General features: G+C 74.0%; 52 protein-coding genes (1 of these 52 only partly in view). 29 read left to right on the top strand and 23 right to left on the bottom strand.

From position 1 onward, the window contains the following. Positions 1-22, bottom strand: partial view of a RidA family protein gene (locus tag ACFP1K_RS26655; RefSeq protein WP_380758170.1) — the start only. Its footprint begins 377 nt before the window's first position; 22 of the gene's 399 nt are visible here — the first part of the coding sequence; the start codon lies at positions 20-22; its stop codon lies beyond the left edge, outside the window. A 193-nt stretch (positions 23-215) separates the two neighbouring features. Here ACFP1K_RS26655 and ACFP1K_RS26650 point away from each other — a divergent pair, with 193 nt between their 5' ends. Then, positions 216-1,223: a tyrosine-type recombinase/integrase gene (locus tag ACFP1K_RS26650; RefSeq protein ID WP_380758168.1), complete on the top strand. Its 1,008-nt coding sequence runs from the start codon at positions 216-218 to the stop codon at positions 1,221-1,223. Positions 1,224-1,267: 44 nt separating this feature from the next. Then, positions 1,268-2,245, top strand: a complete 978-nt coding sequence (locus tag ACFP1K_RS26645; RefSeq protein WP_380758167.1) for an aldo/keto reductase — start codon at positions 1,268-1,270, stop codon at positions 2,243-2,245. Between the two features lie 119 nt (positions 2,246-2,364). Here ACFP1K_RS26645 and ACFP1K_RS26640 read toward each other — a convergent pair whose 3' ends face one another. Both ACFP1K_RS26640 and ACFP1K_RS26635 read right to left on the bottom strand, forming a co-directional pair. Further along, positions 2,365-3,408 carry a DUF4037 domain-containing protein gene (locus ACFP1K_RS26640; RefSeq protein WP_380758165.1) on the bottom strand — a complete coding sequence of 348 codons (1,044 nt, stop codon included), beginning with the start codon at positions 3,406-3,408 and terminating at the stop codon, positions 2,365-2,367. Positions 3,409-3,565: 157 nt separating this feature from the next. Beyond that, positions 3,566-4,312, bottom strand: coding sequence for a hypothetical protein (locus ACFP1K_RS26635; RefSeq protein WP_380758163.1), 747 nt, complete (start codon positions 4,310-4,312; stop codon positions 3,566-3,568). Positions 4,313-4,429: 117 nt separating this feature from the next. Here ACFP1K_RS26635 and ACFP1K_RS26630 point away from each other — a divergent pair, with 117 nt between their 5' ends. The 6 genes from ACFP1K_RS26630 to ACFP1K_RS26605 all read left to right on the top strand — a co-directional run bounded on the left by ACFP1K_RS26630 (position 4,430) and on the right by ACFP1K_RS26605 (position 10,168). Then, entirely contained in the window at positions 4,430-5,077 is a 648-nt protein-coding gene (locus ACFP1K_RS26630; RefSeq protein ID WP_380758161.1) for a TetR/AcrR family transcriptional regulator, read from the top strand. Between the two features lie 177 nt (positions 5,078-5,254). After that, positions 5,255-5,647 (top strand): GntR family transcriptional regulator, encoded by a 393-nt coding sequence (locus ACFP1K_RS26625; RefSeq protein ID WP_380758159.1) that lies wholly within the window; start codon positions 5,255-5,257, stop codon positions 5,645-5,647. Then, positions 5,644-6,534 (top strand): ABC transporter ATP-binding protein, encoded by an 891-nt coding sequence (locus tag ACFP1K_RS26620; protein ID WP_380758157.1) that lies wholly within the window; start codon positions 5,644-5,646, stop codon positions 6,532-6,534. The genes ACFP1K_RS26625 and ACFP1K_RS26620 overlap by 4 nt, the downstream gene beginning before the upstream one ends. Next, positions 6,531-7,583, top strand: a complete 1,053-nt coding sequence (locus tag ACFP1K_RS26615; RefSeq protein WP_380758155.1) for an ABC transporter permease — start codon at positions 6,531-6,533, stop codon at positions 7,581-7,583. The genes ACFP1K_RS26620 and ACFP1K_RS26615 overlap by 4 nt, the downstream gene beginning before the upstream one ends. Next, positions 7,580-8,998 carry a S41 family peptidase gene (locus ACFP1K_RS26610; RefSeq protein ID WP_380758153.1) on the top strand — a complete coding sequence of 473 codons (1,419 nt, stop codon included), beginning with the start codon at positions 7,580-7,582 and terminating at the stop codon, positions 8,996-8,998. The genes ACFP1K_RS26615 and ACFP1K_RS26610 overlap by 4 nt, the downstream gene beginning before the upstream one ends. 12 nt (positions 8,999-9,010) lie before the next feature. Continuing rightward, positions 9,011-10,168 (top strand): alpha/beta hydrolase family protein, encoded by a 1,158-nt coding sequence (locus tag ACFP1K_RS26605; RefSeq protein WP_380758151.1) that lies wholly within the window; start codon positions 9,011-9,013, stop codon positions 10,166-10,168. A gap of 6 nt (positions 10,169-10,174) precedes the next feature. Here ACFP1K_RS26605 and ACFP1K_RS26600 read toward each other — a convergent pair whose 3' ends face one another. The 3 genes from ACFP1K_RS26600 to ACFP1K_RS26590 form a co-directional block, all read right to left on the bottom strand. Continuing rightward, positions 10,175-10,942, bottom strand: coding sequence for a GNAT family N-acetyltransferase (locus tag ACFP1K_RS26600; RefSeq protein WP_380758149.1), 768 nt, complete (start codon positions 10,940-10,942; stop codon positions 10,175-10,177). A gap of 139 nt (positions 10,943-11,081) precedes the next feature. Continuing rightward, positions 11,082-12,512, bottom strand: coding sequence for an adenylosuccinate lyase (gene purB / locus ACFP1K_RS26595; RefSeq protein WP_380758147.1), 1,431 nt, complete (start codon positions 12,510-12,512; stop codon positions 11,082-11,084). Positions 12,513-12,594: 82 nt separating this feature from the next. After that, on the bottom strand, positions 12,595-15,828 hold the full coding sequence (locus ACFP1K_RS26590; protein ID WP_380758144.1) for an efflux RND transporter permease subunit: 3,234 nt from the start codon (positions 15,826-15,828) through the stop codon (positions 12,595-12,597). 120 nt (positions 15,829-15,948) lie between these two features. On the opposite strand from ACFP1K_RS26590, the gene ACFP1K_RS26585 reads away from it, so the two are divergent. The 6 genes from ACFP1K_RS26585 (at position 15,949) to ACFP1K_RS26560 (ending at position 21,106) form a co-directional block, all read left to right on the top strand. Continuing rightward, positions 15,949-16,407 (top strand): MarR family winged helix-turn-helix transcriptional regulator, encoded by a 459-nt coding sequence (locus ACFP1K_RS26585; protein ID WP_380758142.1) that lies wholly within the window; start codon positions 15,949-15,951, stop codon positions 16,405-16,407. A gap of 36 nt (positions 16,408-16,443) precedes the next feature. Then, complete coding sequence (locus ACFP1K_RS26580; RefSeq protein WP_380758140.1) at positions 16,444-17,235, top strand: SDR family NAD(P)-dependent oxidoreductase; 792 nt, start codon at positions 16,444-16,446, stop codon at positions 17,233-17,235. A gap of 102 nt (positions 17,236-17,337) precedes the next feature. Then, positions 17,338-17,871 carry a hypothetical protein gene (locus tag ACFP1K_RS26575; protein ID WP_380758137.1) on the top strand — a complete coding sequence of 178 codons (534 nt, stop codon included), beginning with the start codon at positions 17,338-17,340 and terminating at the stop codon, positions 17,869-17,871. A gap of 38 nt (positions 17,872-17,909) precedes the next feature. Next, positions 17,910-18,935, top strand: a complete 1,026-nt coding sequence (locus tag ACFP1K_RS26570; protein WP_380758134.1) for a hypothetical protein — start codon at positions 17,910-17,912, stop codon at positions 18,933-18,935. A gap of 24 nt (positions 18,936-18,959) precedes the next feature. Then, positions 18,960-20,294: a Dyp-type peroxidase gene (locus ACFP1K_RS26565; RefSeq protein ID WP_380758132.1), complete on the top strand. Its 1,335-nt coding sequence runs from the start codon at positions 18,960-18,962 to the stop codon at positions 20,292-20,294. Positions 20,295-20,611: 317 nt separating this feature from the next. Continuing rightward, entirely contained in the window at positions 20,612-21,106 is a 495-nt protein-coding gene (locus ACFP1K_RS26560) for a universal stress protein (RefSeq protein WP_380758130.1), read from the top strand. Between the two features lie 21 nt (positions 21,107-21,127). On the opposite strand, the gene ACFP1K_RS26555 is transcribed toward ACFP1K_RS26560, so the two are convergent. Continuing rightward, positions 21,128-22,126 carry a helix-turn-helix transcriptional regulator gene (locus tag ACFP1K_RS26555; protein WP_380758127.1) on the bottom strand — a complete coding sequence of 333 codons (999 nt, stop codon included), beginning with the start codon at positions 22,124-22,126 and terminating at the stop codon, positions 21,128-21,130. A gap of 57 nt (positions 22,127-22,183) precedes the next feature. Here ACFP1K_RS26555 and ACFP1K_RS26550 point away from each other — a divergent pair, with 57 nt between their 5' ends. Both ACFP1K_RS26550 and ACFP1K_RS26545 read left to right on the top strand, forming a co-directional pair. Further along, a complete protein-coding gene (locus ACFP1K_RS26550) occupies positions 22,184-22,936 on the top strand; it encodes a DeoR/GlpR family DNA-binding transcription regulator (protein WP_380758125.1) in 753 nt (250 codons plus the stop codon). Continuing rightward, positions 22,933-24,357, top strand: a complete 1,425-nt coding sequence (locus ACFP1K_RS26545) for an MFS transporter (RefSeq protein WP_380758123.1) — start codon at positions 22,933-22,935, stop codon at positions 24,355-24,357. The genes ACFP1K_RS26550 and ACFP1K_RS26545 overlap by 4 nt, the downstream gene beginning before the upstream one ends. Before the next feature lie 179 nt (positions 24,358-24,536). Here the strand turns inward: ACFP1K_RS26545 and ACFP1K_RS26540 are convergent, their stop codons facing one another. Beyond that, complete coding sequence (locus tag ACFP1K_RS26540) at positions 24,537-25,277, bottom strand: hypothetical protein (protein ID WP_380758121.1); 741 nt, start codon at positions 25,275-25,277, stop codon at positions 24,537-24,539. A gap of 226 nt (positions 25,278-25,503) precedes the next feature. Here ACFP1K_RS26540 and ACFP1K_RS26535 point away from each other — a divergent pair, with 226 nt between their 5' ends. From ACFP1K_RS26535 to ACFP1K_RS26500, 8 genes are all read left to right on the top strand, one after another. Further along, complete coding sequence (locus ACFP1K_RS26535; RefSeq protein WP_380758119.1) at positions 25,504-26,532, top strand: AAA family ATPase; 1,029 nt, start codon at positions 25,504-25,506, stop codon at positions 26,530-26,532. Positions 26,533-26,591: 59 nt separating this feature from the next. Then, entirely contained in the window at positions 26,592-27,566 is a 975-nt protein-coding gene (locus ACFP1K_RS26530; RefSeq protein WP_380758188.1) for a DUF58 domain-containing protein, read from the top strand. Beyond that, on the top strand, positions 27,563-28,510 hold the full coding sequence (locus tag ACFP1K_RS26525; RefSeq protein WP_380758117.1) for a VWA domain-containing protein: 948 nt from the start codon (positions 27,563-27,565) through the stop codon (positions 28,508-28,510). The genes ACFP1K_RS26530 and ACFP1K_RS26525 overlap by 4 nt, the downstream gene beginning before the upstream one ends. Before the next feature lie 55 nt (positions 28,511-28,565). Continuing rightward, positions 28,566-29,252, top strand: coding sequence for a class I SAM-dependent methyltransferase (locus ACFP1K_RS26520; RefSeq protein ID WP_380758115.1), 687 nt, complete (start codon positions 28,566-28,568; stop codon positions 29,250-29,252). A gap of 5 nt (positions 29,253-29,257) precedes the next feature. Next, complete coding sequence (locus tag ACFP1K_RS26515; protein WP_380758113.1) at positions 29,258-29,839, top strand: RNA methyltransferase; 582 nt, start codon at positions 29,258-29,260, stop codon at positions 29,837-29,839. Between the two features lie 114 nt (positions 29,840-29,953). Then, the gene (locus ACFP1K_RS26510; protein WP_380758111.1) at positions 29,954-30,757 is read left to right on the top strand and encodes a glycerophosphodiester phosphodiesterase; all 804 of its coding nucleotides are present in this window, start codon (positions 29,954-29,956) and stop codon (positions 30,755-30,757) included. Between the two features lie 112 nt (positions 30,758-30,869). Next, a complete protein-coding gene (locus ACFP1K_RS26505; protein WP_380758109.1) occupies positions 30,870-32,216 on the top strand; it encodes an MFS transporter in 1,347 nt (448 codons plus the stop codon). Positions 32,217-32,407: 191 nt separating this feature from the next. Beyond that, on the top strand, positions 32,408-32,752 hold the full coding sequence (locus ACFP1K_RS26500) for an RNA polymerase-binding protein RbpA (RefSeq protein ID WP_189166187.1): 345 nt from the start codon (positions 32,408-32,410) through the stop codon (positions 32,750-32,752). Positions 32,753-32,849: 97 nt separating this feature from the next. Here the strand turns inward: ACFP1K_RS26500 and ACFP1K_RS26495 are convergent, their stop codons facing one another. From ACFP1K_RS26495 to ACFP1K_RS26460, 8 genes are all read right to left on the bottom strand, one after another. Next, positions 32,850-33,332, bottom strand: a complete 483-nt coding sequence (locus ACFP1K_RS26495) for a Clp protease N-terminal domain-containing protein (RefSeq protein WP_380758106.1) — start codon at positions 33,330-33,332, stop codon at positions 32,850-32,852. Between the two features lie 2 nt (positions 33,333-33,334). After that, the gene (locus ACFP1K_RS26490) at positions 33,335-33,565 is read right to left on the bottom strand and encodes a hypothetical protein (RefSeq protein WP_380758105.1); all 231 of its coding nucleotides are present in this window, start codon (positions 33,563-33,565) and stop codon (positions 33,335-33,337) included. A gap of 59 nt (positions 33,566-33,624) precedes the next feature. Next, entirely contained in the window at positions 33,625-34,164 is a 540-nt protein-coding gene (locus tag ACFP1K_RS26485) for an FxsA family protein (protein WP_380758103.1), read from the bottom strand. Positions 34,165-34,348: 184 nt separating this feature from the next. Next, complete coding sequence (locus tag ACFP1K_RS26480) at positions 34,349-34,849, bottom strand: hypothetical protein (protein ID WP_380758101.1); 501 nt, start codon at positions 34,847-34,849, stop codon at positions 34,349-34,351. Positions 34,850-34,903: 54 nt separating this feature from the next. Then, positions 34,904-35,854: an AraC-like ligand-binding domain-containing protein gene (locus ACFP1K_RS26475; protein ID WP_380758099.1), complete on the bottom strand. Its 951-nt coding sequence runs from the start codon at positions 35,852-35,854 to the stop codon at positions 34,904-34,906. A gap of 286 nt (positions 35,855-36,140) precedes the next feature. Continuing rightward, positions 36,141-36,887: a polyprenol monophosphomannose synthase gene (locus ACFP1K_RS26470; RefSeq protein WP_380758186.1), complete on the bottom strand. Its 747-nt coding sequence runs from the start codon at positions 36,885-36,887 to the stop codon at positions 36,141-36,143. Continuing rightward, positions 36,887-38,551 (bottom strand): apolipoprotein N-acyltransferase, encoded by a 1,665-nt coding sequence (gene lnt, locus ACFP1K_RS26465; RefSeq protein ID WP_380758097.1) that lies wholly within the window; start codon positions 38,549-38,551, stop codon positions 36,887-36,889. The genes ACFP1K_RS26470 and lnt overlap by 1 nt, the downstream gene beginning before the upstream one ends. A 625-nt stretch (positions 38,552-39,176) precedes the next feature. Beyond that, complete coding sequence (locus ACFP1K_RS26460; RefSeq protein WP_380758095.1) at positions 39,177-41,570, bottom strand: HelD family protein; 2,394 nt, start codon at positions 41,568-41,570, stop codon at positions 39,177-39,179. 211 nt (positions 41,571-41,781) lie between these two features. Here ACFP1K_RS26460 and ACFP1K_RS26455 point away from each other — a divergent pair, with 211 nt between their 5' ends. The 3 genes from ACFP1K_RS26455 to ACFP1K_RS26445 are packed head-to-tail and all read left to right on the top strand — an operon-like array spanning position 41,782 to position 45,250. After that, the gene (locus tag ACFP1K_RS26455; protein WP_380758093.1) at positions 41,782-43,020 is read left to right on the top strand and encodes an ROK family transcriptional regulator; all 1,239 of its coding nucleotides are present in this window, start codon (positions 41,782-41,784) and stop codon (positions 43,018-43,020) included. Further along, positions 43,017-44,276 carry a family 4 glycosyl hydrolase gene (locus ACFP1K_RS26450; protein WP_380758091.1) on the top strand — a complete coding sequence of 420 codons (1,260 nt, stop codon included), beginning with the start codon at positions 43,017-43,019 and terminating at the stop codon, positions 44,274-44,276. Before ACFP1K_RS26455 ends, ACFP1K_RS26450 begins: the two co-directional genes overlap by 4 nt. Continuing rightward, complete coding sequence (locus ACFP1K_RS26445) at positions 44,273-45,250, top strand: N-acetylglucosamine kinase (protein ID WP_380758089.1); 978 nt, start codon at positions 44,273-44,275, stop codon at positions 45,248-45,250. The genes ACFP1K_RS26450 and ACFP1K_RS26445 overlap by 4 nt, the downstream gene beginning before the upstream one ends. A gap of 4 nt (positions 45,251-45,254) precedes the next feature. Here ACFP1K_RS26445 and ACFP1K_RS26440 read toward each other — a convergent pair whose 3' ends face one another. The 3 genes from ACFP1K_RS26440 to ACFP1K_RS26430 all read right to left on the bottom strand — a co-directional run bounded on the left by ACFP1K_RS26440 (position 45,255) and on the right by ACFP1K_RS26430 (position 48,468). Then, positions 45,255-45,710, bottom strand: coding sequence for an Lrp/AsnC family transcriptional regulator (locus ACFP1K_RS26440; protein ID WP_380758087.1), 456 nt, complete (start codon positions 45,708-45,710; stop codon positions 45,255-45,257). Between the two features lie 146 nt (positions 45,711-45,856). Then, positions 45,857-47,362, bottom strand: coding sequence for a M28 family metallopeptidase (locus ACFP1K_RS26435; protein ID WP_380758085.1), 1,506 nt, complete (start codon positions 47,360-47,362; stop codon positions 45,857-45,859). A 164-nt stretch (positions 47,363-47,526) separates the two neighbouring features. Further along, complete coding sequence (locus ACFP1K_RS26430; RefSeq protein ID WP_380758083.1) at positions 47,527-48,468, bottom strand: SDR family NAD(P)-dependent oxidoreductase; 942 nt, start codon at positions 48,466-48,468, stop codon at positions 47,527-47,529. A 144-nt stretch (positions 48,469-48,612) separates the two neighbouring features. Here ACFP1K_RS26430 and ACFP1K_RS26425 point away from each other — a divergent pair, with 144 nt between their 5' ends. Further along, entirely contained in the window at positions 48,613-49,194 is a 582-nt protein-coding gene (locus tag ACFP1K_RS26425) for a TetR/AcrR family transcriptional regulator (RefSeq protein WP_380758081.1), read from the top strand. An 8-nt stretch (positions 49,195-49,202) separates the two neighbouring features. On the opposite strand, the gene ACFP1K_RS26420 is transcribed toward ACFP1K_RS26425, so the two are convergent. After that, positions 49,203-50,594 carry a hypothetical protein gene (locus tag ACFP1K_RS26420; protein WP_380758079.1) on the bottom strand — a complete coding sequence of 464 codons (1,392 nt, stop codon included), beginning with the start codon at positions 50,592-50,594 and terminating at the stop codon, positions 49,203-49,205. Continuing rightward, positions 50,591-51,313, bottom strand: a complete 723-nt coding sequence (locus tag ACFP1K_RS26415; protein WP_380758077.1) for a hypothetical protein — start codon at positions 51,311-51,313, stop codon at positions 50,591-50,593. Before ACFP1K_RS26415 ends, ACFP1K_RS26420 begins: the two co-directional genes overlap by 4 nt. 274 nt (positions 51,314-51,587) lie before the next feature. Between ACFP1K_RS26415 and ACFP1K_RS26410 the strand changes: the two genes are divergently transcribed. Beyond that, positions 51,588-54,500 (top strand): P-loop NTPase fold protein, encoded by a 2,913-nt coding sequence (locus ACFP1K_RS26410; RefSeq protein WP_380758075.1) that lies wholly within the window; start codon positions 51,588-51,590, stop codon positions 54,498-54,500. 383 nt (positions 54,501-54,883) lie between these two features. Here the strand turns inward: ACFP1K_RS26410 and ACFP1K_RS26405 are convergent, their stop codons facing one another. Both ACFP1K_RS26405 and ACFP1K_RS26400 read right to left on the bottom strand, forming a co-directional pair. Continuing rightward, complete coding sequence (locus ACFP1K_RS26405; RefSeq protein WP_380758073.1) at positions 54,884-55,039, bottom strand: hypothetical protein; 156 nt, start codon at positions 55,037-55,039, stop codon at positions 54,884-54,886. Positions 55,040-55,061: 22 nt separating this feature from the next. Continuing rightward, the coding region (locus ACFP1K_RS26400; protein WP_380758071.1) for a LuxR C-terminal-related transcriptional regulator at positions 55,062-56,802 on the bottom strand (1,741 nt) is incomplete at its 5' end.

The raw sequence follows: 56,802 nt of genomic DNA, 5'->3' as shown, positions 1-56,802 counted from the left end.
GTACCGTCGCCCGCGTCACCATGCCGAAAGCCTCCCCCGTACCGGGAATCCGATATGTCGTGAACCGGCGCCCATGATGCCGACCCCCCGGCCCCCTGTCACCAGGTTTTCCCCCCCACCCACCACCCCACCGCCCCCCCGGGGATGCGGAATGTCGGTGGCGGCGGGTACCGTCGGCTGATCATCGCCCAGCGGCCGACGGACGGAGAGGATCCATGCGCCCCGCAGACCTCAATCGCCTGACCGTGCACGAATCCGCCGACCGCTACCTCGACCTGGTCCGCGCCCGCACCGTCACCGGCGCCCTCTCCCCCGCCACCGCCGAGGTCTACGCCCGCGACATCGCCACCTTCGCCGAACTCTCCGGCCACGACCTCGTCCTCGACGACCTCACCGGCGAAGACGTCGACGCCGTCCTGCTCGCCTTCGCCCGCAAACCCGACGGCCGCCGCTCCTCCCCCGCCACCGGCGGCCAGAGCGCCGCCTCCCAGTCCCGGTTCCGCCGCTCGGTCTCGGCGTTCTTCAAACACGCCGCCCTCACCGGCTGGGTCCAGATCGACCCCATGACCACCGCCACCGTCACCGCCCGCGACCGCGGCGGCCTGCGCCCCGAACGCCGCGCCCTCACCCGCGAACAAGCCCAAGGCCTGGTCGGCGCCGCCCGCTCCCTCACCGGCACCGAACCCCACGAAGGCCGCCGCGACCAGCGCACCCACCTGCGCGACGCCCTCATCGTCATGCTGCTGTCCACCCTCGGCCCCAGAGTCTCCGAACTCGTCCGCGCCAACGTCGAAGACTTCTACACCAACGACGGCATCCGCTACTGGCGCATCTTCGGCAAAGGCGGCCGCACCCGCGACATCCCCCTGCCCGGCGACGTCGCCGACGTCCTGGACGCCTACCTGCGCACCGGCCGCCCCGCCACCCCCGACAAAGCCCTCCTGCTGTCGTGGCGCGGCCGCCGCCTGGCCCGCGGCGACGTCCAGGCCGTCATCGACCGCGTCCAGCGGCACGTCGACCCCGCCCAGCGCCGCACCGTCACCCCCCACGGCCTGCGCCACACCACCGCCACCCACCTGCTCGCCGACGCCGTCGACATGGACGCCGTCCGCCGCGTCCTCGGCCACAGCGACCTCGCCACCCTCGGCCGCTACCGCGACGAACTCCCCGGCGAACTCGAAGTCGCCATGCGCACCCACCCCCTGCTCCGCCCACCCCGCTGACCCCACGGCCCAAGATCACCACGCACCGCCGTACGATGCCGCATGTGGAACAACGAGTATTGGGCAGGACAGGCCGGCAGGTCGGCGTCGTCGGCCTCGGCGCATGGCAGCTCGGCGCCGACTGGGGCGAGGTCGGCGAGGACGAGGCCCTCGCCACGCTGCACGCCGCCGTCGACGCCGGGGTGACGTTCATCGACACCGCCGACGTGTACGGCGACGGCCGCAGCGAGCAGATCGTCGGCCGCCTCATCAAGGAACGCCCCGGGCTGACCGTGGCCACCAAGATGGGCCGCCGCGTCCCGCAGAAGCCCTCGGCCTACACCCTGGACAACTTCCGGGCCTGGAACGACCGATCCCGGCAGAACCTCGGCGTCGACACCCTCGACCTGGTGCAGCTGCACTGCCCCCCGACCCCGGTGTACTCCACCCAGGCGGTGTACGACGCCCTGGACACCATGGTGGCCGAAGGCCGCGTCGCCGCCTACGGCGTGAGCGTCGAGACCTGCGAGGAGGCCCTCGCCGCGATCGCCCGCCCCGGCGTCGCCAGCGTGCAGATCATCCTCAACGCGTTCCGCCTCAAGCCCCTGGAGCGGGTGCTGCCCGCCGCGGCCGCGGCCGGCGTCGGCATCATCGCCCGGGTCCCGCTGGCCAGCGGCCTGCTGTCGGGCCGCTACACCGCCGGCACCACCTTCGGCGCCGACGACCACCGCGGCTACAACCGGCACGGCGAGGCGTTCGACGTCGGCGAGACGTTCTCCGGCGTCGACTACGCCACCGGCCTGGAGGCCGTCGAGCGGCTGCGCCCGCTGGTGCCCGAGGGCATGACGATGGCGCAGTTCGCGCTGCGCTGGATCGTCGACCAGCCCGGCGTGAGCGTCGTCATCCCCGGCGCCCGCAACGAGGACCAGGCCACCGCGAACGTCGCCGCCGCGGGCTTCGCCCCGCTGGACGACGAGACCCACGCCGCGGTGACCGCGGTGTACGACGAGCTGATCCGCCCGCAGGTGCATCACCGCTGGTAGACCCCTCCCCCGGCCCTCCGCCCCGGCGGAGGGCTTCCTCGTGGGTGAAGGGTTTTCGGGTGGGTCCGGGTTTTCTGGACCCACCCGGCGCCTTTACTTTGTAGATTTCTAAGTGGCCCTCAGGCCGCGGGGTGGGCGGCGCGGGACAGGTGGGCCGAGTGGCGGGCGTCGCCGAGGATGTCGGTGCTGTCGCAGAACTGGTCGATGGAGCCGGCGAACGGCATGTCCCCCAGCGGCGGGCCGACCGTGGCCAGCAGGGCGTCGGCGAAGCGGTCCGCCCCGATGACCATGAACGGGCGGTCGAAGTAGGGCCGTACCGTCTCCTCCAGCGGTGCGGTGAGCCGCAGCCGGTTGTGCAGGGCGGCGACGCGTTCGTAGGCGCGGCACAGGTGTTCCTCGCGTTCGCGCCAGTTGCGGGCCGCCAGGGCCGCGGTGAACCTCTCCCCCAGTTCGGCCGAGCCGCCGAGGCGGGCGAAGGCGCTGCCCAGCCACTTGGCGTACGGGGGGTAGCGGCGGCGCATCAGCAGGCACAGCCGCATCAGGTCCTCGATGAGGCGGGCGGTGACCACGACCGAGCCGAGGTCGTCGCCGACCTCGCCGCAGCGGCCGGGGAACGCCTCCAGCTGGGCGACGCGGCGCCACTGGCAGGCCAGGACGTACCGCCACAGGGGCGGGGGGTACCAGCGCAGGTTGTCGCGTGCGGCGGCGAGCTCGCCGAGGCCGTCGTGGAACACCTCGCCGCTGGTGGTCTCCGCCAGGCGCTGCCAGGACACACCGAGCCAGTCGGCGGTGGTGATCTCGCCGCGCGGGTCGAAGCCGAGGCGGGCCCGCGCCCAGGTGCCGAGGTCGGTGACCTGTACGCCGTGGTTGACCGAGCGGTGCGCCGGGCCGTAGGTGGTGGGATAGCCGCCGAAGCGGTCGGGCAGGCGGCCGTCCAGGCGTTTGGCCAGGGCGGGGACCTGTGAGGGGTCGGTGAAGACCAGCACCCGCGGACCGAAGTCGTGGTCGGCGGAGCGCTGGGTGTCGAAGGCCAGGACTTCCGATCCGGGCCCTATGAGTGCGGCACCGTGTGGCACCTCCCCGATGAGGGGACGCACCAGTTGGGTGTAGAAGGCGCGGGACAGCTCCCGGCCGGGAACGAAGCCTGATACGAAATCGGACATCACTTCATCACTGTGCCTGGCGTCCGCTCCGGGTTCACCTGGTTTTCCGCGCCACGGCCCGGAACGGCAGGTCAGGGGCCGATCGGCCACCCGCGGGCCCTGCCGCCCGGGGCCCGGAAGCCGGGCCCTGAGGCGGCTTCGCGGGGCGGGCCGAGCGTCAGAGGCCTTGCTTGCCGGTGGCCCAGTACGGCTTGGTGGTGACGGCGCGGCGCGGCAGGATCCGGCCGGCGACGAGCGCGTGCCGCTGGCGCTGGATGGACCGGGCGTGGCCGAGCAGCAGAGCGCCGTCGAGGCCCGCGAGCTCGCCGCCGGCGGCGGCGCGCTCGCCCCCGGCGGCGGCGCGCTCGCCCCCGGCGGCGGCGCGCTCCAGCCAGGACTGCAGCGCGTCGCCGGGCGCCTGCCCGGCGGGCAGGAAGCGGTACCGGGGCCAGCGATCGGTGAGGGGCGCGACGGCGTCCGGCGGCACCTCGACGGTGACGACGGGGTCGCCGCCTGCCCGGGCGTAGGCGTCGATGGTGCCGAGGGCGCAGCCGTCGCCGAGGTAGAGGCGCCGGGTCCCGTGCTCGCGCAGCGGCCGGTGCCGGGCGGTCAGCACCGTCGTCCCGGTGCCGGGGCGCAGGCGGCGGATCCAGTCCGTGCCGGGCCCTTCGGCGTGGGTGGCGGCGAGGACGCCGATGTGCTCGGCGTCCGGGCCGCTCACCGTGCGCACCGTGTAGCGGCGGCCCAGGGTGGGGGTGACGCGGAACTGGATCTCGTGGCCGGGGCGCCATCCGCCGGGCGGCGCGGCGGCGCGCAGTTCCAGTTCGAGGAAGCCGGGGGCGGGCTCGTGGACGCCGAGTACGCGCGCCGGGCGTCCCAGGGCCGATTCCATGAGGTCGCCGAGGGCGGCGGGTGCTTGGGGCATGGGCTGGTCCTCTTCTCGGAAAGGAAGAAGGGGCGGGGGCTGAGGCCTCGATCGCACACTACACTGTGCAGTGTAGACAGTGCACTGATCGGTGTAGACTGCCGCGCGGAGGTGCGGATGAGCGCGGCCGGCACGGAGAAGACGGTGCGCGAGGGGTCCCCGGTGAAGCGGGCGGCGATCGTGACCGCCGCGCGGGAGCTCTTCGTGCGTGACGGGGTGGACCGCGTCAGCATGGACGCCGTCGCGGCCCTGGCCGGGGTGTCCAAGCGCACCGTGTACGACTACTTCGGCGACAAGCGGCGCCTGTTCCTGGCCATCCTCTCCGACGCGGCCGAGTCGCTGACCGCCTCGGTGCGCCGGGCCCTGGACGAGCACCTGGCCGACGACGCGGGGATCACGACGGTGCCGCGGCTGGAGCAGGCGCTCACCGCGTTCGCGATCGACCTCGGCACGACGATCCACTCAGCCGACTACGCCGCCGTGTTCGCCCTCGTCGCCCAGCAGCGCCTGCGGAACCCCGCCCCCGGGGACGACCTTGCGACGGGGGTGGCGGAGCAGGCGCTGACCGAGCGCATCGCCCATTACGCCGGCGCGGGGCTCCTGGACACCGGCGACCCGCGCCTGGCCGCCGCCCACTTCGGCGCCCTGACCGTCCTGCTGGCCTACAACGACCAGCCGGACCCCGCCAGAGCCGACCCCCGGCAGGTCCGCCAGACCATGGCCGACGGGGTTCACGCGTTCATCCGCGCGTACGCCACGCGCTAGCCAGGGCGCGTCTGCCGCCGCGGCGGCCACCGCTTCCCATCCGCCGGATGGTGATGAGCCGTGCCCGGCGACGGGAGGAATCCGGTGAACGTGGGGCGAAACCGATGCGGCGATCCTTATGAATCTTTAACATGTAGGAGGCTAAAGTGCTAGCAGGCTAGATAATTGGAGAAGCCGGTGATCGAGTTCCATCTGGACGGCGGGTCGGGTGTCTCGCCGTACCTGCAGCTGGTCCAGCAGGTACGGCACGCGCTGCGGCTCGGCCTGCTGCGGGAGGGCGACCAGCTGCCGACCGTCAAGGAGGTGGTGGCGCGGCTGGCGATCAACCCCAACACCGTGCTCAAGGCCTACCGGGAGCTCGAGCACAAGGGCCTGGCGGCGGCCCGGCCGGGCGTGGGGACGTTCGTCACCACGACGCTGACCGACGCCTCGCTGGCCGCCCACGGGCCGCTGCGTCAGGACCTGCGGCGCTGGCTGGCCAAGGCCCGCCGGGCCGGCCTCGACGAGGAGAGCATCGAGGCGTTGTTCATGGCCACCTTTCGGACCACCTCTCAAGAGGAGATAGCGTGACTTCCGTCCTGCGGGCCCAGGGATTGGGCAAGAGGTACGGCAAACGCTGGGCGCTGCGCGAGTGCACCATCGACATCCCGGCGGGCCACGTGGTCGGGCTGGTTGGCCCCAACGGAGCCGGCAAGACCACGTTGCTGAAGCTGGCCACCGGCCAGCTCCAGCCGACGGCGGGCGGCATCACCGTGCTCGGCGCCCCGCCGGGGGGCACCCCGGCGCAGCTGGCCAGGGTCGGGTTCGTCGCCCAGGACACCCCCGTCTACGCGGGCCTGACCGTCGCCGATCACCTGCGGGCGGGCGCACGGCTCAACCCCCGCTGGGACGCCGCCATGGCGAGCGAGCGTGTCGCGGAGCTCGGCCTGGCCCCCGCGCACCGGGCGGGCAAGCTGTCGGGCGGCGAGCGCGCCCAGCTCGCCCTCACCCTGGGCCTGGCCAAACGGCCCGAGCTGCTGATCCTGGACGAGCCCGTGGCGTCGCTGGACCCACTGGCCCGCCGGGAGTTCCTGCAGGGGCTGATGGAGGCCACCGTCGCGCACGAGTTCAGCGTGGTGCTCTCCTCCCACCTGGTCTCCGACCTGGAGCGGATCTGCGACTACCTGATCGTGCTGGTCGACTCGCGCGTGCGGGTGGCGGGCGAGGTCGACTGGCTGCTGGCCACCCATCACCGGCTCACCGGCCCGCGCCGCGATCCCGAGCGGCTCCCGGCGGACCAGCACGTGGTCTCCGCGCGCCACACCGACCGGCAGAGCACGTTCGTGGTCCGCACCGACGCCCCCATCCACGACCCTTCGTGGGTGGTCACCCAGCTCAGCATGGAGGACCTGGTTCTCGCCTACATGGACAAGCGTCCCGCCGCCGAGCGGCGGACCGCGCTGGAGGTGCAGCGATGATCTGGCTGACCTGGCGCCAGTTCCGCGGCTCGGCGGTGACGATGGCCGCGGTGCTCGCCGTGCTCGCCGGGGCCCTGGCCCTGACCGGGCCGGGCCTGGCCTCCCGCTACGCCGCCGGGATCGCCGACTGCACGGTGGACGACACCTGCACCGATTTCTTCGACCAGTTCTTCAGCGAACACCAGATCCCCTTCCTCGCCGTCGGCTTCGTCATGCTGGCCCTGCCCGCCCTCATCGGGCTGTTCTGGGGGGCACCGCTGATCACCCGGGAGCTGGAGGCGGGCACGCACCTGCTGGTGTGGAACCAGAGCGTCACCCGGGGCCGCTGGCTGGCGGTCAAGCTGGGGCTCACCGGCCTGGCGGCCATGGCCACCGCCAGCGTGAGCGGCCTGGTGGTGACCTGGTGGTCCGAACCCCTGGACCGGTCGGCCCTGCCGGAGCTGGCCCAGATGACCCCGGCGGTGTTCGGCGCGCGCGGCATCGCTCCGATCGGGTACGCGGCGTTCGCGTTCGTCCTCGGCGTGACCGTGGGCATGCTGGTCCGCCGCACGCTGCCCGCCATGGCGCTCACCCTGGCCGTCTTCGCCGCGATCCAGATCGCCATGCCGCTGCTGGTCCGCCCCCATCTGATGCCGCCGGTCACCTCGACCTTCGAGCTCAGCCGGGCCAACGTGGGCGGCATCAGCATCAAAAGGCACGGCGGCGGCCCCGTGTACATCTCCACCGAGGCGGCCGTTCCCGGCCACGCGGGCGCCTGGGTCCTGGCCAGCGACCTGGTCGACCCGTCGGGGCGCACCGTCGCCGGCAGCGGCGAGGAGGCACCCGTCCCCGTCTCCTCGACGTCGGGACCCTGCTCACCGCAGGGCGCGCCACAGGGACTGGACGCGTGCTGGATCGAGATCAACCGGCTCGGCTACCGGCAGAAGGCCGTCTACCAGCCCCTGGAGCGCTTCTGGCCCTTCCAGTGGATCGAGACCGGGATCTACGCCGTCCTCACCCTCGGCCTCACCTGGTTCTCCTTCTGGTGGATCCGCAGGCGCCTGTCATGACCGCCGTCCGGACCGCGGCCGCCGTGCTCGCCGTGCTGCTGACGGCGGCCTGCACGGCGCCGGAGCCGCCGCGCGGCCAGGCGGGCACGGAGGCCGCCACGGCCTGTGCGCGGCCCCAGGGGCCCCCGCAGGCGGAGACGCCCACCACGATCGACGTCGTCGAGCAGGCGTACTTCTGCATCCTCGGCAACTACTACAGCGGCGCCACGCTGGACGCCCGCTCCCTGCTGCTCGCCGGGTTCACCGCCCTGACGCGCGAGCTCAACCGCAACGGACGCGACGTGCCCGGCGCCACCATGCCGGCGCTGACCGGCGACCGGAAGGCCGACTGGGCGGCCTTCGAGGCCGTGTGGCGCAAGATCGCCGATCAGGTCCCCGGCCTCGGTGACAGGCTCGCCGTCGTCACCCTGGAGGCCGTCGTGGCCGCCCTCGGCGACAACCACGCCCGCTGGACGCACGGCGCCCAGCGGCCGCCCGGCTACTACGACGGCGACGGCTACGGCCTCGGCCTGCAGGCGAGCGTCAGCGCAGCCCAGGCGGACGGCGACCCGGGCCCCGCGCTGCCCCCGCTGTTCGTCACCGCCGTGCAGGGCGGCGCCGCGCGGGCCGCCGGGGTGCGCCCGGGCGACGTCATCGAGTCGATCGACGGATCGGCGCCGTTCGCCGGCGGCGAGGCCACCCCCGCGATCGCCGCCCTCTACCCCCGCTACCCGCGGGCGAGCCCGGTCCGGTTGCGGCTGCTGCGGCAGGCCACCGGCCGCCGCTGGACGGTCACCCTCGAACCCGGCCTCTTCCAGCGGGACCTGGCCGCCCTGCGGGTGGTGCGGCCGAGACTGCTGGGAGACGACGTCGCCCACGTCCAGCTGGCCGGGTTCGCGCCCGACGCCGCCAACAGGGTCCTGCGGGCGATCTCGCGGCTGCGCGCCGGCCGGACGCTGTCCGGTGTCGTGCTGGACCTGCGCGGCAACGGCGGCGGCAGCCCCGTGGAGGCGACGCGGCTGCTGAGCGCGTTCGCCCACGGCAAGGTCACCGCCTACCAGTGCACCGTGGACGGCCGATGCGAGGCAGGGCGGACCGACGACACCGTCGAGCTGCTCGGCCTGCCGCTGGTGGTGCTCACCGACCGCGACTGCGCCTCGGCGTGCGAGCACTTCAGCTCCGCGGTCAAGGACCTGCGGCTCGGCACGCTGGTCGGCACCAGGACCGCCGGGGTGATCTCCGGCCCGGCGCAGCCGTACCAGCTGCGCGACAACACCCTGCTGAGCTTCCCCGCCAGGCACCACCTCGGGCCGGACCGCGAGGTGATCGACCGGATCGGCGTGCCGCCCGACCACCACGTCCCCCTGACACCCGAGGACGCCGCCGCCGGGCGCGACCCGGCGCTGGCCAAGGCCCTGACCTTGCTGCACAAATGAACGGACCTCCCGATGAGACAGATCCTGGCAGTCGCCGCGGGGCTGGCCGTCCTGGCCGCGTCCGCCTGCTCGGCGCCCGCGCCGCCCCGGTCCGCCGCCACCGCCTCGGCCACGCCGACCGGCCCGGTCACCCTGCCGGCCCCCACCGGCGGCAGGCCGGTCGGCACCACCGTCCTGTACCTGACGGACACCTCCCGCGCCGACCCCTGGAACCTCGACGCCGCCGCCAGGGAGCTCAAGGTCACCCTGTGGTATCCGGCGGAGCGGGGGGACGGGCCGCGGGCGCCGTACATGACGGCGAAGGAGTCGGAGCTGCTGATGAAGGGTTCCGGGCTCGCCGGCGCGCCGTACGACACGCTGAGCAGGACGCGCACCAACGCCGTCCAGGACGCCGCGCCGGCGGGGCGCGGGCTTCCGCTGGTGGTGCTCTCCCCCGGCTTCACCAAGCCGGTGAGCACCCTCACTGCCCTGGCCGAGGATCTGGCCAGCCGGGGGTACGTCGTGGCCGGGATCGACCACACCTACGAGAACTACGCCACGACGTTCCCCGGTGGGCGGGTCGCCGAATGCCTGGCGTGTGACAGTGACACCGACCCGGGCTTCGGCACGGGGCTGGTCCAGGTCCGGGCGGCCGACGTGTCCTTCGTGCTGGACCGGCTGCCGTCGGAGTGGGACGGTTCCGGCGTCGTCGACCGCTCCAGGATCGCCATGGTGGGCCAGTCGATCGGCGGGGCGGGCGCGGTGGCGGCCATGCTGAAGGATTCGCGGGTGCGGGCCGGGATCGACATGGACGGCACCACCTACGCCCGGATCCCCAAGGGCGGGTTCTCCCGGCCGTTCATGTTCATGGGTTCGCCGCAGCACGTCCCCGGGGGCCGCGACAACTCCTGGGACCGCGACTGGAAGCTGCTGACCGGGTGGAAACGCTGGCTGGTGCTGACGGGCGCGGAACACATGTCGTTCACCGACGGCCCGCTGCTGGTGGACGCCCTCGGCGACAAGCCCCTGCCCGGCGTCCTGCCCGCGGCGCGCGCGGCCGAGCTCACCCGCACGTACGTGGCGGCGTTCCTCGACCGGCACCTGAGGTCGCGGCGGCAGCCCCTGCTGGACGGGCCGTCGTCCCGCCACCCCGAGGTCAGGTTCTGCCCCGCGGCCTGCGGGGGGACCTGAGGTTCCCTAGCCGGGGGCGGCGACGTGCGCGGCGGCGACCGGGTGGCGGGTGAAGCCGAGACGGTGGTACACGCCGATGGCGGTGTGGTTGCCGGAGTCGACCATGAGGGCGACGCGGCCGTGCTCGGCGAGCAGGGTGGTGACCAGGAAACGGCACACGGCCTCGGCGTGGCCGAGGCGCCGCTGTCCGGCGGCGGTGGCGACGCCGGCGATGAACCCGGCGCCGGGGGTGCTCCACGCGTCGGCGGCGACCGACGCGACGGCGCCGGTGTCGGAGCGCACCCCCGCCCAGCGGCGTACGCCGGGCAGGCCGGGCACGGCGTAGGAGCCGGGGTTGACCTCGGCGAGCAGGGCCGTGACCTCGGGGTCGTCCTCGGGGGCGAGCCAGCCCGCCTTGCCGGGGTCGCCGGGGGCGGGGGCGGCGGTGCGCATCCAGTCGAACGCGGCGGACAGCTCCAGCCCGGGGACGCGTCCGGCGAGGCCGCGGACCAGGTGCTCCTCCCCCAGCGGCCGGTACCCGGCGCCGGCCTCGGCCAGGGCGTGGCGGACCAGGGGGACGGCGTGCGCGAGGGGACCGCTCACCACCAGGCGGTCGCGGCGCGACAGGACGGGGCTGGCCACCGCGACGGCGTCCCCGCAGGCGAAGACGCGCACCCCGGGCCGCGAGCCCTGCACCGCCCAGAAGGTCATCAGGTCGCCGCCGGTGGCCGCCGCGACGTCGGCGGGACGGGTCAGCTCACGGGGCACCGGGGTCGAGGGGATCGGCACGGTCACGGTCTCACAGCATCACAAAGACGGGGCGGGGTCATCGGTGGCACTCGTTCACAGGGGTCGTGGCGGGGGACACGGGACGGCGGGGGTCATGGGACGGGACGGCGGCGCGGCGAGCCCGCGACGCGGGGCGGGGCAGGGGTCACAGGATGGGGGCGGGCCGGTAGGCGGCGGCGCCGGGGTGGCCTGCCACGACCTCGGCGACGCGGGCGACGACCTGTTCCACCTGGCGGGTGGCGGCGCCGGTGAACGGGGCGGGGTCGGCGAGCAGTGCGCGCAGGGCGTCCAGGTCCAGGGGGAAGCGGGGGTCGGCGGCCAGGCGCTCCAGCAGGTGGCCGGCGGCGCCGGTGTTGCGCATGTCCAGGGCGGCGGCCACGGCGTGCTCCTTGATGAGCTCGTGCGCGGTCTCGCGGCCGACGCCGGCCCGGACGGCGGCCATCAGCATCTTGGTGGTGGCCAGGAACGGCAGGTAGCGGTCCAGCTCGGCCCCGATGACGGCGGGGAACGCGCCGAACTCGCCGAGGACGGTGAGCATGGTCTCGGCCAGGCCGTCGAACGCGAAGAACGCGTCGGGCAGCGCGACGCGGCGCACCACCGAGCACGACACGTCGCCCTCGTTCCACTGGTCGCCCGCCAGCTCGCCGGTCATCGCGGCGTAGCCGCGCAGCACCACGGCCAGGCCGTTGACCCGTTCGCAGGAACGGGTGTTCATCTTGTGCGGCATGGCGCTGGAGCCGACCTGGCCCTCCTGGAAGCCCTCGGTGACCAGTTCGTGCCCGGCCATCAGCCGGATCGTGGTGGCCAGGCTGGAGGGCGCGGCGGCCAGCTGGACCAGCGTGGTGAGGACCTCGTAGTCCAGGGACCGGGGGTAGACCTGGCCGACGCTGGTGAGGCGGGTGGCGAAGCCCAGGTGGGCGGCGACGCGGTCCTCCAGGGCGTCCAGCTTGGCGACGTCGCCGCCGAGCAGGTCGAGCATGTCCTGGGCGGTGCCCACCGGGCCCTTGACGCCGCGCAGCGGGTAGCGCGACAGCAGATCGGTGAGGCGCGCGTACGCGGCGAGCAGTTCGTCGGCGGCGGTGGCGAAGCGCTTGCCGAGGGTGGTGGCCTGGGCGGCGACGTTGTGGGACCGGCCGGCCATGACCAGCGCGGCGTGCCGGGCGGCGAGGTCGGCCAGGCGGGCCAGCAGCGCCACGGTGCGGTCCCTGACGATCAGCAGGCTGTCGCGGACCTGCATCTGCTCGACGTTCTCGGTGAGGTCGCGGGACGTCATGCCCTTGTGGACGTGCTCGTGCCCGGCCAGGTCGTTGAACTCCTCGATGCGGGCCTTCACGTCGTGCCGGGTGAGGCGCTCGCGCTCGGCGATGGAGGAGAGGTCCACCTTGGCGGCGACGCGTTCGTAGTCGTCGGCGACGCCGGGCGGGACGGGGACGCCGAGCTCGGCCTGCGCGCGCAGCACGGCCAGCCACAGCCGCCGCTCGGCCACGATCTTGTGCTCGGGGGACCACACCCGCACCAGCTCCGGTGAGGCGTAGCGGGCGGCGAGGACGTTGGGAATGCGCGGCTTGGCGGTCACGTCGGCCCAGTCTATTCAGACGGCCGCGGCCGCCCGCACCGGACCCGCCGGTGCGGACGGCCGCCTGGGCCCGGGCCGCCGGTCAGCGGCTGGCCAGGGCCTCGGTGTCGTAGACCTTGACCTCGGGGGCGCCGTCGCCGCCGCGCCGGCGGCGCAGGCGCTCCTTGGTGCGCTCGACGATGGTGTACAGGGTGGGGACCAGCACCAGGGTGAGCAGCGTGGAGGACACCAGCCCGCCGATCACCACGACGGCCAGCGGCTGGGAGATGAACCCGCCCGAGCCGGTCAGGCCGACCGCCATCGGGGTGAGGGCGCAGATGGTGGCGATGGCGGTCATCAGGATGGGCCTCAGGCGCCGCCTGCCGCCCTCCATGACCGCCTCCACCACGCCCAGGCCCTGTTCGCGGTACTGGTTGATCAGGTCGATCAGCACGATGGCGTTGGTGACCACGATGCCGATCAGCATGAGCATGCCGATCAGGGCGGGCACGCCGAGCGGGGTGTCGGTGATCCGCAGCAGGCCGATGGCGCCGGTCGCGGCGAACGGGATGGACACCAGCAGGATCAGCGGCTGCACGAAGCTGCGGAACGTCGCCACCATGATCATGAAGACGATGGCGATGGCGGCCAGCATGGCCAGGCCGAGCTGCCCGAAGGCCTCGTTCTGGTCGGCGCTGACCCCGCCGATGGTGTAGGTGACGCCGGCGGGCAGGGTGAGCGTCCCCATCTTCTCGGTGATCTTGGCGGTGACGGCGCCCAGGTCGCTGGCGGTGGCGGCGGCCGACACCGAGGCGGTGCGGTTGCCGTCCTGGCGGGTGATCTGGGTGGGCCCGGCGACCTCGCGCACCTCGGCCACGGCCGACAGCTTCACCAGCCCGGTGGCGCCGGCGAGGTTCAGCCCCCGCACCGCCGCCAGGTCCTCGGGGGCGCTGCCGACGCGCAGGATCAGGTCGTTGGGGCGGCCGTCCAGGGTGATCTGGCCGACCGGCGCGCCGCGGAACGCCTGGGCGACCTGCTGGGCGACGCCCGCCTCGGTGAGGCCCTTGGCGGCGGCCTTGGCCCGGTCGACCCGCACCTCGATCCGCGGGGCGCTGCTCTCCAGGTTGGACGACACGTCACGCAGGCCCTCAACGCCCTTCAGCGCCGCCAGCACCGCGTCGGAGCCGGACTTCAGCGCCGCCTGGTCGGGGCCCTGCAGCACGACCTCGGCGCGGTCGGAGGAGAACCCGCCGCCCTGGCCGCCGACGGTGACCTCGCCCACGCCCGACAGGCGCGACACCCGTTCGCGCAGCGTGTCCTGCAGCACGGGGGTGTCCACGCCCTCGGCCACGGTCACCGAGTACGACACCCGGTCGGACATGCCGCCGCCGAGCGCGCCGCCGAGGCCCCCGCCGCCGCCCACGTTCACCTGGTAGGACGCGACGCCGTCGATGGACGCCAGCACCTCCTCCACCTTCTTGGCGGCGGCGTCGGTGGTGGCCAGGTCGGTCCCGGCCGGCATCTTCTGGTTCATCGAGATGGTGTCCTGGCCGGAGGAGTCGATGAAGTTGGTCTTCAGGCCCGGCGCCAGGCCGATCGTGCCGATGAACACCACCAGCCCGATCAGCAGCGTCGTCAGCCGGCGGCGGGTGGCGAACCGCAGCACCGGCAGGTAGGCCCGCTGCAGGGGGCTGCGCAGCTCCTTGGCCTCGGCCTCGGCCCGCATCGCCGCCGCCTGCTCGGGCTCCAGCGCCGGGGCCTTGAGGAACCAGTACGCCAGCACCGGGATGACGGTCAGCGACACCAGCAGCGAGGCCAGCAGCGCCACGGTGACGGTGATGGCGAACGGCGCGAACAGCTGCCCCACCATGCCGCCGACGAACGCGATCGGCGCGAACACCGCGACCGTGGTCAGCGTGGACGCGGTCACCGCGCCGCTGACCTCCCGCACGGCGCGCAGCACCGCCTGCCGCTTGGGCTCGCCGTAGGCAAGATGGCGTTTGATGTTCTCCAGCACCACGATCGAGTCGTCCACCACCCGCCCGATGGCGATGGTGAGGGCGCCCAGGGTGAGCAGGTTCAGCGAGTAGTCGCCCACCCACAGGGCGATCAGCGCGATCACCACCGACATCGGGATGGACACCGCGGTGACCAGGGTGGAGCGCACCGACAGCAGGAACAGCAGGATGACCAGGACCGCGAACACCAGGCCGAGCAGGCCCTCGGTGGACAGGTCCTCGATGGACCGCTCGACGTAGGGGGCCTGGTCGAACACCACGGTGATCTCCGAGGCGTCGCCGAGCGCGCGGGTCAGGCCGGCCAGCTCGGCCCGCACGTCGTGCGAGATGCGCACCGCGTTGCCGTCGGGGGTCATGGTGATGGAGATGCCGAGGCTGCTCTTGCCGTTGGTGCGGGTGATGGAGGTGGCGTCGGACGGCCGCTGCTCGATGGTGGCGACCGAGCCCAGCTTCACCGGCTTGCGCGCGGCGGCGGGGCGGACCGGCGCGCCGGGGATCGCGGACGCGGCGCCCGCGGTGGCGCCGGCGGCGGGGCGGCCCTGCTGGGTGCGCGCCGGGGTGGCGGGCGCGGCCGGGGCCTGCGGGGTCAGGTACAGGTTCTTCAGGTCGTCGATGGTGGCGACGCGCTGCCCGATCTGCACGGTCAGCGACTTGCCGTCCTTGGTGAGCGTGCCCGCCGGGACGGGGGTGCCGTTGGCGCGCAGCACCTCGGGGATCGCCGCCGGGGACAGGCCGAGCATGGCCATCTTCCCGAGGTCGGGGGTGATGACGACGGTCTGCGCGCGGGCGCCGGACACCGCCACCTCGCGCACTCCCTCGATCGCCTGCAGCTGCGGCACCGCGATGCGCTCCAGCTTGTCCAGCATGGCCTGCTGGTCGCCGCCGTCGCCGATCGCCAGCACCATCACCGGGATGTCGTCGGTGTTGCCCGCCACCACCGTGGGGTCCACCCCGGCGGGCAGCTGGGGCCGCACCCGGATGATCGCCTGCTGCATCTTGCCGACGGCCGCCTCGATGTCGGTGCCGTACTCGAACGACACCGACACCTGGGCGCGGCCCTCACGGGACACCGAGGTGATCTTGGTGACGCCCGCGATGCCCTGGAGGCCCGCCTCGATGGGCTTGGCGACCTGCTCCTCGACGATGTCCGGCGACGCGCCCTGGTAGGGGGCCACCACGAACGCTCCGGGGAAGGACAGCGACGGCAGCAGCTGCTGCTTCAGTGACGGGATCGCGAAGACGCCGAACACGCTGATCACTAGAGCGACCATGATGACGAGGCTGCGGTTGGCGAGGCTCAGCCTGGCCAGAGCGGTCATGAGGGGGCCTTCCGGACGGTGACGCTGAAGAGGATTTCGGCAATGCTAACACTTCGCACGATACGAATATTTAGCCCGGCCATGAACTCCTGGTAACCTTGGTCGCGCATGGAGCGAAAGGTGACCGTGGACGCTGAGAGAGAAGAGCTGATCGCCCGGATCGGCGAGTCGCAGCACGCCCTCGGCCGGGCCTTCGCCCACGACCGCTCCATGCCGCTGCTGGCCAGCAACCTCACCATGCAGCAGCTCAAGGTCGCCCTCATCCTCGCCCACCGCGGATCCACCCCCGGCCAGGAACTCGCCCACACCCTCGGCGTCGGGCTCGGCACCGTCACCGGCATCGTCGACCGCCTGGCCGCCCAGGGCCTGGTCACCCGCCGCGAGGACCCCAGCGACCGGCGGGTCCGCCTCGTCGAGCTCACCGACGCCGGCCGCCGCATGACCGAGCAACTCGCCGACGCCGGCATGGCCGGCTACCGCCGCCTGCTGGACCGCCTGGACACCGACACCCTCCGCCGCCTCGACGAGGTCATGCGCGAACTGCGTAACGCCGTCACCGACCTGTACGGCACCATGTGACCGGCCGGTGAAGGGGTGGTGCTACGTTCTGGCGCCATGCATTCCTCTACCGGCGGCGCGCCGTATCTGCATCGGCTGTTCTCACTGGAGGGGCGCACGGCCCTGGTCACCGGGGGGAGCTCCGGTATCGGGTACGCCATGGCGGAGGCGATCGGGTGCGCGGGGGCGGCGGTGGTGCTGGTCGCGCGGCGGGAGGCCGAGCTGGCGGCGGCGGTGGAACGGCTGCGGGGGCAGGGGGTGGACGCGCACCCGCTCAGCGCCGACCTCGGCGACGGGGCGGCGGTGCGGGAGGTGTGCCGCCGGGCGGACGGGTTCGCCGGGGAGATCGGCATCCTGGTCAACGCCGCCGCCAACAACATCCGCCGGCCCATGGGTGAGCTGACCGAACAGGACTACGACGCCACCGTCCGCGTCAACCTCACCGCCCCCTACCTGCTCGGCGCCCACTTCGGGCCGCGGATGGCGGAGCGCGGCTGGGGACGCATCATCAACGTGGGCTCCCAGCAGGCCATCAGCGCGTTCGGCGACAGCGGCGTCTACGGCGTCAGCAAGGCCGCCCTCGCCGGCCTCACCCGCTCGCAGGCCGAGGCCTGGTCCGGGCACGGCGTGTGCGTCAACACGGTGATGCCCGGCTTCGTGCTCACCCCCCTGACCGCGGCCGTCCAGGCGGAACCCGGCCGCGTGGAGGCACTGGCCGCCCGCTCCATGACCGGCCGCAACGGACTCCCCGGCGACTTCGCCGGCGTCGCGGTCCTGCTCGCCGGAGACGCCGCCTCGTACATGACCGGCCAGTCGGTGTACGTCGACGGCGGCTTCTCCGTCCACTGACCCCTCACCCCTCCCCCGACATCGACGACGTGGGATGATTGTGCAGGTCAGGTGGCCTTTGGGCCTGTTCCCCTCCTGGCAGGGCGAAAAGGGGGACGGGCCATGGACATCACGCCTGAGGCGGTCGTCATTCCCAAGGAGACCGGCCACCTCGAACAGGGCAGGTACGGCCCCGTCTTCCCCAGGACCCCGGCGTGCCACGGGTTCACCATCGTCGCCGGCGTCAAACCGGGACGGGCCGCGGCGATCAGGGACCACGGTCACGCGCTGGCCAAGGCACTGGAGGACGATCCGTACCTCCTGGCCCCGCTCAAGCTGCACTACCTGCGCTGGGTGCTCTTCGACGACGACACCCGCTTCATGTACCAGGGCATCTTCGACACCGACTTCGACAAGTACACCGAGGACGCCATCGCGCTGTTCAGCAGGGCGGGGGTGAACACCGCGTTCGAGAACCTCGAAGGGTTCCCCGAGGACTGGAGGACCAACCCCGAGGCGTTCGTCAGGTTCGTCCGCGAGCACCAGTGCCCGAGCTTCGTCGAGTACGGCGAGTACCCGTACGTCACCGCCGACGAGATCAAGAAGGCGCTGCGGATCAAGAACGCCCTGTCGGAGATGCTCGACCAGCTGCAGTGACAGGGGCCGCCTGCTCCGCCGTGGGCTCCGGAGGCGACATGAACGACCACCCGACCGCACGCACCTACAACCAGAACCATGTGCCGCGCGGGTACACCCCCGGCCGGCGGCGGGTGAGCGTCTACGTCTCGTGGAGCTATCCCGCCGAGGCAGGCCGCCACCCGGCCGAGCTGGACAACCGGTTCTCCACCATGACCGAGGTGCGGCGCGCGGCCTGGCCGGCGTACGAGGACCCCAAGTGGTCGGACCCGCTGCGGTTCCAGCAGGGCATCGCGGGAGGGCTGGAGTTGTTCTTCCTGGGCTGGCTGCTGTTCCAGCGGTTCACCGCGGAGACCACCGGACACCCCGTGCCCGTGTACCAGCGCGTCGACCAGGCCGGGTTCCGCACCGTGCTGGACGAGCGGGTGCTCGACGACACCGACACCCTGCTCGTGTTCGGGCTGGACCACATGATCACCGGCCAGGACGCCGAACCCGGGGAGGTCGAGGCGCTGCGGCGGTTCCTCACCCGGGAAGGGACGTGCCTGGTCCTCGGGCCGCACCACGAGGTAGGGGCGTCGGACGACCTGGCCGTGCGGGACGCCGAGTACCACCATCACGGCGACCCCCTGGTTCCCCGGCAGCAGCGCTTCGCCCGGTACGTCCGGGGCCTCATGCGCGGGCTCGGCGTGCCGGTGGAGAACCGCTACGGGCTGCGCCCCGCGGTGCCCGAGCGGGGAGCGAACACCAGCGCGCCGCTGTCCGTCGCCAGGGACCTCGACACCAGGGGATGGCTGGACGGCGTCACCGCCTTCAACTTCCACATGCACCTGCCGCACTACGCCGTGACGAGCGACGGCCCGGACGTCGTGCACGTGCTGGGCAGGCAGCCGATCGACATGTCCCGCCCGCCGCACCCCTTCACCGAGGCCGGCCACACCGAGTTCAACAGGATCCTCTGGATGCCCCCCGCCGGGTGGCGCGCCGGCGACGTGCTCCTGGCCGACTCCACGCTCTTCAGCGCGCTGTTCGGCATCGACGACAGCCTGCGCGCCTTCTGGAGGAACATCGTCTCGGCCAGGTAGCACCACGACGGGGAGGGCGTATCGGTGACGGGGGGGACGCGTGCCGTGCTCGAACTCGACGACATCCAGCGCGGGGTTCTCAGCCCCCGGCCGACCCCGTACGCGGCGGCCTACATCCTGTTCCGCGTCGACGAGCGCGCGCACGGGCGGGAGCTGATGCGGCGCGTCAGCACGGTGGTGACCTCGGCGGCCGGCGCGGCGAGCCCTCTCGGCGAGACCTGGATCAGCGTCGCGCTCACCTGTCACGGCCTCAGGGCGCTGGGCGTGCCGCGCGAGGCGCTGGACACCTTCGCGTGGGAGTTCCGCCAGGGGATGGCCGCCCGGGCCACGACGCTGGGCGACACCGGCGACAGCGACCCGCGGAACTGGGAACCGCCGCTGGGCACGCCGGACGTCCACGTGGTGCTGGTGGCCCTGGCGCCGTGCGCGGCCCGGCTGGAGGCGGCCCTCGACCGCGCCCGCCCCGCCTTTCACGCCCTGCCCGGCGTCACCGCGATCTGGCGGCAGGACTGCCACGCGCCGCCCACCGCGACCGAACCCTTCGGCTACCGCGACGGCATCAGCCACCCGGCCGTCGAGGGCAGCGGCATCGCCGGGTCCAACGCGCTGGAGACACCGCTCAAGGCCGGGGAGTTCGTGCTCGGCTACCCCGACGAGCTCGGCGGTGTGCAGACCCTCCGGCCCGAGGTGCTGGGACGCAACGGCGCCTACGCGGCCTTCCGCAAGCTCCACCAGCGCGTCGCCGCCTTCCGCCGCTACCTGAAGGACAACGCCACCGGCGCCGGGGACGAGGAACTGCTGGCCGCCAAGCTCATGGGCCGCTGGCGCAGCGGCGCGCCCCTCGCGCTCAGCCCCCTGCGCGACGATCCCGCCCTCGGAGCCGACCCGAGCCGCAACAACGGCTTCCTGTACGAACGGGACGACCCCGCCGGATTCGTCACCCCCGGCGGCTGCCACATCCGCAGGGGCAACCCCCGGGACGCGGCGGTGGCGGGCGAGCCCAGGCTGCACCGGATGATCAGGCGCGGCACCGCCTACGGCCCGCCGCTGCCCGACGGCGTCCTCGCGGACGACGGCGCCGACCGCGGGCTGATGTTCGCCTTCATCGGCGCGCACCTGGCACGGCAGTTCGAGTTCGTCCAGTCCCAGTGGATGAACGACGGCGTCTTCTTCGGCGCCGCCGGCACGAAGGATCCCATCGCCGGGTCCGGCGAAGGGACCGGCGACTTCACGATCCCCCGCAGGCCCCTACGGCGCCGCCTGCGAGGAGTCCCCCGGTTCGTGGTCACCCGCGGCGGCGAGTACTGCTTCATGCCCTCACTGAGCGCCCTGCGCTGGCTCGGCGACCTCGACGACTGACCCGCGGCCGCCGCCCGATGGGCTGTCCGATTGCGGACAGGTTTGTGGAGGTGGTGTGCGGAGCGCTGCACCGACTCCCGCCCTTTACAATGTAGATCACGGTATGGAGTGTGCGGCGCGGACCGTTGGGCAGGGCGACAGGAGCCCACGAATCGCCTACGAGCCGAGCCCGCCGCCTACCCCTCCCTCGCCGCCCGCCAGGAAATCGAATATGTAGCACGATGTGTACTGGAAACATGACATTTAGTCGGTTTTTTCCTGGGCTTTGGCGGCGCGTCACCGGCGGCGGGTGATGCTCGTTGTGGAGGAGGTAATCCGTGACGCACAACACCATCCGCCCCCGCATCGTGGTCGGCGTGAGCAACACCCCCGCCGCCGCGGCCGCGTTGCGCTGGGCGCTCGGGGAGGCACGGCTGCGGGACGCGGAGGTCGTCGCGGTGCACGCCTGGCAGTGGTCGGGCAAGCATCGCGCGTCGTACGCCCCCATGGGCAGCTGGCGTTCCCCGGACGAGGAGTACGAGGCGGCCCGCGAACGGGCCCGGCGGGTCGTCGGCCGGGTGTCGCCGGGACTGGACCCCGTGGTGGCGCAGGGGCCGCCCGCCCAGGTGCTGCTGGAACACGGCGCGGGCGCGGCCATGCTGGTGCTCGGCGTCCGCGCCGCCGACCCCGGCACCCCGGCGCCCGCTCCCCCGGTGGTCGCGGCCTGCGTCATGGCCGCCCTCTGCCCGGTGGTCGTCATCTCCGCCCGCGCCGCCGGCGCGTCCGCCTTCCGCCCCTACGACGTGACCCTCAGCGGAGCCCCCATCGGCTGAGCGGGACGGCCCCGGCGGCCGTCACGAGGTGAGCGGCGCCGGGCGGGGGCCGTCGTACAGCGCGGCCAGGCGGGTCACCGCCTCGGTCATGTGGTCGCGCAGTTCGGGGGGGCCGAGCACCTCCAGGTCGGGGCCCATGCGCAGCAGCAGCCAGCAGGCGTGGCGCAGGGACTCCACCGGGAGGCGCAGGCGGCGCCAGCCGTCGGCGTCGGGAGGCTCGGCGGTCTCCAGGGCCGTCTCGGCGGGGCGGTTGCCGACGGTGACGCGGAGCATGCCCTCGGCGCCGGGGGCCAGGCGCACCAGGGCCTCGGCGGTGTACATGCGCTCCTTGAACTCGGAGGCGTAGCCGCGCCAGAAGCCGGCCAGGTCGAAGCCTTCGGGGCGGGTGAAGTGGCCGGGCATCAGCTCCGCCGAGAGGATGCGTGAGACGCGGTAGGTGCGCGGCTCGGCGCCCTCGGGGGCGGCGATCATGTACCAGGAGCCGCCCTTGAGCACCAGGCCGTAGGGGCGGACCTCCCGCTCGACCTCGGCGGGGCCCCAGCGGCGGTACACCATGCGCAGCCACCGCTCGTCCCACACCGCGTCCGACACCGGGCCGAGCCAGGGCACCTCGTCGGCGTCGCGGTACCAGCCGGGCACGTCCAGCAGGAACCTCTGGCGCATCCGGGAGGCGTGCGAGCGCGGCTCGGGCGGCAGGGCGGCCAGCATCTTGAGCTCGGCCGCGGCGGCCACCTCGGCCAGGCCCAGCTCGGCCGCCGGGCCGGGCAGGGCGGCCAGGAACAGCGACGACGCCTCCTCGGCGGTGAGGCCGTTGAGGCGGGTGCGGTAGCCGTCCAGCAGGCGGTACCCGCCGGCGGGCCCGCGGTCGGCGTACACCGGGACGCCGGCCGACGACAGGGCCTCCACGTCGCGGTAGACGGTGCGGACCGACACCTCCAGCTCCCGTGACAGCTCGGTGGCCGTCATGTGGCCACGGGTCTGCAGGAGCAGCAGCAAGGACAGCAGGCGGCCGGCGCGCATGGGTCACAGTCTCCCCCATCGTTTGCAAACGAACATAAGTCATGTTCATATGAACATATGGACCGTTTGCGGGCGATCATGGACGCCCTCACCACAGCCGACAGCGTGTCGGTCGCCGACCTGGCGGCCCAGCACGGCGTGTCGGAGATGACCATCCGCCGCGACCTTGACGAGCTCGCCCAGCAGGGCGTGGTCCGGCGGATCCGGGGCGGCGCGCAGAGCCTGCTGCTGCGCGGCGAGGAACCGCCGTTCGGGGTGCGCGAGCACGACGCCACCGAGGCCAAGCGGCGCATCGGGGCCGAGGTGGCGCGGCTCATGGCCGACGGCGAGGCCGTCGTGCTGGACGGCGGCACCACCGCCCTGGAGGTGGCCCGCGCCGTGCACGACCGCAGGCTCACCATGCTGCCGCTGTCGCTGCAGTCGGTGCAGGCCCTGGCCGGGGCGCCCCGGATCCGGCTGGTGCTGCCCGGCGGCGAGGTGCGGCCCGGGGAACTCAACATCACCGGGCCGCTCACGGTGAACACCATCCGGTCGCTGCGGTTCGACACCGCCGTCATCGGGTGCTGCGGCCTGTCGGCCGAGCACGGCATGACCGCCCACGACCTGGAGGACGTCGCGGTCAAGCAGGCCGCCATCGCCTCGGCCCGCCGGGTCGTGGTGGCCGCCGACTCCCAGAAGTTCCGCCAGACCGCCTTCGCCGCGGTGTGCCCCGCGAGCGGCATCGACGTGCTGGTCACCGACGAGCGGATCCCCCGCGACCAGCACGACGCCCTCGTCGCCGCCGGAGTCGCCGTCCGGATCGCCCCATGAGGACACCCGACCCTGCGACCATCGGCCAGAGTCCCACCGTCACCACCCCGCCCTCCCCCATCGGCGCCCTCAAAGGACGCCCCGACACCCTTGACGGTCACATGACGACTCCCGCGCCCGGCACGGCCCCCGCCTCATCGACGCGCGCCACCGCGCCCCCCGGCGCGGCCCCCCACCCCCCGCCCGGCGGCGACCCGCCCTTGTCAGGCGACGGCGCCGCGCCGCCGCCGGCACCGCTCCCGGCCACCGGCACCGCCGGCGGGGAGCTGCGGCGGGCGCGGATCGCGGTGTACCTGCTGTTCCTCACCTCCGGGGTCGCCGTCGGGGTGTGGACCGCGCGGATCCCCGCGCTGAAGGAACGCCTGCAGATCGGCGAGGGCGAGCTGAGCGTGGCGCTGCTCGCCATCGCGGGCGGCGCCTTCATCGGCATGCAGATCGTCGGCCCCCTGGTGGACCGGCTGGGCACCACCCGGGTGCTGACCCCCGTCGCGTTCGCGCAGGTGCTGGTGCTGCTGCTCCCCGCCGCCATGCCCTCGCTGTGGACGCTGATCGCGGCGCTGCTGGTGTTCGGCGCGGTGCTCGGCATGCTGGACGTGTCCATGAACGCCAACGCCGTCCAGGTGGAACGCCGCCACGGGCGGCCGATGATGTCGTCCTTCCACGCGGTGTTCAGCATCGGCGGGTTCCTCGGCGCGGCGCAGGGCGGCCTGTTCGCCTACGCCGGGATCGGGCCGTGGACCACCCTGGCGGCCGCGGCGGCGGCCCTGACCGTCCCGGTGGTGCTGGCCGCCCGCTGGGTCCTGCGCGTGGGGCCCGAGCCCCGGCGGCCGGGCGCGCGGGGCCGGGTGCGGGTGCGCGAGGTGCTGTTCCTCGGCGCGCTGGCCTTCTGCTGCCTGGTCGGGGAGGGCGCCGCCGCCGACTGGGGATCGGTGTACCTGCGCGAGGACCTCGGCGGGTCGCAGGGGTTCGCGGCGGCGGCCTACGCCGCGTTCTCGATCACCATGACCGCCGGGCGGTTCGCCGGCGACCGGCTGGCCGCGTGGCTCGGCCCGGTCACCCTGGTCCGCTGCTGCGGAATCCTGGCCGGGGCCGGCCTCGGGGCAGGCCTGCTCGCCGCGCACCCGGTCGCCGCGGTGGCGGCGTTCGCCTGCTTCGGCGCCGGGCTGTCGTGCACCGTCCCGCAGGTGTTCTCCGCCGCGGGCAACCGCGACCCCGCCCGCGCCGGCCAGGCACTGGCCCGCGTCGCCGGGCTCGGCTACCTCGGCATGCTCGCCGGCCCCGTGCTGATCGGCGCGATCTCCGAGGTCGTCGGGCTGCCCGCCGCGCTGGCCGTCCCCGCCGTCCTGGCGCTGTTCGTCGCGGTCACCGCCGGCGCGGTCCGGCCGGCCGCCGCGGGCAGGGAACCCGCCCCGGCCGCCTGACCGCCGGGCCGGGCCACCGTCCCGGCACACGTCACCGCCCACCCGGGGACCCTGCGCGCCGTGCCGGGTCCCCGCACGCGTGCGGGGACGCCGCGAACGTCATGCGGGTGGCGGCGCGGCGGACCCGGATCCCCGCACCCGCGTGCGGGGGCCGTTCACATCGAAGATCGAAGGAGGGGTCAGATGTCTTCGCCCGGGTCGTCGCCGGGGCCGGTGGGGCGGGGGGTGACCTCGCCGCTCTCGCCGGGGGACGGGCTGGGGGACGGTTTGAGGGTCTCGCTGGGGGACGGCACCGGAGGCGGGGTGGGGACGTACATGGTGGGCGGGAGGGGACGGCCGGGGCCGGGGGGCTCCTCCTCCCGGCCGAGCAGCAGCCAGGCGATGGCGACCGCCAGGACCAGCAGGGCGACCAGCGCGGACAGGGCCACCATGACGGCGCGCCTGGTCTCGGTGGGCGGCGGCGCGGGCGGCGGGGGCAGCGGGACGGCGGGCACCCGGTCGCCCAGCCAGTAGGGCACGAAGTCGGGACCGTGGGCGTCGCCGATCAGGGTGCCGGTGATCATGACCGAGGCGAGGAACCACGACGCGCCCTGGTCGCCCGGGGTGTACGGCACCGCGACCCACGGCGCGGAGCCCTCGTCCATCGCGATGATCCGCGGCGCGCCCGTCGGCGCCCGGCCGCGGGCCCTGGCCACCCACCCGAGCACACCGCCGCGGCGGGCCTGGCGGGCGGCGGTCAGGAAACGCTCCCTGGCGGCGGCGTCCATGGCGGCGCCCCTGGTCAGCAGCGCGACCGAGACCGCGCGGCCCCCCTCGTCCTGCGCGAGGTACACGAACCCGGTGGGCAGGGTCTGCAGCCTCGCCTGGACGACATAGGGTCCCAGCCGGGGCGGATCGCCGTACTGGAGCGGAATGGCCACGCTGACATGAAAGCACACCCCAGCACCTGGCCCGGCCATGATCACACCGAGGCCCGGCGCCTTACCTCCTCCATACACCGGGTCGATCATCATGGACGTGCTGTGCACTTTGTCCCGTGGTGCTGCGGGCCGGTGTGGGGGCACCGGCCGGAGACCGGCGGGGAACCTTCGGGCGCACCGTGCCGGTACCGTGCACCTTTGCTTCCGGTTTGATGGAATGGGCCGCATGACCGTTGCCGAAGAACGCAGTGGCGGAAGCGGGCCCGAGGAGGGCGCCGACGCCGATCTGGGGCTGCTGCAGCAGGCCTTGTCGGAGGTCCGGCGTGTCATCGTCGGCCAGGACCACATGGTGGAGCGGCTGCTGGTGGCCCTGCTCGCCCGTGGTCACTGCCTGCTGGAGGGCACGCCCGGCGTCGCCAAGACGCTGGCGGCCTCCACGCTCGCCACCGTGGTGGGCGGCACCTTCGCCCGTATACAGTTCACCCCCGATCTGGTGCCCAGCGACATCGTGGGCACCCGGGTGTATCACCCTTCGAGCGAGAGTTTCGACATCGAGCTCGGGCCGGTGTTCGCCAACTTCGTCCTCGCCGACGAGGTCAACCGGGCCCCGGCCAAGGTGCAGTCGGCGCTGCTGGAGGTGATGGCCGAACGCCAGGTCACACTGGCCGGCCGCACCCACCCGCTGCCCAAGCCGTTCGTGGTGCTGGCCACCCAGAACCCGGTGGAGTCCGAGGGGGTCTACCCCCTGCCCGAGGTGCAGCGCGACCGGTTCCTGTTCAAGGTCAGGGTCGGGCACCCCACCGCCGGGGAGGAGCTGGAGATCCTGCACCGGATGAGCGTGTCCCCGCCGCTGCCGGGGCGGGTGCTGGACCCCGACCGCCTGATGGCCCTGCAGAAGCTCGCCGACCAGGTGTCGGTGCACCAGCTGGTCGCCGACTACGTGGTGCGGCTGGTCATGGCGACCCGCTCCCCCGCCGAGTACGGCCTGCGCCACCTGGAGGAGGCCATCGAGATCGGGGTGAGCCCGCGCGCCACCCTCGGCCTGGTGTCCGCCGGGCGGGGCCTGGCCCTGCTGCGCGGCCGTGACTACCTGCTGCCCGACGACGTGCGCGACGTCGCGGTGGACGTCATCGGGCACCGGCTGATGCTCACCTTCGACGCCCTGGCCGACGGCGTGGAGCCCGAGGAGGTGGTGCGCCAGATCCTCGCGTCGGTGCCGCCGCCCCTGGTGGTCTGGAACCAGGCCCAGCGGTGACCGCCGCCAAGGCCTCAGAGAACGTACCCTCCGCGCACCCCGGGCAGCCGCCCGAGCAGGTGGAACGTCCCCTCGGCACCGGCGGCGGGCACGGGCCCGAGCACGCGCTGCGGCGGCTGGAGCTGACCGTGGTGCGGCGCCTGGACGGCCTGCTGCAGGGCCAGCACCAGGGCCTGCTGCCGGGCCCGGGCAGCGAGCCGGGCGACAGCCGGATGTACGTGCCCGGCGAGGACGACGTGCGGCGCATGGACTGGGCGGTCACCGCCCGCACCCAGGTCCCGCACGTGCGGGACCTGATCGCCGACCGCGAGCTGGAGACCTGGGTGCTGGCCGACCTGTCGCCCAGCATGGACTTCGGCACCGCCGACATGGAGAAACGCGACCTGGTGATCGCCACGGTGGGGGCCATCGGGTTCCTCAGCAGCCGCATCGGCGACCGCTTCGGGGCGTACGTGGTCCACGGCGACCAGGTGAGCCACATGGCCGCCCGCACCGGCCGCCCCGCGATGTACGCGCTGCTGTCGGCGCTGCTGGACACCCCGCGCGGGCTGCCCGCCACCGGGCCCACCCGCCTCGGCGAGGTCATCCAGACGCTGGCCGCCGCGCGGCGCAGGCGCGGCCTGCGCGTGGTGGTGTCGGACTTCCTGGAGCTCGGGCCGGGCGGCGAGCCGGACGCGGTGCGCACCTGGGAGCGGCCGATGCGCCGACTGGCGGCCCGCCACCAGGTGCTGGCCGTGGAGGTCCTCGACCCGCGCGAGCTGGAACTCCCCGACGTCGGCCTGATCACGCTCACCGACCCCGAGACCGGGCACACCCGGCAGCTCCACCTGACCCCGAAGATCCGCCGCGACTACGCCGAGGCCGCCGCGCGGCAGCGCGAGGCCAACCGGGTGGCGCTGCGCCGCTGCGGCGTCGCCCACCTCGTGCTGCGCACCGACCGCGACTGGGTGTACGACATCGCGCAGTTCACCCTCAGGCACCGGCGGACCGCCCATCTGGCCGGGCGGCATCCCACCAGGAGGGCCGGCACGTGATCTTTCTGTCTCCCGGATGGCTGTGGCTGTTCGCCGGGCTGGCACTGGTCGTGGCGGCGTACGTCGCGGCGCAGTTCGCCCGCCGCCGCTACGCCGTGCGGTTCACCAACCTGGCCCTGCTGAGCTACGTGGCGCCGGAACGGCCCGGGTGGCGGCGGCACGTGCCGGCGGCGCTGTTCCTGGTCATGATGAGCCTGCTGGTGCTGGCCGCGGCGCGGCCGGCCGACGCCACGCGGGTCCCGAGGGACCGGGCCACCATCATCGTGGCGGTGGACATCTCGCTGTCGATGGAGGCCGCGGACGTCACCCCGAACCGGCTGGTCGCCGCCCAGCAGGCGGCCCAGCAGTTCGTCAAGGACCTGCCCGAGCGGTTCAACGTCGGCCTGGTGTCGTTCGCCCGGTCGGCGGCGGTGGTGGTCTCCCCCACCACCGACCACCTGGCGGTGATCACCGCGATCGGCAACCTGTCGACCCGGCCCGGCACCGCGATCGGCGAGGCGGTGTTCAACTCCCTGGACGCGGTGCGCTCGTTCGACCAGCGGGCCGTCACCGACCCGCCGCCGTCGGCGATCGTCCTGCTGTCCGACGGCGACAACACCTCAGGCCGTTCGGTCAACGAGGCGATCCAGGCGGCCGTCGGCTCCCGCGTCCCGGTCTCCACCATCGCCTACGGCACCCCCGAGGGCACCGTCAGCATCGACGGCCGCGACGTCCAGGTCCCGGTCAACAAGACCACCCTGCAGTCCCTGGCCGACGGCACCGGCGGCCGCGCCTACGCCGCCGAGTCCGGCGACCAGCTCCGCGACGTCTACAGCCAGATCGGCACCTCCCTGGGCTTCCGCATCGTGCACCAGGAGGTGGGCCAGTGGTTCACCGTGGCCGGTGTCCTGGTGGGCCTGCTGGTGGCCGCCGCCACCATGCTGCTGGGCGCCCGGCTCCCCTGACGCCGCCCCCCGGCCGATCACGGGCACCGCCGGGGGGTTGGTAACGTCAGTGCACGTGACGTCCAAGCAGGCGGGGGCACAATACTTCGAGGAGCGGCCGGGGGCGGCGGCGCGGCCGGGGACGGTCGACGTGCTGCTGGCCGACGTCCACCTTCGGCTGGCCACCGACAGCGGGGTGTTCTCCCCCGGGCGCCTGGACCCGGGCACCCGGGTGCTGCTGGAGAGCGTCCCGCCGCCGCCCCAGGACGGCGACCTGCTGGACCTCGGCTGCGGGTACGGGCCGATCGCGCTGACCATGGCGTCCCGGGCGCCGTCGGCGACGGTGTGGGCGGTGGACGTGAACCGGCGGTCGGTGGAGCTGTGCGCGCGCAACGCCCAGGCCGTCGGCCTTGACAAAGTAAGGTCACTCCATGTGTCCGAGGTGCCGCCGGACGTCAGGTTCGCGGCGATCTGGAGCAACCCCGCCATCCGCATCGGCAAGCCCGCGCTGCACGCCATGCTCACCCAGTGGCTGGACCGGCTGGCCCCCGGCGGGGCGGCGTACCTGGTGGTGCAGAAGCACCTCGGCGCCGACTCCCTGCAGCGGTGGCTGAACGACCAGGGCTGGCCCACCGACCGCGTCACCTCCCGCACCTCCTACCGCGTGCTGCGCGCCGCCGCCCGCCCGGCCGCCGCGCACCCCGCGCAGGGCTCCCCCACCGACCAGGCCGCCCGCCCGGCCACCGACGAGCAGGAACACTGACACCGATGACCACAGGCACCCGCAGGCAGCTCCGCCAGACCGACGTCAAGCGGCTCAACCGCACCTGGCGCCGCGGCACCGAGAAACGGCTGGCGCTGATCCTGGAGTCGGTGACCGGCCCGTTCAACGTCGGCTCGATCTTCCGCACCGCCGCCGCGTTCGGCGCCGAGCGGATGTGGCTGGCCGGGAACACCACCCCGCCCACCAACCCCAAGGTGCAGAAGACCGCCCTCGGCACCGACCGCCTGGTCCCCTGGGAGGAGGCCGTCCCCCCCGTGGACGCGATCCGCGAGGCCCGCGAGGCCGGCTACACCGTGATCGCCGTCGAGCTCACCGGCGACGCGGTCCCCCTGCACCGGGCCCGGCTGGACCGCGACGTGTGCCTGGTGCTGGGCAGCGAGGACCACGGCTGCTCCCCCGCCGTGCTCCAGGCCGTCGACGAGGTGATCTACATCCCGCAGGTCGGCCGGGTCGGCTCGTTCAACGTGGGCGTGGCCGCCGCGATCGTCCTGTCGGAGACCCGCCGCCAGGAATGGGCCGCCGCCGGCCTCGCCCCGGCCGCGGAGGCGCGCGACGACCGCGGGTGACGGCCGCGCGGGCGGCGTCGTGGCCTCCCGAATGGGAACAACAGGGTGGTTCGTGACCCAAATGTTCACCCAGGTGAGCTGACGTGGTGCCGTTGACGCGGGATACTCCTGGTCGTGCAGCAGCGTTACCCATTCCTTGATCACCCCGGGCCGCTGGCCTTCGCCCATCGCGGCGGGGCCGCCGAGGGCAGAGAGAACACCATGGCCGCGTTCGCCCGGGCCGTCGAGCTGGGATACGCCTACCTCGAGACCGACGCCCACGCCACGGCGGACGGCGTGCTGCTGGCCTTCCACGACCACACCCTGGACCGCGTCACCGACCGGCACGGGCGGGTGGCCGCGCTGCCCTACCGCGAGGTGCGGCGCGCCCTGATCGGCGGCGTGGAGGAGATCCCGCTGCTGGAGGACGTCCTCGGCACCTGGCCAGAGGTCCGGGTCAACATCGACGTCAAGGAGGCCCCGGCGATCGGCCCGCTGGCCGAGGCGATCCGCCGGACCGGCGCCTACGACCGCGTCTGCCTGACCTCGTTCTCCGACATGCGGCTGGCCAGGGCGCGGATGGCCGTGGGCCGCCCCGTCTGCTCGGCGCTCGGGCCGCGCGGCGTGGCCCGGCTGCGCGCCGCCGCCATGGGCTCGGGGTACGGGCGGCTGCTCGGCGGCCTGGCCCGCCTCGGCGTGCCCTGCGCGCAGGTTCCGGTGGGCTTCCGCGGCGTGCGGGTCGCCACCCGCGCCCTGGTGCGCACCGCGCACGCCCTCGGCATGCAGGTGCACGTGTGGACGGTCAACGAGCCCCGGGTGATGGAGGACCTGCTGGACCTCGGGGTGGACGGCATCATGACCGACAACATCTCCGGCCTGCGCGACGTGCTCACCGCCCGCGGCCAGTGGCATCCCCACACCCCCGCGGCCCACGCGTGACCAAGGCCCGCCGCGCCGCCGCGTCCCGCCCCGGGCCCCCCTGAGCACCGCCGCCTGACCGCCCCTCCCCCCGTGACGCCCCCCGCCAAGGCCAGGAAGGCCAGGAGAACCGATGAGCACCCCCGTCCTCGCCGAGGAGACCCCGACGGCGCGCCGGCGCGAGCAGCGCGGCTGGTACTGGTACGACTTCGCCAACTCCGGCTTCCAGACCACGGTGATCACCGTGTTCCTCGGGCCGTACCTGACCGCGCTGGCCGAGAACGCCGCGGGCGGGGAGAACGGCTTCGTCGGGTTCCTCGGCTTCGACTTCCGGGCCAAGGCCTACTTCTCGGCGATCGTCACCATCTCGGTGGTGCTGCAGATCGTCGTGATGCCGATCGCCGGGGCCCTGGCCGACCACACCGGCCGCAAACGCGAGATGCTCGGGGTGTTCGCCTACCTCGGCGCGGTGGCCACCCTCGGCTTCTACTTCGTGGACGGCACGGCGTACGTGCTGGGCGGCGTGCTGTTCATCGTGGCCAACGTCTCGTTCGGCGCGGCCATGGTGGTGTACAACTCGTTCCTGCCGCAGATCGCCGGGGCCGAGGAACGCGACGCGGTGTCCTCGCGCGGCTGGGGGTTCGGCTACCTCGGCGGGTTCCTGCTGCTGGCGGCCAACCTGTTCCTCTACCAGGGCAGCGGGGTGGAGGAGGGCCTGGCGGTGCGGATCAGCCTGGCCTCGGCGGGCGTGTGGTGGGCGGTGTTCACCGTGATCCCGCTGCTGCGCCTGCGCAACCGGCCGGTCGCCTCGCACGACGCCACGCCCGGCCAGGCCGTCACCGGCAGCTTCCGCCAGCTGGGCCGGACCATCGCCGGGCTGCGCCGCTACCCCCGCACCCTGCTGTTCCTGGTGGCCTACCTGATCTACAACGACGGCGTGCAGACCGTCATCTCGTTCTCGGCGACCTACGCCGACCAGGAGCTCGGCCTGGGCAGGACCGTCCAGATCACCGCGATCCTGATGGTGCAGCTGGTCGCGTTCGGCGGCGCGCTGCTGCTCGGGCGGCTGGCGTTCAGGTTCGGCACCAAGCGCACCGTGCTGGTCAGCCTGCTGGTGTGGACCGGCGTGGTCGCCGTGGCGTACTTCCTGCAACCGGGCGCGGCGGTCCAGTTCTACGCCATCGCGTTCCTGATCGCGATCGTGCTCGGCGGGACACAGGCCCTGTCGAGGTCGTTGTACTCGCTGGTGATCCCGCCGGGCAGGGAGGCGGAGTACTTCAGCCTGTTCGAGATCAGCGACAAGGGCTCGGCGTTCCTCGGCTCGCTCACCCTCACCCTGGCCCTGCAGATCACCGACAGCTACCGCTCGGCCATCCTGTCCTTGGTGATCTTCTTCGTGGTGGGTTTCATCCTGCTGGCGATCGTCAACCTGCCCAGGGCGGTGCGGGAGGCCGGCAACGAGGTGCCCGCGCACCTGTAATCACCTGGGCGTCTGTCCTGGGGGCACCCCGGGGCACCCCTGAGGGGGACGGATCGGGCACACGACGCGCAGGACCAACGCGAAAAGCGCGATTGGATCACCCCAAGGGTGGGAATCCATCCACGGTATCAAGCGTTGTAAGCCGTGGAGACCCACCCCTCACAGATGGGGCCCTCAGGAGGCATTGAAACATGGGCGAGCGTGCACTTCGCGGTACCCGGCTCGGAGCCACCAGCTACGAGAACGACCGCAACACCGATCTGGCGCCACGCCAGGAGGTGCCCTACACCTGCCCGAAGGGCCACCGTTTCGACGTGCCCCTTGCCGCCGAGGCGGAGATCCCGGCGACGTGGGAGTGCCGCAACTGCGGCGCGACCGCGCTGAGGGTGGACGCCGAGCAACCCCAGCAGAAAAAAGCGAAGCCGCCACGTACCCATTGGGACATGCTGCTGGAGCGCCGCACGATCGAGGACCTCGAAGAGGTCCTGAACGAACGGCTGGCCATCCTCCGGGCACAACGGCGCAAGAGCGCCTGACCGGCTAGACGCCCCGACCGGCGCGCGCGGGCCACACCAGTGGCCCGCGGGCGCTTTTTCATGTACCGGGACGGTTTTCCTCGGCCGGGCGGCCTCGTCAGCCGGTCTCGGCGGGGAGGGTGCGCAGCAGGCCGGCGATCAGGGCGGCGCGGTCGACGCCGGCGAGGGCCAGGGCGCGGGGGACGGTGCCGACCTCGGCGCGCAGGACGCCGAGCAGCAGGTGCTGCGGGCGCAGGTCCTTCTTGCGGCCGACGCCGGAGAAGCCGCGTTCCAGGGCCAGCTTGGCCGAGGCTCCGAGGTTGTCCGGCAGGGCGCCGGCGGGGGTCGCGCGCGGGAGGTCGAAGGCGCCCAGGGAGACCCCGGCGGCGCCGAGGCTGTGCTCGTACTCGCGGTCCAGGGCGGCGCGGATCGCGCGGTGGTCGAGGCCGGCCGCGCCCAGGACCTCGCGGGTGGCGTCCTCGCCCTCGGCGGCGATCGCCAGCAGCAGGTGGTGGGCCTCGACGGCCGGTGATCCGTCGGCCCGCGCCTCGCGCCGCCCCTGTTCGGTGATCGTGTTGATGTAGTGGTCGATGCCGGCCATGGTCAGCGCCTCCTGAGGGTCACGCCCGCGCCGATGAGCCGCTTGGCGTGCTTCTTGTGGACCGCCTGGCGGGTGACGCCGAGTGCCTCGGCGACCTGTGGCCAGCCCCAGCCGGCCCGCATGGCCCGCTCGACGGCGGCGTCCTCGATCTGGTCGGCCAGGCGCCGCAGGGCCGCCACCGCGGCCAGCGCGTCGGCGGGGTCCGCGGGGACGGATGGCTCGGAGTCGGTCATGCGAGCAACGCTAGTTGACTGATCCCGGATTAGTCAACCCGAGTTGCTAGTGTCGTGGCTCAGGATTCCACGGGAGGGCGCGGCGCGGGACGAGAGCGCTCGTCGCGGGGGGCGGCGGTGCCGTCGTCGACCACCTGGCCGGAGACGACGCGGGCGCCGTCCGGGCGGGCACGGCCACCCGGGGCGGCCTGGCCGGGGAACATCATGCCGAACGGGGTGCCCGCGGTCAGGTGCCGGACGCGGCGGCCGAGGAACCAGGCCAGCAGGCGGCGGGCGATCGGCCGGGTGAAGGGCAGCACGCAGAAGAAACCGGCCAGGTCCGTGAGGAAGCCGGGGGTGAGCAGCAGGGCGCCGCCCGCGACGATCAGCGCGCCGTCGGCCAGCTCGCGGTCGGGCATGCGCCCCGACTGGAGCGACTGCTGCAACGCCCGCCAGGCGCGCCGTCCCTCCCGCCGCACCAGCCAGGCACCGAGCAGGCTGTCCAGGATCAGCAACCCGACGGTCTGCCAGCCGCCGATGACCTGGCCGATCTGGATCAGCACCCAGATCTCCAGCACCGGAACGATCAGGAATCCGAGAAAAAGCAGCACACGCAGCATGGCCTACCATCACCTCGGCATGTACAACGCCGCGCCCCGCCCCCCGGTTCCCGCATCCCGGCTCCGGCCCCCGGGCCCCCGGCGGCGGTGACACCGGCGGGACCGCCGGTCATCCGGCAAGGGTCCACGGCGCGGGCGTACCAGGCCCGCGCCGAGGGGCCTGGTACCGGACGAGCGCCGAGGGTCAGCAGGGGCCGCTCCATTTCACGGACGCCACGTTCCTCCAGATCGTCTTGCCGTATCCCCCGCCCGAACCCCGGTTGAACTTCAGTCCGGCGTTGGAGACGGAGTCGATGACCGTCGAGCGCGGGAGGCAATAGTAAGCACCGGTGTACCAAGTCCCCCAGTAGAGGCGGACGTAGTCACATCCGCCACACAGGTAACCGAAGTTGGCGACCCAGACATTGCGGTTCTTGCATGCCCCGAGGTCGGGGCTGTTTCCATCGTCGTAGCAATAGATGTTCTGATCGTCGGTGTCGACCTCCCAGATGCCGCTGTCCATCCTCGCGGAGGCCGCGCCGGCGGCCGTCGGCGCGAGGAGAGCGGTCGACATGATCACCAGCACGGCCAAGATCACTCGCAGGCTTCTCATTCCGTTTCCCGTCCTGAGCGAATCGACGCGCCACCGATTGGCGCGCTCTCCGGCCGGTGTGATCCGGACGGTACGAGGATCATGAATCTTCATGGCGCGGCCCATCATTGGCACCGCGCGCAGAGCCCTTGACCCCCGGCGCACTCTTCAGAGGTGCCCGCGGCGGTAGTCGCCGGGCGACACGCCGAACGCCTGCTTGAACGCCCGGCTGAACGCCGTCGGGTCCGGGAACCCCCAGCGGGCGCCGATGGCGTGCACCGGCCGCCCGGCGAGTTCCGGGTCGCGCAGGTCGCGGCGGCATCGCTCGAGGCGGCGTTCGCGGATCCACCCGGTGACGGTCATCCCCTGCTCGCGGAACAGCAGCTGCAGGTAGCGCACGGAGATGTTGTGCGCCGCGGCGACCACCGACGGCGACAGCGTCAGGTCGGGCAGCCGTTTCTCGATGAAGTCGAGGATCCTCGGCTGCAGCAGCCGCTGCCCGGCGTCGCGGACCGCGCCGTCCTCGCCGGCGTGACCGGCCAGCGCGACCACGACCAGATCGATGACCACGGTCGCGAGACGCCTTCCGTCGGCCGGGCCGTACGCCTCGGCGGAGCGCATCATCTGCCGGGCGGTGTTCACCATGAGCGCCCCGGTGCCCTGGCCGACCGGCAGGGGCCGCGCCATGACGGAGCCCATCGCCCACGACCTCGGCAGCTCCGACCGGGGCACCTCGACGATGAGGTGCTCCACCGGCCGCCGGTTGACGACCACCCCCGGCCGCGAGGTGTCGATCACCACGAAGTGACCGGTGCCGACGTCGGCCTCCCGGCCGAGGTGGCTGACCCCGAGCCTTCCGCGCAGCGGGATCGTCACGTACAGGCGGCCCGGGTCGGACCTCCGGATCAGCCGGATGGTGCGCGCCGCCCGCAGCGCCGGATAGGCCACGACGGAGATCTGCACCGCGCCGAGGTCGAGCACGCCGACCGCCGCGGTGAAGTCGTCCACGTCGTCGGTGGACACGACGGTGCCGATGAGCGCCTTGGACGTCATCTCGTGCCAGGCCGCGAAGCGCAGCTCGGGAGAGACCTCAGCGGTGTGGAAACGGGCCAGGAACACGGCCGCCCTCCCGCCCGGGAAGCGGCTCGCGTCCGGCCTGCCGTTGATCGGGGGGTGCCGGGTGGACGGCCGAGAATCGGTCGGTTGCCACGAGTCTCAGAGTAGACCCGAAAAGACGCCGATCCCAGTGAGGAAATCACCGCCGGAACGCTCGTCCCCCGTGGTCACGCCCGGCGGGAGCGGTGGCGGCGACATCGGCGCGGCGGCCGCCGCGGCCCTCGCCGCCCGCGGCCCGGCGGCCACGCCGGCGGGCCCTGGAGTCCGCCTCACCCGCTGTGTGCCGCGGTCAGCGGGAGCGGCGCCTCAGGCGGCGGGGCAGGCCTGCGACGCCCCATAAGGTGACGCGCCACAGGGCCTCGGCGACGATGGAGCGGCTCATCTTGCTGGCGCCCACGGTGCGGTCGACGAAGGTGATGGGCACCTCGGTGACGCGCAGGTCGTTGCGGATGGTGCGCAGGGTGAGGTCGACCTGGAAGCAGTAGCCCTCGGACTGCACGTCGCTCAGGCCGATCTTCTCCAGGGTGGAGGCGCGGTAGGCGCGGAAGCCCGCGGTGGTGTCGCGGACCGGCACGCCGAGGACGATCCGGGCGTAGGTGTTGGCGCCGCGGGACAGGAACTCACGGCTGAAGGGCCAGTTGACCACCTTGCCGCCGCGGACCCAGCGTGAGCCGATCACCAGGTCGGCGCCCCCGGCCAGCGCGTCCAGCAGGGCGGGCAGCTGCTCGGGGCTGTGCGAGCCGTCGGCGTCCATCTCGACCAGCACGTCGAAGCCCTCGGCCAGGCCCCAGCCGAACCCGGCGATGTAGGCGGCGCCGAGGCCCTGCTTGGCCGGGCGGTGCAGGACGTGCACGTGGTCGTCGGCGGCGGCCAGCTCGTCGGCCACGTCGCCGGTGCCGTCGGGACTGCTGTCGTCGGCGATCAGCAGGTGCGCCTCGGGGACCGCGGCGCGCAGCCGCGCGGCGATCACCGGGAGGTTCTCCCGCTCGTTGTAGGTGGGCACGATGACGAGCACCCGTCCGAGGGTCCGGTCCATCACCTGTCCTCTCCTCCGATGGTGTCCTTGGGGCGCGGCGCGCGGCGCCGGGCCAGTGCGACGGCGACGGCGGCGGCGCCGGCCAGCAGCAGGGCCCACTCCGGCAGCGGCCCGAGGCGGGTCGCCAGGGTCTCGCCGGTGCGGACCGGGACGTCGAGCACCGCCTTGGCGGTGACCTTCTCGGCGCTGCGCCAGCGGATCTCCCCCGAGGGGTCGACGAAGGCCGAGATTCCGGTGGTGGCGGCGGTGACCACCGCGCGGTCGTGTTCCACCGCCCGCAGCTGCGACATCGCGAGCTGCTGCGGCGGCAGGCCGGTGAGGGCGTAGGTGGCGTTGTTGGTCTGCACGACCAGCGGCGTGCCGCCCGCCTGGACGGTGCTGCGCACCATGTCGTCGAAGGCGACCTCGTAGCACTCCACCGCGCCGACGGTGACCGGGCCCATGGGCAGGGCCCCGACCCGGTCGCCGGCCAGCGACTGCAGCCCGACCAGCTGCACCCGCGAGATGAACTTCTCCAGGATCTCCTTGAACGGGACGTACTCCCCGAACGGCACGAGTTTCCGCTTGTCGTAGTAGGCGCCGGGGCCGGTCGCCGGGTCCCACACGATGCCCCGGGTGTGGCGGTGCTCGCCGTCGGGGGTGACCACCACGGCGCCGACCAGCACCGGCACGCCGATGTCGCGCACGGCCGCGTCGATGGTCTGGCGGGCCTCGGCGCTGCGGTAGGGGTCGATGTCGGTGGAGTTCTCCGGCCAGACCACGATGTCGGGGCGCGGCATCCGCCCGGCCCGCACCTCCTGCGCCATCTCGTGGGTGACGCGGGCGTGGTTGCCGAGCACGACGGCGGGCTGATCGCCGAGGAAGCCCATGCCCTCGCCGGGCACGTCCCCCTGCACCACGCCCACCCGGACGACGCGGCCCGCCTCGGCGCCCGGCCGGGGCACGGCGAACCCGAGCAGCGGGACGGCCAGCGCGCCCGCCAGCAGCAGGGCGGCCGGGCGCAGCACGCCCGGCGCCGGGCCGGGACGGCCCGGGGCGGCCTCGGAGCCGGGATCGGCGCCGAGGGCGTCGGGGGCGCCGGTGCGCGGGCGGGCGAGCCGTGCGGCGGCCAGGGCCAGCAGGGCGCCGCACAGGGCGACGGCGAAGGTGACCAGGGGGGCGCCGCCGAGGGCCGCGTACGGCGTGAACGGGGACTCGCCCTGGGAGAAGGCCAGGCGGACCCAGGGGAAGCCGCCGACGGGGAACCGGCCGCGCGCCCACTCCTGGGCCACCCACAGGGCCGCCACCCACAGCGGCGACCAGCGCAGCCGGGTCACCAGGGCCGTCCCGGCCGAGGCGGCGGCGAAGAACAGGCACTCGACGGCGACGAGGATCAGCCAGGCGTCGTACCCGATGGGCCGCACCCACGCCAGCGCGGGCAGCAGGAAGGCCGCGCCGCCGAGGTAGCCGACCCACGCGGCCCGCCGTGCGGTCGCGCCGCGCGCGGCGAAGGTGAGCAGTGCGACGCCGGCCGGTGCGAGGAACCAGAAATCGATCGGGGGGAATGAAAGATACAGCAGCAGACCACCCGCCACGGCGGCCGCGGGGCGGTGGGCATGGCGCGGCGCGGCGGCGGCGACGGCCGGGGCCGGCGGGTCATCGTGCTGCACCGTTGGCTGGGCCACGTGGCCTTCGTTCTCTTCTCGCGGGTCGGCGGAGACTGACCAACGAACGCTACCGTCCGCGCGCGCGGGCTCCAACCGCCGGGCGATTCGCGGCGCGCCTTCCGGCGCGCCCCGGCCGCGCCCGGCGGGGACGCCCGGGAAGCGGCCGGGCACGCATGGTGATCCCTGGGTCTCCCCGGTGCCTGGGGAACCAGGGATCACGCCGCGAGGTGCGGCACGGGACGGGAAGAGGGCCCGGACGACCCTTCGGACCGGATCCGTCCCGTCGGCGGCGAGCGCGGAATTCCGTTGTCTACTGGGTGTCCGGGCCCTTCCCGGGTCCAACCCCCCATCCGGCTGGGGTGCCCCGACTCGACGGACCGACGGCGCTGCGACTGGCTGAGCGAACGGAGTCGTGCTCCGTCATGCCGCAGAACCCGACGATGTCTGTAGACGGCCAACCGGCAGTCCCGTGCTGGACTGTCCAGCAAATTACCGACCTCAGCTCAGATGTCAACCGTGTCCCGATCAGCGGGAACACCAAGTTTTCGCAGCTAGGACAGGAGACGTGAGTGCCGTCAATGCCGTCATGTGGACCGATGTCCCCCGGCCGGACGGCGCCGGACCGGCCGGTCGCTTGGTGGGTTCAGTCGGCCGGCCGGCTCGCGGGAAGCTCGGCGCAGCGGGAGAGAACGGCCGGCAGGGCTCCCGTGTGGGCGACGCCGAGCGCCCCGGTGGCCCGGGTCAGCGCCACGTAAAGGTCCCCGGCACCGCGTGGCGACCCGCTGAGGATCGCGGCGGGCTCTGCCACGATCACGGTGTCGAACTCCAGACCCTTGGCCTCGGTGACGGTGAGCACCACGACCGGGGCCTCCAGCGAGCCCGCGCCGGGCCCGGCCACCGCGCCGGGCACCGCGGCGGTGACCAGCGCGCCCAGGCGGGCCGCCTGCGCGGCGGGCACGATGACGGCGAGCCGCCCGCCGGGCACCAGCTGCCCGGCCACCAGCTCGCCCAGCTCGCCGGGCCCGTCCAGGCGGCGCGCCCACGGCCGTACGCCGGTCTCGCGCACCGAGCGGGGGGCGCGCAGCGACGGCCCGACCAGGGTGAGCACGTCGGCGGCGACCGCCATCAGCTCGGTGGGCGTGCGGTAGTTGACGGTGAGGGTCTCCACCCGCCAGCGCCCCGCGGCGTGCGGGTCGAGCATCCCGGCCCACGAGGCGGCCCCGGCGGCCGTGCCGGTCTGGGCGATGTCGCCGACCACGGTCATCGAGCGGTTGGGGCTGCGGCGCATCAGCATGCGCCAGGCCATGGCCGAGAGCTCCTGCGCCTCGTCCACGATGATGTGGCCGTAGGCCCAGGTGCGGTCGGCGGCGGCCCGCTCGGCGGTGGTCAGGTGGCTGCCGTCGTCGCGGTGGCGGGCGGCCAGCCGCTCGGCGTCCACCATGCCGCCCATGCCGGTCAGCTCCAGCACCTCGCGGGCGTAGGCGATCTCCGACTGCCGTTCGGCCTCCTCGGCGCGGCGGGCGGCGGCGAGGTCCTCCTCGGCCTGCATGGCGGCGGCGCGCAGCACGGCGGGGTCGATGTCGCCGAGCAGCTCGGCGGCCTCGTCCAGCAGCGGCACGTCGGCCTCGGTCCAGTGGCCGCCGCCGCGCGGCGGGTCGCGGAACAGGACGTCCTGCTCGGCCGGGGACAGCCCGGCGTAGGCCATGCGCTCGCGGGAGGAGAACAGGCCGATCAGCAGCCGCTGCGGGGTGAGGTAGGGCCACAGGCGGTTCAGCGCCGACTTGACCGCGGGCTCGGTGCGGAGGTCCTCGCGCAGGTCGGCGAGCTCCTCCTCGTCCAGCAGGCCGCGGCCGAGCTGCTTGGCGGCCTGCTTGGCCAGCGTGCCGAGGATGTGGCGCACGAACACCGCGCGGGCCTGGTTGTGCGGGCGGCGGCCCCGGGAGGCACGGGACGCGGCGGCCTCGAAGGCGCGCCGGTCCAGCCGCAGGGTGTAGGCGCCGAGGTCGATGTCGACCGGCTGGCGCGGCATGCGCTGGCGGTCGCGCACGGCCTTGGCGACCACGTCCGCCATGCGGGCCGAGCCCTTGAGCACGGCAGCCTCGGCACTCTCGGACGCGCGGGCGGTGACGCCGGGGTACAGGTCGGCGACGGTGGACAGCAGCACGTCGGTCTCACCGAGGGAGGGCAGGACCTGCTCGATGTAGCGCAGGAACGTGGGGTTGGGCCCGAGGAGCAGGATGCCGCGGCGGGCCAGGCGGTCGCGGTGGGTGTACAGCAGGTATGCCGCGCGGTGCAGCGCGACCACGGTCTTGCCGGTCCCGGGGCCGCCCTGCACCACCAGGACGCCGTTCAGGTCGCTGCGGATGATGCGGTCCTGCTCGGCCTGGATGGTGGCGACGATGTCGCGCATCCGCCCGGTGCGCTTCTCGCCGAGCGCGGCCAGCAGGGCGGCCTCGCCGTTGAGGGTGGCGCGGTCGGCCTCGGTGAGGTCGTCCAGGTCGAACAGGTCGTCGTCCACGCCGATGACGCGCCGGTCGCGGGTGCGCAGGTGGCGGCGGCGGGTGACGCCCATGGGGCTGGCGGGGGTGGCGCGGTAGAACGGCTGGGCCACCGGGGCGCGCCAGTCGATGAGCAGGCGGGCCTGTTCGTCGTCGGCCATGCCGATGCGCCCGATGTACAGGGGTTTCTCGCCGGTGAGGTCCAGGCGGCCGAAGCACAGGCCGTTCTCGACCGCCCACAGCCGCGACAGCCTCTCGGCGTACATCCCGGCGAACGAGTCGCGCTCGGAGCGGTTCTGGTGGGTGCCCCCGCCGCCCTGGGCCAGCACGCCGTCCAGCTGCGCGCGGGTGCGCTCACGCAGCAGGTCGAGCCGCTGGTAGAGCCGGGTGAGATACCGCTGCTCCTTGCCGAGTTCGAGTTGACGGGCAGGCGGTGCCTCGTTATTATCGGTAGTAATGGGATGCTCCGGGCCTATGTTGCGATTGCTGCGTCTGCGTTCAATGTGGCGAGAGCTTTCAGAATAGCAGATCGGGCCCATATCGCTCCTGCTGTACGCCGTCCTCCGGGGCGGCGTTCTCGCGTTTCCGGGCCCTTCGCGTCGGTCGTCCGAACCTACCTCGCGACCGCGCCCGGCGCGGCGCCTCCCCGCTCGCGCGCCGCGCGCCACGGGGCGGTACGGTACACGTTGGTTAGGAAACCTTCCTAACCAACGTGACCTGCGCGCCAGGCGCGCCGACGAGGCGGGGACGATGACCATGAGCACCCGGCCGGGGACGCCCAGCCTGCTGCGCGCCATCAACGACCGTGCGGCGCTGCGCGTCCTGCTGGACCACGGCCCGCTGACCCGCCCCGAGCTCGGCGCCCTCACCGGCCTGTCCAAGCCCACCGCCTCCCAGATGCTGTCCCGGCTGCGCGACGCGGGGCTGGTGGTGCCGCACGGGATGCGCGAGGGCCTGCCCGGCCGGACCGCCGAGCTGTACCGGGTCAACCCCTCGGCCGCCCACGTCGCCGTCCTCGACGTCACCCCGGCCCGCATCGCCTCCGCCGCCGCCGACATCACCGGCGCCGTGCTGGGCACGCACACCCTCCCCACGCCGGGCCGCGCCGCCGGGAACGTCGTGGAGCGGGTGCGCGCCGCCGTGGCCGGGGCCTGCGCGGAGGCGGGGATCGAGCCCGCCGCGCTGCACCGCGTCGTCATCGGCATCCAGGGCGCCGTCGACCCGGCCACCGCCAGGCTCGGCTACGCCGCGCACATCCCCGGCTGGCACGTCCCCGACCTGGTCGCGACGCTGAGCGCCGGGCTCGGCGTGCCGGTGGAGGTGGAGAACGACGTCAACCTGGTCGCGCTGGCCGAACAATCCCACGGCGCCGCCAAGGGCCACCCCGACTTCGTGCTGCTGTGGGCGGCCGGCGGCATCGGCGCGGCGCTGGTGCTCGGCGGGCGGCTGCACCGCGGCGCCACCGGCGGCGCCGGCGAGGTCGGCTACATGCCCATTGCGGGCGCCCCCACCGCGCGGGAGACCGGCAAACGCGGCGACCACGGTTTCCAGTCGCTGGCCGGCGGGCCCGCCGTGCTCAAGCTGCTGCGCTCCCACGGGCTGCGCGGCGGCGACCCCGCCCGCGCCGTGCGCGCCGCGGTGCGCGAGGCCGGGCACGGCGGGCCCCGGGCCGCCGGGGCCGAGGCGGCGCTGGACGAGCTGGCGGCGCGGCTGGCCGTCGGGCTGGCGCCGATCGTCGCGGTGGCCGACCCCGGGCTCGTGGTGCTGACCGGCGCCACGCTGCTCGCCGGCGGCGACACCCTCACCGCGCGGGTGGAACGCGAACTGCACAGACTCACCCTGTCCCGCCCGCCGGTGCGGCTGTCCGCCGTCACCGGCGACCCGGTGCTCACCGGGGCGCTCGGCCTGGCCCTCACCACCACCAGGGACGAGGTGTTCGGCGCGGCCCACCCCTCCGTCCACGACACACCGAAGGGAACCACCCGATGAGACTGGCCGTGGTCGGCGGCGGCTCGACGTACACCCCGGAGCTGATCGACGGGTTCGCCCGCCTGCGCGCCGAGCTGCCACTGTCGGAGATCACCCTGATCGACCCCGACGAGCGGCGGCTGTCGCTGGTGTCGGCGATGGCCGCCCGCATGCTGGCCCGCGCCGGTCACCCGGCCACGGTGCGCACCGCCACCACGATCGAGGAGGGCGCGGCGGGCGCCGCCGCCGTGCTGCTGCAGCTGCGGATCGGCGGCCAGGCCGCGCGGGCGGTGGACGAGACGCTGCCGCTGGCCTGCGGCTGCGTCGGGCAGGAGACCACCGGGGCCGGCGGGCTGGCCAAGGCGCTGCGCACCGTCCCCGTCGTGCTGGACATCGCCGAACGGGTCGCGAAGGTCGCGCCGGAGGCGTGGCTCGTCGACTTCACCAACCCGGTGGGCATCGTCACCCGGGCGCTGCTGAACGCCGGGCACCGCGCGATCGGGCTGTGCAACGTGGCGATCGGCTTCCAGCGGCGCTTCGCCGCCGCCCTCGGCGCCGACCCCGGCCGGATCTCCCTCGCCCACGTGGGGCTCAACCATCTGACCTGGGAACGGGCCGTGTACCTGGACGGCACCGACGTGCTGCCCCGGCTGCTGGACGAGCACGGCGAGCGCATCGCCCGCGACGTCGGGCTGCCCGTCGCGCTGATCCGCAGGCTCGGCGTGGTGCCGTCGTACTACCTGCGGTTCTTCTACGAGCACGACGCCGTGGTGGCCGAGCAGCGGGTCAAGCCGACCCGGGCCGCCGAGGTGGCGGCGCTGGAGGAGTCGCTGCTCGCCATGTACGCCGACCCGGCGGTGGACACCAAGCCCGAACTGCTCGGGCGGCGCGGCGGCGCGTTCTACTCCGAGGCCGCGGTGGCGCTCGTCGCCTCCCTGGCCGGCGACCGCGGCGACACCCAGGTGGTCAACCTGCGCAACGACGGCACCCTGCCGTTCCTGCCCGCCGACGCCGTGATCGAGGTGCCCGCCCGGATCGGGGCCGCCGGCGCCGCCGCGCTGCCCGTCGACCCGGTGCCGCCGCTGTACGCCGGGCTGATCGCGCACGTCACCGCGTACGAGGACCTGGCGCTCCAGGCCGCGCTGCACGGCGGGACCGACCGGGTCGCCGACGCGCTGCTGGCCCACCCGCTGGTCGGGCAGGCGTCGGTGTCGGCGGAGCTGGCGGACCGGCTGATCGACGCCAACCGGCCGTTCCTGCCCTGGGCGGCCCGATGAGGACACTGCTCGCCGTCGACGGCGGCAACAGCAAAACCGCCGTGGCGCTGGTCGCCGAGGACGGCACCGTGCTCGCCACCGGGACCGGCGGGGGGTTCCGGCCGCAGACCGAGGGCGTGCCCGCGGCGATCGACGTCCTGCTGGACGCGGTGCGGCGGGCGCTCGGGCCGGACATCCGGCCGCCGTTCGCCGACCACGTCGCGGCGTACCTCGCCGGGGCCGACCTGCCGGTGGAGGAGGAGGAACTGCGCGCGGAGATCCTGCGCCGGGGATACGGCCGCACGGCGGTGGTCGGCAACGACACCTTCGCGCTGCTGCGCGCCGGGGCCGGCAGGCCGTACGGGGCGGCGGTGGTGTGCGGGGCCGGGATCAACGCGGTCGCGGTCTCCCCCGGCGGGCAGACGGCCCGCTACCCCGCGCTCGGGCGCTTCAGCGGCGACTGGGGCGGCGGGCTCGGGCTCGGCGAGGAGGTGCTGTGGCACGCGGTGCGCGCCGAGGACGGGCGGGGGCCCGCGACGGCGCTGCTGGACGTGGTGCGCGAGGTTTTCGGGACCCGCACGGCCGAGGAGGTCGTGCTCGGGCTGCACTTCCGGTCGCTGGCCTGGGGCAGGCTGAACGAGCTGGTGCCGCCGCTGCTGGCCACGGCCGCCGCCGGGGACCCGGCGGCGCGGGCCCTGGTGGAGCGGCAGGCCGAGGAGGTCGCGGTGATGGGGGTGGCCGCGCTGCGGCGGCTCGGGATGCTGGGGTCGCCGTGCGAGGTGGTGCTGGGCGGGGGCGTACTGGCCGCGCGGGATCCCCTGCTGACGCGGCTGGTCGAGGAGAGGTACGCAGCGGCGGCTCCGCTGGCGACGCTGGTGGTGGCGGCCGATCCGCCGATCGTGGGGGCGGTGCTGCTCGGGCTGGAGCAGCTCGGCGCCGCGGAAGGGGCGGAGGGCCGGGTGCGCGCGGCGTTCGCCTCGCCCCCGGCGGCCTGAGCCGTCAGGCGGGGCCGGTGCCGAGTTCGGGGGTGCGGTGCTCGAAGGGGGTGCTCAGCACGATGGTGGTGCGGGTGGAGACGTTGGCGGCGGCGCGGATCCGCTGCAGCAGGTGTTCCAGGGCGAGCGGGGACTCCACGCGGACCTTGAGGATGTAGCTCTCGTCGCCCGCCACGCTGTGGCAGGCCTCGACGGCCGAGAGGTCCTGGAGGCGCTCGGGGGCGTCGTCCGCGGCGGACGGGTCGATCGGCTTGATGGACACGAAGGCGGTGAGCGGCAGGCCGATCGCGTTGTGGTCGATGAGGGCCGCGTAGCCGCGGATCACCCCGCGCTTCTCCAGCCGGCGCACCCGCTGATGGACGGCGGACACCGACAGCCCCGTCTCCTTGGCCAGATCGGTGAAGCTCATGCGCCCGTCCGCCGCGAGCAACGTCACGATTCGGCGATCGATCTCCTCCACCTCGCCAACGGTAGCCGCCTATCGCTCGCTTTCGGGCTGCAAGTGGTCACGGCATGGTCCCAACCCGCCCCGCCCCGTCACCGGCACGCCACCACCGGGCGGCGGGGACGGGACGGGGGCGCCCCCGTCCCGTCCCCGCGGCCGGGCTAGCGGGTGACGCGGACGTCGTCGACGCCGGCCTCCAGGAGGCTGGCGGTCGAGGCGTCTGCGGTGTCGACCACGATGCGGACGGTCTGGCCGGCCAGCGAGGAGATGTCGGCCGAGGAGCTGGACCATGCGCCGTCGCGGTTGGCGGCGGCGCCCGCCTGGTTGAGGACGGTCACGGTGCTCGTGCCCACCACGCGGACCCGCAGGTAGTCGGCGCTGGAGGAGTTGCTGCCGTGGGCGAGGTACCAGGACAGGGCGACGCGCAGGCTGCCGGTGGGGAGGGTGATCGGCGGGGACTGGATGGTGGTGACGCCGCCGTCCACGTCGAAGTCGCCCGCGGCCGTGCCGGCGAGCCGCCCGGTGACCAGGTCGTTGCTCCCGCTGACGGTGGTCCCGAGCTGCTTGGTGCCGCTGGAGGTGGTGGCCTCGGGGTCGCCGCGCTCCCACTGGCCGGTGGTGGCGGTGTCCGTGCCGGCGGGGTTGACGGTCCAACCGTTGGCGGCCTCGAAGGTGTCCTGCCACACCACCACGGGCGGCGGGGTCGCGGCGATGGTCCACACCGAGTACGCGATGGCGTCGGCGTTGCGGTTCAGCGCGGTGTCGCTGATGTTGGCGGTGGTGTCGCAGGCACGGTGGTAGCACACGTCGAACGCCTGCCCGGCGGTGCCGCCCCACAGCGTGGCCTGGGCGCTGGTCTTGACGCCCTCGGCCCCGGTGAACGTCCCGCCCGCCGGGATGCCGCGCGAGATGAACGGCCCGTAGTCGGAGCGCCCGTCGAAGTCGGTGCCCCGGGTCGGCACGCCGATGGAGGCGAAGTAGTCCGCCAGCACCCGCTCCAGCTCGGCGGACCCGGCCGGGCCGGGGCCCGAGCCGACGCCGTCGGAGTTGTCGCCGTCGTAGAGGAAGTAGCCCGGGTTGGGCGAGCCCACCATGTCGAAGTTCAGGTACCCCTTGATCTTGGCCCGCTCGGTGGCGGCGAGGTTGCTCACGTAGAACGTGGAGCCGCGCAGCCCCAGCTCCTCGGCGCCCCACCAGGCGAACCGCAGGTGCTTGGTCGGCGCCAGCGACTGGCGCGACACCTCCAGCGCGGTCTCCAGGATCGAGGCGCTGCCCGAGCCGTTGTCGTTGATGCCCGGCCCCGCGGTCACGCTGTCCAGGTGCGCGCCCACCATGAGGACGTCGTTGGGGTCGCCGCCCGGCCAGTCGGCGATGACGTTGTAGCCGGTGGCGCCGTTGTAGGTGAACGACTGCAGCGCGGTGGTGTAGCCGGCGGAGTCCAGCAGCCCTTTGACGTAGTTGGCGGAGGCGAGGTAACCGGGACGCCCGTGCGCCCGGTTGCCGCCGTTGGCGGTGGCGATGCTCTGCAACTGGGTCAGGTGCGCCTTGACGTTGGCCAGCGAGATGTCCGGCGGCGCGAACGCGGCGGCGGGGGCCGACACGCCCGGCAGACCGGCCACCAGGGCCAGAGCGAACGCCGAGACGAGCGTGATCAGACGTGATCTCATGCCAGTCCTCTGGGGGTGGGAGGGGCTGCCTTGCTCAGCGGGGTCCGCCGTACCCCGGCTCATCTTGCAAGGAACTTAACCCGGCATGTGTCACTCGCCTAGACCCACCTCCCGCCGGGGCGTCGTCCCCTCCCGTGAGGGGGACGACGCCCCGGGACCGGCGGTCAGCCGGCGAGGGTGTCGACGGAGACCTGCCAGAGCAGGGTGGCGGCCTCGGGGTCGAGGGCGTAGGAGGCGACGCCGCGGCGGGTGCCGGGCCTGTGGAGCCCGGCCTCCTCGCAGTCCTCGAAGTAGCGGCCGCCGACGCCGTCCACCAGGGGGGAGGTGGCGACGAGCACGGAGGTCGCGGCGCCCTGTTCCGGGGTCTTCCAGTTGGGGACGGCGCTGCCGCCGGAGGCGGCGCGCAGGCGTTCGAGTTCCTCGTCGGTGACGTAGCGCTGGAGGTTGGTGCGGATGGCGCCGGGCATCAGGGAGTTGACGGTGACGCCGTCGCCGGCCCAGCGGCGGGTGGCCTCGACGGCGAACAGCACGTTGGCCGTCTTGGACTGGCCGTACGCGAGCCAGGGCTCGTAGGCGCGCTCGCGGAAGTGGATGTCGTCGAACACCACCGGGGAGCGCAGGTGGGCGGCGGAGCTCACCGACACCACGCGGGCGCCGCCGGCGGCGGCCAGGTGGGGGTGCAGGCCGGTGGTCAGGGCGAAGTGACCGAGGTGGTTGGTGGCGAACTGCAGCTCCCAGCCCTGCGGGGTGCGCATCTCGGGCGAGGCCATGATGCCGGCGTTGTTGACCAGGATGTGCAGCGGGCCCTCCCAGGCGGCGGCGAACGCCGCGACCGAGGCCTGGTCGGCGAGGTCCAGCGGGGCGACCAGGACCTGCTTGTTGCCGGTGGTCGCGATGATGTCGTCGGCGGTGCGCTCCCCCGCCGCGGGGTCGCGCACGGCCAGGGTCACCTCGGCGCCGGCCGAGGCGAGGGCGCGGGCCGTCTCGACCCCGATGCCGGACGCGCCGCCGGTGACGACGGCCCGGCGGCCGGTGAGATCCACGCCCTCCACCACCTCGGCGGCGGTGGACTGGGCGGTGAACGGAGTGGTGATGCGTGCGGTCACGATCTTTCCCGTCTTTCTCGGCGATACGGTCGCGGGACAGGTAAGCTGTTTAAGCGGAGGATCCTCCGGATGTCTTCCACCTTAAGCGGAGCTTCCTCCGTTTAGCAAGTCGTCCCGTACCGGCCCTTCCGAAGGAGACCCCCCATGACGGCCACCGGCTCCCGGCCGCTGCGCGCCGACGCCCGGCGCAACCGCGATCGGCTCCTGGACGCCGCCGTGCGCGCGTTCTCCCAGGACGGGGCGGGGGTCACGCTGGACGCCATCGCCAAGGACGCGGGTGTGGGCATCGGCACGCTGTACCGCCACTTTCCCACCCGTGAGGCGCTCATCGAGGAGGCGTACCGCAACGAGCTGGCCCGGCTGTGCGACTCGGTGCCCGAGCTGCTGCGCACCCTGCCCGCCGACAAGGCGACCCGCACCTGGATGGACCACTTCGTGGACTACATGGCGACCAAGCGCGGCATGGCGGGCGCCCTGCGCGCCGTCATCGCCTCCGGCGGCAACCCCTACGCGGAGAGCCGCGACCGCCTGCTCACCGCCATCGGCACCCTGCTGCAGGCGGGTGCCGCCGGCGGCACCATCCGCTCCGACGTCGACCCCGCCGACGTCCTGGTCGGCCTCAGCGGCGTCACCCTCACCACCGGCGAGCCCGCCAAGCGCGACCAGGCCGGCCGCCTGCTCGACCTGCTGATGGACGGCCTGCGCTACCGCCCCCCGGCGGGCTGACCCGCGCCTCAGCGGCCTCCGGTGTCGCGGCGCGCGGCGCCCGGTCCCCGGGCCGCGCCCGGGGCGTCGCGAGCTCCGCCTTCGAGGCGTTCCACCCGCGCCGCCAGCTCCGCCACCTGGGCGCCCAGCACGGAGATGAGGGACTGGTGGCGGCGGAGGTCGCCCAGGAAGTCGGGGCCGGCGGCGCCCTCCAGGCGCCGGTCGTAGTGGTGGGCGTTCGAGGGGGGCGTGTCCGTGCCGATCAGGTCCTGGACCATGGACGGCGTCACCGGCTCGTCGTGCTTGGCGGCCCGCTCGTAGGCCTGGTGGCACAGCCGGATGAACCACCGGGGGTTGCCGCCGGTCCGCTCCACCAGATGCCCGACACCGGCGTCGGTGAACGGCCCCGGCCCGCCCATCGCCAGTTTCAGGTACGCGGCGGCGTTCCGCGCGGTGAACGGCGTGGGGCGGATCACCGAGCCCATGCGCTCGGCCACCTGCGCCGGGAGCAGGCGGAACGCGGCCGGGCGGCCGATGAGCACCAGCAGCGACCCGGTGGAGATGTACACCTCCATGAGCCGCCCGAGGGCCTGGGCCTTGATCGGCACGGCCTCCGGCGGGCCGGTGAGCAGGCCGTCGAACTCGTCGATCAGCAGCGCGACCGGGCGGTCCCGCGCCGCCAGCACCGTGGTGACCGCGCGCAGCGCGTCGACGGCGGCGGCCTCGGTGTCCAGCGCGTGCGTCACCCCGCGCTCGGCCAGGGCGGCGCCCGGCGGCGCGCCGTTCACCCAGTCCAGCACCAGGCGCTTGAACTCCGGCCGCATGTACAGCGCCAGCGCGGCGCCGAAGGCGGGGTTCCCGGTGACCGCGGTCAGCCTCCTGCGCAGCTCCTCCAGCAGGCCGACCCGCACCAGGCCGTGCCGGAGCACCACGCCCTGCGGGCTCAGCCTGCCCTGCCGCAGCCCCGCGACGACGTCCTCCGCGGCGGGCGACCCCGCCAGCGAGTCCGCCACGACACCGGCGTAGAAGCCCTGCGCGCAGTCGCTCAGCGCGATGGGGTCCACCCGCTCGACGAGCCGCCGGTAGACGTCCAGGAAGGAGTTCCCCATCCCGTCCACGTGCACCAGGTGCACCGGGGAGCCGCCGTCCGCCAGCAAGCCGTGGCACAGGAGCTTCGCCAGGTGGGTCTTGCCGCTGCCGTTCTCGCCGCACAGCGCGAGGACGTTCCCCGCTCCCGGGAAGGCCCGGCCGTCGGCCGACATCGAGCGCAGGAACTTCTCCGCGTGGTCGCGCACGGTCTCGCACGCCGGGGTGAGGACGGTCCTCGGCGGGTCTCCGTACGGGGACAGCGTCTCCACCGGGATCACCGGGAAGGGGTTGCGCTCCCCGCCCCGCCGGGAGCCGTCGCCCCAGAGGCTCATCGCGCGTTCTCCGGGCGCCAGTACGCCACGAAGTCGCTGTACTCCACGGTCGGCCTGGACTCGGCGACCGCCCTCTCGAACAGCTCGTAGAACACCGTCTGCACCTGCCGCACGGTGCTCAGGTGCGGCGCCGCGCGCAGGATGGCGTCCAGCGTCTCGTCGCTGATCCGCGGCCCGGCGCCCGGCGGGAGCCCGGCGAGCCGCTCGTGCAGGAAACGCCGCACGTCGTCGCCGCGTACCCGCCCCATGCGAAGGTGCAGCGCGTGCCCGTCGTAGGGGTGCGGCAGCGCCTCCCCCGCCCTCTCGACCTCCGGGTAGGAGCTCTCCAGGAAGAAGACCAGCCCCGGCGCGGTGAACCGCGCGTACTCCAGCAGCTCCGCCGGCAGCTCGCACGCCGGGAGCAGGACGACGGCGAGCCGCCGCTTCTCCAGCATCGTGCGCCCGAGGGCCTGATACCCGCTGAGCGGGTCGTCCTCGTGGTCGTGCGGCAGCCCCTGGGACGCGGCCGGGAGGAACGTGACCAGCCGGTGGAAGGTGAGCCGTATCCGCTCCCTGGTGGAGAGCTCCGCCGCCTCGGCCCCCCGCAGGTCGACCGCCGTGGCCTCCCACCCGCTCTCCCGCACCGCCTGCACCAGCCAATGCGCGCACCGGTTGACGAGCGAACTCTTCCCCGACCCGGATTCACCGGTGACCAGCACCAGCCGCCCCCGGTCGGCCACCGTGTCCGGCGGGCTGAATTCACGGGTGAACCTGGTGAATTGGGCCCCTGAATCCCCGATATCGACATACAGTCCTAATTCCTCGGGACTGCGCCTGGGAGACAACGGCATATGATCGGCGAGATCCCGGCCGCGCAGCGCGAATGGATTGACGCTCATCTGACCACGGCCTTTCTCGGAACCTGCCGCCTGCTTCAGGAACACATGCCGTCAATGGCCCTCGGCACATAGTGTCACAGGCGGTGCCCGACGACCCCAGCGGAGCCGGAAGAGCATGACCGAGAAAGCGCACTCGACCACGTCGAACGTGGTCGCCTTCGACCCGGCCGGCGAATTCCTGGTCGTCGGCCACGGCACCGGCGCCGGGCTGTGGAATCCCGCCTCCGGGCGGAGGCTGGCCGATCTTCCCGGCCGCGAGGGGACCGTCACGGCGGTCGCCTGCGGCGGCTGGACGGTGGCGGTCGCCACCGACGCCGGGGAGATCCACGTGTGGGACACCCGCACGATGGAACGGCGCGACCTCGGCACCGGGCACCGGGGACCCGTGTGGTCGGTCGCCGTCGATCCCCTCGGGCGGTACGTGGCCAGCGGCGGCGACGACGGCACGGTACGCCTGTGGGAGACGGGAACGGATACGGAACCGCGGCCGGAGGCGGAGGGGCCGCGGCCGGAGGCGGAGGGGCCGCGGCCGGAGGCGGAGGGGCCGCGGTCGGAGGCGGAGGGGCCGCGGTCGGAGGCGGAGGGGCCGCGGAGCCGCTGGGTCTCCACCGGCCATCAGGGGCCGGTCTGGTCGGTGGCCTTCGGCCCGGACGGGCGGCTCGTGGCCGGGGGCGGCGACGACGGCACCATCCGGCTGCACAACGCCGTCACCGGCGAGCAGGAGGCCACGCAGCCGCCCCGGCAGCCCGTCTCGGTGCTGTCGGTCGCGTTCTCCCCCGACGGCACGACACTGGCCGCCGCCCTGGAGGACGGGAACGTCCTGCTGTCCGGCACGGAGACCGGGATCGCGCAGATGTGGGTGCACGCGTCCGTGTCGCCGGTCTGGTCGGTGGCGTTCGGTCCCGACCGGCGGTTCCTGGTCAGCGGGGGCGACGACCGCGTGATCCGGCTCTGGGACGCCGTCACCGGCCGGCAGGTCAAGGTCATGTCCGGGCACACCGGGCCGGTCCGGTCGGTGGCCTTCGCCCCGGACGGCGTCACGATCGCGAGCGGCGGCGAGGACGTCCGCCTGTGGAGCACCGAGGACGAGGGACAGGTCACCCTCCTGGCCTCCGGCGGGCTCACCGACCCGGACCGGCTGCCCGGGTACGACAGCGACCTGCCGAGCGAGGACGACCTGCTCGGCCTCAGGGACGAGCTCATGCCGCTGGCGATGCTGGCCGCGGCGGCCGACCTCAGCCCGCCGCTCGCCGTCGCGCTGATCGGCGAGTGGGGCATCGGCAAGTCCAGCGCGATGCTGCAGATGAAGAAGTACGTCGCCGGGCTCGCGGCGGAGGCGGCGCGCGATCCTGAGGGCAGCGCGTTCGCGTCCAGCGTCAGGCAGGTCTGGTTCAACGCCTGGCACTACAGCGACGACCACATCTGGCCCGGCATCGTGGAGCATCTGTTCGCGAGCCTGCGGGAGGACTCCGCCGAGCCGCGGGACGCCGTCCCGGAGGACGGGGCGCGCAGCCGCCGGGATCTGCGCACGCGGCTGACCGAGTGCGAGGCGCTCGACGAACGGCTGTCGGAGCGGCTCGGCGCGGTGGACCGCGCAGACGACCCGCCGGGGGTGTTCGCCGCGCTCGGATCGCCGGTCACGCTGGCACGCACCCTGTTCACCGGCGCCCGGCAGATCCTCGCCGACGCGCGGATCGGCTGGCGCCTGCTGGTGGCCTGGGGGGTGCTGGCCGCCGCCGGGTACGCCGCGTGGCTCGCCGCGCGGCCGGTGCTCGCGGCGCTGACGCCCGTGGTGGCCGTGCTGCTGGCCCCGGCCGCCGTGGTGGCGCGGCGGCTCGCCGACTGGCACCGCAGCGGCCTGGGGCTCGCCGGATGGCACCGGACCATGCTGGACGAGCGGCGGCGGGCGGTGCGGTCGCGGATGGCGCGGCTGCGGGAGGAACTCGCGGTCGCCGACGCGGCGGCGCGGCTGGAGGACTTCCTGGCCGGGATCGAGGCCGGCGGGACGTACCGGCCCTACCGGGGCCTGGTGGGGCAGGTGCACCACGACCTGGCCCGGATCTCCGCGGAGCTGGAGGCCTCGCACCGGCAGTGGCGCGAGGGCGGCGCGCGGGGGGCGCCGCCGCTGGAGCGGATCGTCCTGTACATCGACGACCTTGACCGCTGCCATCCCAAGCTGGTGGTGGAGGTGCTCGCGGCCATCCACCTGCTGATCGCGCTGCCGCTGTTCGTGGTGGTCGTCGGGGTCGACTCCGGGTGGCTGGTGCGGTCGGTCGAGCGGCACCTGGACGAGCTGATGCGCGACGAGGACGGGGGCCGGGCGGTGTCCCCGGCCGACTACCTGGACAAGATCTTCCAGATCCCGTTCCGGCTGTCCCCGCCGAGCGGCGAGCAGGCGGCCTCGTACGTCCGCCGTCTCCTCCCCGCCGAGGCCGCGTGGCGGGCCTCCGGCGCGAGGCCGGCCGGGGACGACGCCGTCGCGGAGGCGGCGGAGCGTCCCGCCGCCTCCGCGCCTCCCCCGGTCGAGGGCCGCGGCGGGGCGCAGCCGGACGAGGCCGCCGCCCTGCCGGAGGAGGTCTTCCGCGTGCGCCCCGAGGGGCTCCGGCTGACGGGCGGGGAGACGGCGTTCCTGGGGGTGCTCGCCGGGCTGCTGGGCAACCCGCGCAAGGTGAAGAAGCTGATCAACCTGTACCGCCTGGTCCGGGTGAGCGTGCGCCCTCAGGACCTGCCGGACTTCATGGCAGGCCCCTACCGCGCCGTCCAGGTCCTGCTGCTCCTGCTGGTAGGCGTCCCCGAGCAGGCCGCCGCGATCTTCAACCGCATCCTCACCGCCCCCGGCGGCGACATGACCGCGATACTGACCCCACCACCCGTGAACGCCCCTTCCGGCACCCCCGCCCCACGACGACAGGCGTTCCTGACCGGCCTGCTCGACCTCCTGAAGGACGGCCCGGCCCCCATCGAGGTCTCCGCCTACCGCCCCTGGTGCGCCCACCTCCGCCGCTACAGCTTCCACGATCCCGGCTGACCCTCCTTTCCGACGCCGCCACGAACGGAGGCGGCGCCGGTCCCGGAAAGCCGATGGGACGGCGTACGCCGCCCCCCGCCGTACGCGAAGGTGGGTCCCAGCGACGGGCCACTTGTGGCCGCACGCAGTGGCCGCACGCAGTGGCCGCACGCAGCGGCCGCACGCAGCGGCCGCACGCAGCGGCCGCACGCAGCGGCCGCACGCAGCGGCCGCACGCAGCGGCCGCACGCAGCGGCCGCACGCAGCGGCCGTACGCAGCGGCCGTACGCAGCGGCCGTACGCAGTGGGCGCCCACCCTCGTGGGGTGCGGGCTTCGGTGGCGGCTCGTGGTGCCCGCCGCCACAGGTCGGGGGCGGGCGTCGTGTGTGGTGCCGGGGCCGGGGTCAGGAGTCGCCGTTTCTGAGGCGTTTCAGTAGGCCGCGGCGGCGGGGGGCGCGGGTGGGGGCGGAGCCGGGGGCGGTGTCGGCCGGGGTGGTGGGGACCTGGCCCCAGCGGGCGCGGATCATCCATTCGATGGAGGAGTGGAGGCCTGATGTCATATCTCTTCCCTTCTTGGCCCCGTCAGGGGCCGTCTTTGGAGGGGTGGAGGAATAGGCCGCGGAGGGCGGCCAGTTCGGAGCGGTCGCCGATGCCGAGCTTGCGGTAGGTCCGCTGCAGGTGGTTCTCCACGGTGCGGACGGACAGGACGAAGTGGGCGCTGATCTCGCGGCTGGACATGCCGTCGGCGGCCAAGGCGGCGATCTGCAGTTCCCTGCGGGTCAGGTGCGGCCGTTCCAGCGCGTCCAGCGCGGGGGTGCGGGCGCCGGTCCGGGCGGCGAGCCGCAGAGCGCGGGCCGCGGCGGCGCAGGACGCCGCCAGGTCGCCGGCCGCGCGGCGGCGCCCGGCCTCCTCGGCGGCCGCCTCGGCCGCCAGCAGCGGGCTTCCCATCTGTTCCAGGACGGCCGAGCACGCTCCGAGGGCCGCCCCGTCGCCCGCCAGCACGGCCTCGGCGTGCGCCGCGTACAGCCGGACGGCGCTCTGGTCGCCGGACGCGGCGGCGAGTTCCGCCAGCCGGCGGCGCGCGCGGGACGCGGCCTCCGGTCGGGGCGGGGTGACGGCGGTGGCGGTGCGGGTGGTGTCGTGCAGGGCCAGGGCCTCCAGGGCGGGGGCGCCGGAGGCGCGGGCCAGGGTGGCGGCGGTCTCGGCGATCGCGGGGGCCTGGGGGGAGCCCTGGGCGGCGGCGGTCCAGGAGCGGGACAGTTCGGCCCAGGGGTGCAGGAGGCGCAGGGTGGGCTGGGACAGGTGGTCGGACTCGGTCAGGGAGGCGGTGGCGGCGGCGGGGTCGCCGGTCAGGGCCTGGGCGTGGGCGAGGCGGGCCAGCAGGACGGAGCGCAGGGCGCGGTCGTGGCGGTCGCGGGTGATGGCGATGCCCTCGCGGCAGCGGTTCGCCTGCTCGTGCACGTCGCCGCGGGCGCCGGCGGCGAGGGCCCGGGACAGGCAGGCCCAGGCGATGGCGAACTGGCAGCGCCGGGCCACCGCCCGGTCGTAGGCGTCCGCGGCGCGGGCCTCCGCCTCGGCGAAGCGCCCGGCGAGCAGGCAGGCGTGCACCGCGCCGACCCCGATGAGCACCTCGACCCAGGGCAGCTCGGCGTCCCACGGCAGGCTCAGCTCGTCCGCCTCCCGCAGCGCGGCGAGCCCGTCGTCCACGTCCCCGAGGAACGCCAGCGCCAGCGCGCGGGCGGTCTCGGCGACGCAGCGGGCACGCGAGTCGCGGGGAACCCCCTCGGCGGCCTCCCCCGCCAGCCGCAGCCCTTCCGCGCAGCGCCCGCCGAAGACCGTGAACACGGCCCGCAGCGCCTCCAGCTCCCCCCGCGTCCGAGGCGAGGCCACGTCCCGCAGCGCCGCGCACAACACGGCCCGCGCCTCGGCCTCCCGCCCGAGCCCGAAGTACAGATTGAACGCCCGCGCCCCCGCCGCCCTCGCCCACTCCTCGCCTCCGGCGAGCGTGCTCGCCGGAGCGGCTCCGGGCCCGGCGTCCCCCGCCGCGCCGGACGAGCGCCGGGCGCGGACGGGGGCGGTGAGGCGGGACCGTTCGGAGTCGGCGTCCCCCGCCGGGCCGGTCGAGGGCCGGAGGCGGGTGAGACGGGACCGTTCGGATCCGGCGTCCCCTGCCGCGCCGGTGGAGGGCCGGAGGGGGGCGGGTGCGGTGGGGCGGGACCATTCGGAGTCGGCGTCCCCTGCCGCGCCGGGCGAGCGCCGAAGATGGGCAGGGGTGGTGGGGCGGGACCATTCGGATTCGGTGTCCCCCGGTGGGCCGGGCGAG

Origin of the sequence: Sphaerisporangium aureirubrum, assembly GCF_042658925.1 — a bacterium.
Lineage (GTDB): Bacteria > Actinomycetota > Actinomycetes > Streptosporangiales > Streptosporangiaceae > Sphaerisporangium > Sphaerisporangium aureirubrum.
The sequence above is the reverse complement of the archived record's forward strand: the minus strand, read 5'-3'. Positions and strand labels throughout refer to the sequence as shown.

Bases quoted from the DNA above. Each gene is read 5' to 3' on its own strand.
- ACFP1K_RS26650 (WP_380758168.1), top strand. From the start codon at position 216: ATGCGCCCCGCAGACCTCAATCGCCTGACCGTGCACGAATCCGCCGAC.
- ACFP1K_RS26640 (WP_380758165.1), bottom strand. From the start codon at position 3,408: ATGTCCGATTTCGTATCAGGCTTCGTTCCCGGCCGGGAGCTGTCCCGC.
- ACFP1K_RS26635 (WP_380758163.1), bottom strand. From the start codon at position 4,312: ATGCCCCAAGCACCCGCCGCCCTCGGCGACCTCATGGAATCGGCCCTG.
- ACFP1K_RS26630 (WP_380758161.1), top strand. From the start codon at position 4,430: ATGAGCGCGGCCGGCACGGAGAAGACGGTGCGCGAGGGGTCCCCGGTG.
- ACFP1K_RS26615 (WP_380758155.1), top strand. From the start codon at position 6,531: ATGATCTGGCTGACCTGGCGCCAGTTCCGCGGCTCGGCGGTGACGATG.
- ACFP1K_RS26610 (WP_380758153.1), top strand. From the start codon at position 7,580: ATGACCGCCGTCCGGACCGCGGCCGCCGTGCTCGCCGTGCTGCTGACG.
- ACFP1K_RS26605 (WP_380758151.1), top strand. From the start codon at position 9,011: ATGAGACAGATCCTGGCAGTCGCCGCGGGGCTGGCCGTCCTGGCCGCG.
- ACFP1K_RS26590 (WP_380758144.1), bottom strand. From the start codon at position 15,828: ATGACCGCTCTGGCCAGGCTGAGCCTCGCCAACCGCAGCCTCGTCATC.
- ACFP1K_RS26580 (WP_380758140.1), top strand. From the start codon at position 16,444: ATGCATTCCTCTACCGGCGGCGCGCCGTATCTGCATCGGCTGTTCTCA.
- ACFP1K_RS26575 (WP_380758137.1), top strand. From the start codon at position 17,338: ATGGACATCACGCCTGAGGCGGTCGTCATTCCCAAGGAGACCGGCCAC.
- ACFP1K_RS26570 (WP_380758134.1), top strand. From the start codon at position 17,910: ATGAACGACCACCCGACCGCACGCACCTACAACCAGAACCATGTGCCG.
- ACFP1K_RS26555 (WP_380758127.1), bottom strand. From the start codon at position 22,126: ATGCGCGCCGGCCGCCTGCTGTCCTTGCTGCTGCTCCTGCAGACCCGT.
- ACFP1K_RS26550 (WP_380758125.1), top strand. From the start codon at position 22,184: ATGGACCGTTTGCGGGCGATCATGGACGCCCTCACCACAGCCGACAGC.
- ACFP1K_RS26545 (WP_380758123.1), top strand. From the start codon at position 22,933: ATGAGGACACCCGACCCTGCGACCATCGGCCAGAGTCCCACCGTCACC.
- ACFP1K_RS26535 (WP_380758119.1), top strand. From the start codon at position 25,504: ATGACCGTTGCCGAAGAACGCAGTGGCGGAAGCGGGCCCGAGGAGGGC.
- ACFP1K_RS26515 (WP_380758113.1), top strand. From the start codon at position 29,258: ATGACCACAGGCACCCGCAGGCAGCTCCGCCAGACCGACGTCAAGCGG.
- ACFP1K_RS26505 (WP_380758109.1), top strand. From the start codon at position 30,870: ATGAGCACCCCCGTCCTCGCCGAGGAGACCCCGACGGCGCGCCGGCGC.
- ACFP1K_RS26500 (WP_189166187.1), top strand. From the start codon at position 32,408: ATGGGCGAGCGTGCACTTCGCGGTACCCGGCTCGGAGCCACCAGCTAC.
- ACFP1K_RS26495 (WP_380758106.1), bottom strand. From the start codon at position 33,332: ATGGCCGGCATCGACCACTACATCAACACGATCACCGAACAGGGGCGG.
- ACFP1K_RS26490 (WP_380758105.1), bottom strand. From the start codon at position 33,565: ATGACCGACTCCGAGCCATCCGTCCCCGCGGACCCCGCCGACGCGCTG.
- ACFP1K_RS26485 (WP_380758103.1), bottom strand. From the start codon at position 34,164: ATGCTGCGTGTGCTGCTTTTTCTCGGATTCCTGATCGTTCCGGTGCTG.
- ACFP1K_RS26480 (WP_380758101.1), bottom strand. From the start codon at position 34,849: ATGAAGATTCATGATCCTCGTACCGTCCGGATCACACCGGCCGGAGAG.
- ACFP1K_RS26470 (WP_380758186.1), bottom strand. From the start codon at position 36,887: ATGGACCGGACCCTCGGACGGGTGCTCGTCATCGTGCCCACCTACAAC.
- ACFP1K_RS26460 (WP_380758095.1), bottom strand. From the start codon at position 41,570: ATGGGCCCGATCTGCTATTCTGAAAGCTCTCGCCACATTGAACGCAGA.
- ACFP1K_RS26455 (WP_380758093.1), top strand. From the start codon at position 41,782: ATGACCATGAGCACCCGGCCGGGGACGCCCAGCCTGCTGCGCGCCATC.
- ACFP1K_RS26450 (WP_380758091.1), top strand. From the start codon at position 43,017: ATGAGACTGGCCGTGGTCGGCGGCGGCTCGACGTACACCCCGGAGCTG.
- ACFP1K_RS26445 (WP_380758089.1), top strand. From the start codon at position 44,273: ATGAGGACACTGCTCGCCGTCGACGGCGGCAACAGCAAAACCGCCGTG.
- ACFP1K_RS26435 (WP_380758085.1), bottom strand. From the start codon at position 47,362: ATGAGATCACGTCTGATCACGCTCGTCTCGGCGTTCGCTCTGGCCCTG.
- ACFP1K_RS26425 (WP_380758081.1), top strand. From the start codon at position 48,613: ATGACGGCCACCGGCTCCCGGCCGCTGCGCGCCGACGCCCGGCGCAAC.
- ACFP1K_RS26420 (WP_380758079.1), bottom strand. From the start codon at position 50,594: ATGAGCCTCTGGGGCGACGGCTCCCGGCGGGGCGGGGAGCGCAACCCC.
- ACFP1K_RS26410 (WP_380758075.1), top strand. From the start codon at position 51,588: ATGACCGAGAAAGCGCACTCGACCACGTCGAACGTGGTCGCCTTCGAC.
- ACFP1K_RS26405 (WP_380758073.1), bottom strand. From the start codon at position 55,039: ATGACATCAGGCCTCCACTCCTCCATCGAATGGATGATCCGCGCCCGC.